We start from the raw sequence: 54,789 nt of genomic DNA on the forward strand, positions 1-54,789 counted from the left end.
GGCGGCTACATGCTCTGACGCAGAAAGGCCTCCGGCATGAACAAGATCGATCTCAACGGCCGCATTGCCATCGTCACCGGCGGCGCGCAAGGCTTTGGCCGCGCCATCACCGAGCGCTTCGTCGCCTCCGGTGCCAAGGTCGCGATCTGGGACTTTGACGCCGCGCTGGCCGAGAAGACGGCAAAGGAGATCGGCGGCGAAACGAAAGTCTTCAAGGTCGACGTCACCGACACGGCGGCCGTCGAGCAGACACGCGATGCAACGCTCAAGGCCTTCGGCAAGATCGACATTCTTGTCAACAACGCCGGCATCGCCGGCGTCAACAAGCCGGTCTGGGAGACCGACCTGGAGGAATGGCGCAAGGTGCTGCGCATCAACCTCGACGGCCCCTTCATCGTCTCCAAGGCGATCGTGCCCGAAATGCTCAAGCAGAAATACGGGCGGATCGTGAACATCGCCTCGATCGCCGGGAAGGAAGGCAACCCGAACGCCGCGCATTATTCGGCGTCCAAGGCCGGCCTGATCGCGCTGACGAAGTCGCTCGGCAAGGAGCTCGCCGGCCACGACATCCTCGTCAACGCGGTGACGCCGGCCGCGGCGAAGACGGCGATCTTCGACCAGATGACGCAGCAGCATATCGACTTCATGCTGTCGAAGATCCCGAAGGGCCGCTTCGTGCTGGTGGAGGAACTCGCCGCGATGGTGAGCTGGCTTGCGTCGGAGGACTGCGCGTTCTCGACCGGCGCGGTGTTTGATATTTCCGGTGGGCGGGCGACCTATTGAGGACATCATGATCCGGGAAGGTGGTTGCCTGTGCGGCGCGGTGCGGTTCAAGGCGGAGGGCGAGCCGCTCAACGTCCGCATCTGCCATTGCCGCATCTGCCAGAAGGCGATGGGCTCGCCCTACTTCGCCCGCGCCCAGTTCGACCAGCGCGCGCTCAGCGTCGAGGGCGAGACTGCACGCTATGCATCGTCCGAGAACATCGACCGCGTGTTCTGCAAGCAGTGCGGCACGCGCCTGTTCGCCTGGCGGCGCAACGGCACGCTGGCGGGCGTGGCGCTCGCCACTTTCGATGATCGCAATGCCTTTGCGCCGACCGAGCACATCTGGGTGTCGGAAAAGCTCGCCTGGGTGAAGCTCGACGACGGCTTGGTGCAATATCCCGGGACGATCCCGGCGTGACTTTGCGCGACTGCACGGCGGCCGGCCGAAGCATTCATCTGCAGCGTGGCAATTCGGAACCGGCCACCCTATGTTGAGCCGAAGCGTTGCTGCGCCGGTTTGGTCAGGACGGCTGCAAGGCCGCTAGCTAACCGAAATGGATGAGCTGTGAACATTTCCTTGTACGACCTGTCGGTGTGGGTGCTTCCCCTCGTGCTCGCCATCACCTTCCATGAGGCCGCGCATGCCTTCGTCGCGGACCGGCTCGGGGACAACACGGCCGCGCAGCTCGGCCGCGTCAGCTTCAATCCTATCAGGCATATCGACCCGTTCGGCACCGTCATCCTGCCGGCGATGCTGCTGTTCGCGCATTCGCCGTTCCTGTTCGGCTACGCCAAGCCGGTGCCGGTAAACTTCCGCAAGCTGAACAATCCCAGGCTCGACATGGTCTGGGTAGCGCTGGCCGGACCCGCCACCAACATCCTGCTGGCGCTCGCCACCGCCCTCGCCTTCCATGCCCTGCCGCTGGTGCCCGCGAGCGCGGCGAAATGGGTTGCCGACAACCTCAAGAATGCCCTCATCATCAACGCCATCCTGGCCGTCTTCAACATGATGCCGATCCCGCCGCTGGACGGCGGCCGAGTTGCGGTCGGGCTGCTGCCGCGGGCCCTCGCCTTGCCGCTGGCCCGGCTCGAGCCGTTCGGTATGTTGATCCTGATCGGGCTCCTGATCCTGCTGCCGCTGGCGGGCTCGCAGTTAGGTCTAAATCTTGATGTTATTTCAGCAATACTGCGGACGTTGACCGGTTATGTGATTCAGGCTGTTCTCTTCCTGACCGGCAATGCGTAGTTGAACCGGAACACCCGAACACGAGCCGAAAGGCCAGAGGCCGACTTGGTCAAAGCTGCCGATATGCTGATCGCGCGACGCGCCGACACCCGCGCCCGCGCCGATTTTGCCACCTGGAAGATGATGGCTAAGCTCAACGGGGCGTCCGCGCTACCTCCGGAGGCCCAGGAGTTCCTGAGCAGCTACAGGAACCTGCTGGCGCAGATGAGCGAAGGCGAAGCCACCGAGGCCACCATCGGTGCGATCTACAAGGCCTATTACGTCGAGATGGGTGGCGCTGGAACGCCGCCCGACGTCCGTCCGCGCGAGGCCGAGCCGGCAGCGGATAATGTTACCGCTTTCCGGCGCCCGGCGCCGAAGCCGAAAAGCGCTGGTTTCTTCGGGACAGGCGCGGCCAGCGGAGCCCAGAAACGGCCCCTCCCCGTGGCGCTGATCTTCGCCTGCCTGGTGGTGGTCTATGTCGGGATCCGGCTCTACTGGCGTTGAGCCGACTTCTTGTTGGCGATCTTCTTCGATTTCTCAGGGGCGAAGCTGATCTCGAGGGTGCGCTCGAAACGCTCCTCGGTCAGTTGAACCGGAGGCGGCTCGAAAGGATCCGCCTTGCGAACCATCGAGATCGCAGCTGCATCGTAGGCGGCGTCGCCGGACGACGCGATCACGTCGACCGAGACCACATTTCCCTTTCGGTTGAGCGCGAAACTCACCGTGACCTTCTGATTGGCGTTCTCTCTGCCTTCCGGATTGATCTGGTGCTGCTTGATACGCGCACTGATTTTCTTGTTCCAGTCCACCGTGATCTTCAGGATGTCCTTGCCGAGCCCAACCACCGGCGCCAGGGCCTTTTCGGCCTCGCGCGTTGCGTCCTCGAACGTTTGCCGGGCCATATCAACCTGCTTTGGGGCAGCCTCCATGGCGGGCGTTTCAACGGCAGCCGCCTTCGGATCGTCGTCCTGCTCCTTCTTCGCAACCTTTTCGCTGACAATGCGATCGGGATCCTCGGCCTCTTGCGGTCGATCTTGAGGAAGTTCCGTCTCCTTCAGTTCGGCCTTCTGCTCCGGAAGCTCCGGGCGCTCCTCTTGTGCCGCGGAGTCGTTTGGTCCGGTCGGCAAATCGGATTCCTGAGCCTCTGGCGAAGCCATCTCGACGGCGAACTCGGCTCCGGCCGCGCCGAGACCATCGCCGTCGTCGTCGCCGTGCAAATGCGCCAGCGCGAGCGCAGCACCGCCGAGATGCAGGGCGAGCGCGGCCGCCGCCGCCAGGATCCAGAGCTTCCGGGATGGTCTCGGTTCGTCCGCCATCGTTCCGTCTTCTTAAGGCTGGGCGGCGCCTGCCACAGGCGCCCCCGGTGCGCCTTCCAGCGCGACCAGCTTCACCCGCGTATAGCCGCCCGAGCGCAAGAGCTCCATCACGCCCATCAACTCGCCATAGGGCACCGAGCGATCAGCGCGCAGGAAAACGTACTTGTCCTTGCTCATCTCGGAAAGGCCGTCGAGGGTTCCGATCAACTCGGCCCGGTGAACGGCGTTCTCCCCGATCGCGAGCGTCAGATCGGGCTTGATGCTGAGATAGGTCGGCTTGTCCGGCTTCTTCTGCGGCGTCGCACTCGACGTCGGCAGATCGATCGGCAGGTCGACCGTGGACAGCGGCGCGGCGACCATGAAGATGATCAGCAGCACCAGGATGACGTCGATGAACGGCGTGACGTTGATGTCATGCGTTTCCGAGAAATCGTCGTCGTCATCATTGTCAGCGAGCGAAACGGCCATGGTCTACTCCGCCGCGCGCGAATGCACGCTGCCGTGGCTGCGGTCGAGATCACGCGACAGCAGTCGCCCCGCCGCGCCCGAGGCGCGGCTGACGAGCTCGAGATAGCCTTTCGTCACGCGCGAGAAGTGGTTGTAGATGATGACGGCGGGAATGGCGGCGACGAGGCCGATCGCGGTGGCGAGCAGCGCCTCGGCGATGCCGGGCGCGACCACGGCGAGATTCGTGGTCTGCGACTTCGAGATGCCGATGAAGCTGTTCATGATGCCCCAGACCGTGCCGAACAGGCCGACGAAGGGCGAGGTCGAGCCGATGGTCGCTAGCACGCCCATGCCGATCCGGATGCGCCGTTGCTCCGCGCGCACGATCTCGGAAAAGCTCGAGGCGGCGCGTTCCTTGATGCCGGCATCGCTGGACAGGCCAGCCGACATCCGCGCTTCGCGCAACGCCGCCGCAAGGAACGACGGCAGGATGCCCTCCTTGGTGCCGAGCGCCATCTGCGCTTCGGCAAGCGAGCGCGCCTCCGCAATCTTCTTCAACGCCGAACGCAGCTTGCCGGAGGCGACCGACAGCTCGATCGACTTGGCGATGAAGACGGTCCAGGTCATCAGCGAAGCGAAGGCGAGCCCGATCATCACCGCCTTCACGATGACGTCCGCCGACATGAACATCACCCAGGGCGACAACTCCTTCAGGGCCGCCGCCTCGGGCTTCGCACTCGCGGGATTGGCGGCCACCGGGGCGGCGCCCACGACGGCGGGAGCCGTCGAGACCGCAGGCGCAGCTGCCGGGGGGGAGGTTCCGGCAGCGGACGGCTGAGCCGTCGATGGGGCCGGTGCCGGCGGGCTCTGCGTCTGGGCGAAAACGGGGGATGCGAGCCAGGCAGACGCCAGCATCAAGGCTGCGGCAAGGCTTGCTTGGATGGAGATGGTCTTCATACTTCGGCCCAGTAGCGAATGAGATTGTGATGGATACCCGTCAATTTGACCGTTTCGGGATCGTCACGCCCGAGCCGTTCCACCAGCGCCTGTATCGCGGTGTCGAGGCCATAGATCATGCTCCGAGCTTGGTCGTCCCGTATCATGCTCTGAAGCCAGAAGAAAGACGCAACCCGCGTCCCCCTGGTCACGGGGGCGACGAGAGGTGCTGGAGGATAGAGCACAAGGCCCTCCAATTCCTGTCGTTCACACGCGTCGAACGAATGTCGCCTGTTGGTATCGGCCACACAATTGCGGGTCAATGCGTGCCGTTCGCGAGAACCCTTGAATAGATCAAGATCAAAACGATTCTAAACTGCCCCGCTCTCTGAGCGAAGGATGCGTCCCTAGACGCAAATCGATTGCTGGCCACTCGATCGCCGCTCTGGGTTTCATCAGCCACAGCAACTCGTCGACGGTCTTCGCAACGGCGCGCACGCGATCGGTGCTGTCCATGCCGGCGATGTTGGCGCCGTTGACAACGGCTTTGATCTCGTCGCGAAAGTCGGTGAGGAAGCACAAGGGATCGCGCTGCTCGTTGGCGACACGCGCGATCAATCCCTCGATCAGCATCTGGCACGCGATCAGCTTGCCGTTCAGCTCGTCCAGGCTTTGCTCCGTCGATGCGGCGCCGAAATGGACGATGCCGAAATCCATGATAACCGAAACGGCTACGAGGCGACTTAGCACCGTTCTTGCGGCAGATCCGAATGACGCCGCGGCGCGGGGGGCCGATCGGTCCCGAGCACACTGCTCCGCGTGCTGCGCAAGACTTGCACGCCGGCCGGTCGCGGTGGGAAAACGCGGCATTGCACGTCGCCGCGCCAGCGAGCAGCCTACACGGTGCAAAGCTTTCCAATTGTTTAGGATTCTCACCCGATAGTGCTGTTTACTCTGGAAGTTGGCGTGTATTATACATCATGCTGGAACCGTACGATTGCCCCGATATTCGTAGCCGAGGGCATACGAGCCGATACGAGACGACATGAACAAGTCCCGGCCGATCCTTTGGCTTCCGATCATCGCGGCCGTGGCTTCCGCCGGCTATTATGGTTGGCAGAAATTCGGCACGTCCGAGGCGGGAAAAACCCAGACCGCACAAAAAGGCCCGCCTCGCCCCTCCGCCGTCCCGGTCAGCGTTGCGCCGGTTCAGAAGACCGACTTTCCGGTCTATCTCACTGGTCTCGGCACGGTTCAGGGCTTCAACACGGTCCAGGTCCGAAGCCGTGTGGATGGCCAGATCGACAAGCTCGAATTTAGGGAAGGCCAGATCGTCAAGCAGGGCGATCTCCTGGTTTCGATCGATCCCCGCCCCTATCAGGCCACGCTTGACCAAGCCAAGGCCAAGAAGGCGCAGGACGAGGCCAGTCTCGCCAACGCCAATCTCGAGCTCCAGCGCGCCACGAAGCTCGGCGAATTCGCCACCGCCCAGCGCGTCGACACACAGCGCTCCACCGTCGCTCAGCTCACCGCCCAGATCGCCGCCGACGATGCCGCGATCTCCAACGCCCAGACTCAGCTCGATTACACCCAGATCAAGGCGCCGATCACCGGCGTGGCAGGCCTGCGTCAGGTCGACATCGGCAACATCGTCAACGCTTCGTCGCAGACCGCCATCGTCACGATCTCGCAGGTCGAGCCGATCGCCGTGATCTTCACCGCGCCGGAAGACCAGCTCCCCTATATCAGCGAGGGCCAGAAGGCCGGCGCGCTCAAGGTGATCGCCTTCACCACCGACGGCAAGAGGACGCTGGCCGAGGGCAAGCTCGCGGTGATCAACAACCAGGTCGACGCGACCAGCGGCACGATCCGGCTCAAGGCGGTGTTCGACAACAAGGAAAGAACGCTGTGGCCGGGGCAATCGGTCTCGACGCGGCTCCTGGTGCGAACGCTGAAGGATGCGACGGTCGTTCCGGATGACGCGGTCCAGCGCTCCACCAACGGACTCTATGCCTATACGGTCAACCAGGACAACAAGGCCGAACTGCACAAGATCAAGGTCAGCTATGGCATCGACGGTCATTCGGTCATCGAGGAAGGATTGAGCCCCGGTCAGCAGGTGATCGTCGGCGGACAGTTCAAGGTGCAGCCCGGAAGCCTGGTGTCGACGGCGGTAGCAAGCTCGGATCCGACTCAGAACAAGGTTCGACAGCAATGATCGGGGGCGGGATTTCGGCGCCTTTCATCCGATATCCCATCGGCACCTCGCTGCTGATGGCCGGCATTCTCTTCGTCGGCCTGGTCGCCTATCCCCTGCTCCCGGTCGCGCCCCTGCCGCAGGTGGACTTTCCGACCATTCAGGTCACCGCCAATTTGCCCGGCGGCAGCCCCGAGACCATGGCTTCGTCGGTGGCGCAGCCGCTCGAGCGGCAATTCGCCCAGATTCCTGGCATCGCGCAGATGACCTCGACGAGCTATCTGGGCACGGCGTCGATCACCATCCAATTCGACCTCAACCGCAACATCGACGGCGCCGCCAACGACGTACAGGGTGCCATCAACGCGGCCAGCGGCCAGTTGCCGAGGAACCTGCCGTCGCCCCCGACCTACCGCAAGGTCAACCCCGCCGACGCGCCGATCCTGCTACTGTCCGCGACATCGGAGACGCTGCCGCTGACCAGCGTCAGCGATGCCGTCGACACCCAGCTCGCCCAGCAGATCAGCCAGCTCTCGGGCGTCGCCCAGGTCTTCATCGGCGGCCAGCAGAAACCCTCGATCCGCATTCAGGTCGATCCCGCAAAGCTGGTCGCCAAGGGCTTGTCGATGGAGGATATCCGCAGCCAGATCGCGATCACCACGGTCGACAGCCCCAAGGGCAATATCGACGGCGAGAAGCGGGCCTATACGATCTACGCCAACGACCAGCTCACCCACGCGAAGGACTGGAACGACGTCATCATCGCCTATCGCAACGGCGCTCCGTTGCGAATCCGCGATATCGGCCAAGCGGTCACCGCTGCCGAAGACGCCAAGCAGGCGGCGTGGGCCAACGGCAAGCGCGGCGTGTTCCTGGTGATCTTCAAGCAGCCCGGCGCCAACGTCATCGAAACCGTCGACAGGATCAAGGCGACCCTCCCTCGTCTCGTGGCGGCGATCCCGCCCGCGATCAAGATCGAGCTCATCAGCGACCGCACCGCGACCATCCGTGCCGCTGTCGAGGACGTCCAGTTCACGCTGCTCTTGACCATTGTGCTCGTGGTCATGGTCATCTTCATCTTCCTGCGCAGCTTCTGGGCGACCGTCATTCCTACCGTCACGGTTCCGCTGGCGCTGCTGGGCGCGTGCGCCCTGATGTGGCCGGTGGGCTATTCGCTCGACAATCTGTCGCTGATGGCGCTCACCATCGCGGTCGGTTTCGTGGTCGACGACGCCATCGTGATGCTCGAGAACATCACGCGCTACATCGAGGAAGGCGACTCGCCGATGGAGGCCGCCTTCAAGGGCTCCAAGGAAATCGGCTTCACCATCGTCTCCATCAGCATCTCGCTGGTCGCGGTGCTGATCCCGCTGCTCCTGATGGGCGGCATTATCGGGCGCCTGTTCCGCGAATTCGCCGTGGTGCTGGCGATGACGATCTTCGTTTCGATGTTCGTATCGCTGACGCTGACGCCGATGATGGCCTCACGCTTCCTGCGCGCCCATGGCGAGGTGCAGCACGGCCGCTTCTATCAATGGAGCGAGCGCGCCTTCGACGCGATGCTGCGCGGCTACGAATATGGGCTCGATCACGCCCTCGCCTGGCGGCGCACCACGCTCGCGATCTTCTTCGTCACGCTCGGCCTGTCGATCTACCTGTTCGTGCTAATCCCCAAGGGCTTCTTCCCGCAGCAGGACGTCGGCCTGATCACGGCCACGTCTGAAGCCTCGCAGGACATCTCGTTCAAGGAGATGGTGAGACGCCAGGAGCAACTCGGCAAGATCATCCTGGCCGATCCCGACGTTGCCAGCGTTGCCATGTCGATCGGCGGCAGCGGCCGTGCCGGCAACAACGGCAACCTGTTCATCACGCTGAAGCCGCGCAATGAGCGTGACGCTTCGGCCCAGCAGATCATTGCGCGTCTGCGTCCGCAGTTCGACAAGGTCCAAGGCGCCCGCCTCTACATGCAGGCGGCCCAGGACGTGCGGCTCGGCGGCCGACCCACGCGCACTCAGTTCGAATTCACGCTGCAAGACGCCAATCTGGACGAGCTCAACGAATGGGCGCCGAAGATCCTCGCCAAGATGCAGACGCTGCCGGAGCTGCGCGACGTCGCGACCGACCAGCAGACGCAGGGCACAACGGTCCAGCTCAAGATCAACCGCGACACCGCCGCCCGCTACGGCATCCAGCCCCAGCTGATCGACGATACGCTGTATGATTCCTTCGGACAGCGGCAGGTCACGCAATATTTCACGCAGCTCAACACCTACAAGGTGATCCTGGAAGTCCTGCCGGAGATGCAGGGCGATCTCGAGACGCTGAACAAGCTCTACGTGAAATCGCCGCTGACCGGCGACCAGGTGCCGCTGTCGACCTTCGCGAGCTGGACCACCGATCCGGTCCGCCCGCTCTCGATCAGCCATCAAGGCCAGTTCCCGTCGATCACGATCAGCTTCAATCTCGCGCAAGGCGTCGCGCTCGGCCAGGCCACCGAGGCCGTGCAGAAGGCGATGGCGGAGCTCGGGACGCCGCCCACGCTGAATTCGAGCTTCCAGGGCACCGCGCAGGCATTCCAGCAATCGCTCGGCACCGTGCCGCTCCTGATCCTCGCCGCGCTGGTCGTGGTCTATCTGATCCTCGGCATTCTCTACGAGAGCTACATCCATCCGATCACGATTCTGTCGACGCTACCCTCGGCCGGCGTCGGCGCGCTCGCGATCCTAATGGCGGCCGGATTCGACTTCAGCCTGATCGCGCTGATCGGCATCATCCTCCTGATCGGCATCGTGAAGAAGAACGGCATCATGATGGTGGACTTCGCGATTGCCGCCGAGCGCGACGAGCACAAGACGCCGGAGGAATCGATCCGCCAGGCCGCACTGCTGCGCTTCCGCCCGATCATGATGACGACGATGGCGGCCCTGCTCGGCGGCGTGCCCCTCATGCTCGGCCACGGCACCGGAGCCGAAATCCGCCAGCCGCTCGGCTACGCCATGGTCGGTGGCCTGATCGTCAGCCAGGCGCTGACGCTGTTCACCACGCCGGTCGTCTATCTCTACCTCGACAAGCTCAACAACTGGTTCTCGACTTGGGGCCGTTCGGACGACGAAGGCGAGGAGACGCCCGAGCACGGCAGCGTCAAGGAAGCCGCCGAGTAAGCTAGCGCCGCGCCTGCCGCGACGCTACAGCGAGACCCCGGTTCGCAAATGCGGTTTCCCATGCCTGTGCAATCCAGACTTGTCGCCCTTGTCGCTGCTGTCCTGTTGTCAGCGGGCGCAGCACACGCCCAGCAGGGCGCCAAGAAGAACGCCGCGCCCGCCCCGGCCGCGCAGCCCGCGCCTGCCCCGACACAGGCGCAGGCTGACGGTGCTTCCGGACAGCCCGGCTGGATCGTCCGCTGCACCAGCGCAAGCCGCGACGCGCCGCTCGAATGCGCGAAGGAGCAGAATGCGGTGCTGACCAAGACGGGCCAGACCGTCGTCCTGATCAACATCCGCATCGCGCCCGACACCCGCACGCCGATCGCGCTTCTGCAATTGCCGCTTGGCCTTAACCTTCCGGTCGGGGCCAAGCTCCAGGTCGACGAAGGCAAGACGTTCGATCTCCAGATCCAGACCTGCGAGAATCGCGGCTGCTACGCCTCGACCCCGGTTGCGCCGGCCCTGCTCGCCGCCTTGCGGTCGGGCAAGCAGCTGAAGGTCTCTTTTCAGAACATGGCCAAGGAGACCATCGCGATCCCGATGCCGCTCGGCGATTTCGCGGCGGCCTACGACAAGATCAAGTAGCGGGCTTCCTCACGTCACGATGTCGCTCGCCCGGAGCAGCGTCGTGAAGCCGCCATAGATCATGCGCTTGCCGTCGAACGGCATGCCCTCGAACTTGATGCGCGGGTCCGCCATCACCTTCTTGTTGATGGCATCGCGGCTCTCGCGGTCCCGATAGACGATCCAGGCGAACACCACGACCTCGTCCTCCTTCGCGATCACAGCGCGCGGAAACGAGGTGAGCTCGCCATAGGGAACGTCGTCGCCGATGCATTCGACGTAATCGAGCGCGCCGTGCTCCATCCAGATGGCGCAGGCTTGCGTCGCCAGCGCCTTGTAGGCCTCGGTATTGTCCTTCGGCACGGCGAGAACGAAACCATCGACATAGGGCATTTGCGGATCTCCTTGGGTTGTCCAGCCCAAGGACGATCCAGCGCGCGGCGATCCGACTTGGAAATGCAAATACTAGGTGAGGCAAACCGTCGCGAGCAGCGAGGCAGCCCATCAACCTGCCTGCCATCCTGCCCAGGGACCGGAATCATGCCTTTGCGAAAGCGCCCGGAACTGGCTGGGGAACCTGGATTCGAACCAAGACAAACAGAGTCAGAGTCTGTTGTGCTACCGTTACACCATTCCCCAACGGAATAGTCGAACAAATTCAAAGGCCTGCTTGATTTGTTCGACTGTGGCCGGGAAGCGCATCGCGCCAATCGCGGCTCAGGCGTGGCAGCCTTCTACCCGCTCGCATCTGGGCTGGCAAGCGCTGCGGTGGACGGATCGGGTCAGGGCGCGTTTGATCAGACGACGATGTGGTCGAAGTCTGCGGCGATCCGGGTGTTCGGGAAGATTTCTGCCGCCTCGGCGAGAATCTCTGCGTCTTCGTAGCGCCCCGACATATGCGTCAGCACGAGCTGTCCGACCTCGTTCGCGGCGGCAAAGGAGGCCGCTTCTGCCGCGGTGAGATGGCCGTAATTCCGCGCGGTCGGCGCGTCGCGATCGAGGAACGTCGCCTCGATCACCAGCATGTCGGCGCCGGCGACGTATTGCGACAACCCCTCGGTGGTCTCGGTGTCGCCGATCACGACGAGCTTGCTGCCGCCGCTCACAGGACCCAGGACCTCTTCCGGATCGATGGTTCGGTCGGCAACCACGATCGGTCGGCCGGCGGCCAACTCGCCGCGCAACGGACCGTCGGGGACACCGAGCGCGATGAGGCGATCAGGCCGCAGATGACGGCGCGCGGGGCTTTGGAAGATGAAGCCGAAGCTGTCGGTGTCGCGGTGGCGGACCGGAAAACAGTCAACGGCGAATTCACCGGTATCGATAGCTCGTCCCTCGGTCAGCGCTTCGAACTGGACGGCGATCGGCGCCCTGCCCGCGCCCCACAGGCCGGCGAGCATGCGGGTGACGAGGTCGAGCGTGCCCGCGCCGCCGTGAACGGTCATTATCTCGGACGTCTGCCGCAAGCCGAGCGTCGAGAACAATCCGGGGATGCCGAGCACGTGGTCGAGATGGGCGTGGGTGAGCAGGATGCGGTCGAGCCGCCGGAAGCCGGCGCCGCTGCGCAGCAGCTGGCGCTGCGTGCCCTCGCCGCAATCAACGAGGACGCGCTTGCCTGCGGCTTCCACGAGGAGCGCCGGATGGTTGCGCTCCGCCGAGGGAACGCTCGCCGATGTCCCGAGAAACGTCAGGGCGAACATGGTCGTCGATATCCAGCGACCGCCCTTCTCCGCGTCAATAGGTTGGCGGTCTCACCGTCCCCAATGCCACGCGAGCAGCAGCGCGTACAGGGCCATCGACGCGGCATAGAGCACGGCAAGCAGCACGAAGCCGGCGATCTGGCGACCGAGCGTCGCCTTCGGCGTCACCCACCAGTCGAGCGCCTTGAAGGCGGCGGGCACCAGCCACCAGCCGAGTAGCTGGGTGCTGACGAGATTGCCGAGGAACAGCGACAGCCAGACCGGCACGCCGTTTCTGTCGATCAGGGGCGCGCTGATGAAATAGCCCCAGAGGTAGACCACGGGATAAAGCACCAGGAGAACGATCAGGTTGCTCTTCCAGATGAAACCGGGCCCTTGCTCCGGGGCCGACGTCTTGCCGGCCGGGAACCAGAAATTGAAGCCGTAGCTCGCCCGCCTCACGTGCATTCCGGCATTGAAGCGCTCGCCCTCCTTCAGCAACGTCTGCCGTAACGGCGAGTCGAGCCAGGCATTGAGATTGGCGTCGCTGTCGAAAGACAGGATGATGATCCATTCGTCGTGCAGGCCCGGAATCGGCCGCTCGATCTTGTGCCGCAGAAATCCCTTGAACTCGGCCTCCGCGGCCTGGATGCGCTGCTGCCATTTCAGGAACGCGTCCTCGAGCCCATCAGGGACTTTGAATGAGATGACGGCCGAGACTGCGCTGTCGCGCGGGACGCCGGTGTCGGGCAGGATATGGACGTCCTCCGAACCGACGAAGAAGCGCTGCACCTCCGCGATCAACTTCGCCCGCACCTCGCTCTGCAGCCAGGCACGTGCCGCAGCCGGGCTCGCGAAACGCAGGATCGTCACCCAGTCCACATGCGCCGGCGGTTGCGGCGGCACCACCTCAAGGCCGAGAAAGCCTGGCCAGACCTTGAGCGCCTCGCCGACCTCACCGTTCCACCGGGCGAACGCAGCAAAGCCGTCGTCGGCGATGCGCCGCTGAATGACGAGAGCGACCGGCTGGCCGGCTGTTTCAGGAGATGCGCTCATTGGCAGCGGTCCGCCTCAGCCTTTCTTGTAGAGACGCTTGCCCATCACCCAGGTCTCGTCGACGCAGCGATCGTCGCCGACCATCATGACGGCGAACAGCATGCTCGCGGCCTCGTCCATCGTGCGCGGGGCGGCGCCGTCGGCGATCAGCGATTGATGCCACGCTTGCGCGACCTGCCCGCCGTTCGGATCGAGCGCGACGAAATCGGCCTCCTTGCCGGGCTCGAAATTGCCGAGCTTGTCGTCGATGTAGAGGCCTTCGGCACCGCCGAGCGTAATCGACCAGAAGCCGCGATAGGGCGAGAGCTTGTTGCGCTCGGCTTCCGCGAGGTCCTTGCGCGCGGGATCGATGCTGCCGTCGAGCAGCGTGTTGTTGCACATGCCGACCTTGTAGGCGTCGTCGAGCACGGAGATCATCGAGAAGCGGTTGCCGCCGCCGACATCGGTGCCGAACGACATCTTGACGCGATGCTCGGGATCGGTAGCCCGTCCGAGGCGGAACAGGCCGCTGCCGAGGAACAGGTTCGAGCACGGGCAGAACACCACCGCCGCGCCCTTCTTCGACATGCGGCGGAACTCGTTGTTGGAGAGATAGACGCCGTGGCCGCCGGAGAATTTCGGACCGACCAGGTCGAACTTCTCGTAGATGCCGAGGTAGTCCTGGCAGTCCGGATGCTCGACAAGCACGCCGCTGCATTCGGCCGGATTCTCGGAGATGTGAGTGTTGACCCAGCAATCCGGATGCTCGTGCTTGAGGCGCTGACACGCCTTCAGCAGCTCCGGCGAGGCACCAAAGGCGAAGCGCGGCGTGATGGCGTAGAGATTGCGGCCCTTGTTGTGGTACTGCGCGATCAGCCGCTTGCTGTCGCGATAGAAATTCTCCGGTGTATCGATGAAATCGGCCGGCGCGTTGCGATCGATTCCGGTGAGGCCCGCGATGACGCGCATGTTGCGCCTGCTCGCTTCCTCGAACAACTCCTCGGTCGAAACGGGCGAGGAGCTCGTGAAGGCCTGGCAGGTGGTGGTGCCTGAGGCGAGCAGCGCATCGAGGAAACGCTTCACGCCCTCGCGCGCGTAATCGCGATCCCGGTATTTGAGCTCTTCCGGGTAGACCCATTTCTGGAGCCACGGCAGGAGCTGCTCGCCATAGGCCCCTAACACGCGCGTCTGCGGCAGATGGATGTGGCCGTCGATGAAGCCGGGAAGGATGATGCGGTCCTTGATGTGGGTGACCTCGACGCCCGGATGGGCGGCGGCAATCCTGTCATAAGGACCGAACGCCTTGATCACGCCGTCAGTGACGACCATGAGGCCATCCTGGTGAAAGCGCGCGGCGGCCGGCTCGTTGCCGACGTGCTTCCAGGGATCGTCGACGAAATCGAAGAACGTGCCGCGAATTCCGACCGTGGTCATGATTTGGTTCCTTATTTAACTGTGTGTCGCTTGCCGCGCCGAGGGCAGCGAGATCGCGAGCAGCGTCCCCGCAATGGCGCAGAGGCCGAGATAGAGCCATCCGATCGGCGCCTGCGTCGCTTCGGGCAACACCGCCGTGATCGCCATGGCACCGCTCACGGCGAGATAGCAGAGCGCGCTGATGAGGCCGCCAACCAGCCCGTGGTCGCGTTCGAACAGGCCAAGCGCCATGCCGTACATCATCGGGCACAGCACGCCGCAGCCGCCGAGCACCAGCGCGCCGCCGATCGCGATCGACGCAAAATCGAGGCCGAGGGTCATGCCCGTCACGGTCAGGACCACCGCACCGGCGAGGAACAGCGCGAAGGCGCCGAAGCCCAGCAAGCGCGCCGGCATGAAGCGTGCGAAATGCGCGCAGCCGAGCTCGCCGGCGAGATTGACCCCGCCAAGCCCGAGTGCGACGAGGCCGTAGATGGCCGCCGAATAGCCGAGACCGGTCTGGTAGAAGAACGGCGCAACGACGCCGAACGCCAGCTGCGCGCTGGCCGCCGCGGCAAAGACCAGCACGAAGGCGAGGAAGCCCGGGCGGACCAGCGCATCGTGCAAGATACCGGCAGTGCGGCGCGGATCGAACGGCGCGCGCCGCTCTGCCGGCAATGTTTCGGGCAGAAGAAACGCGACGATCACGGCGACGATCGCCGCAGCGATGGCAACGACGACGAAGACGCCGCGCCACGAGGTCAGCTCGACGATGAAGCCACCGGCCGCCGGCGCCAGCACCGGCGCAAGGCCCCAGGCGGCACCTAACAGGCCGGAGATCGCGGTGAGCTCGCGGCCGCGGAAACAATCAGCTGCGACCGCATAGGCGACGACGAGACAAGTGCAGCCGCCGATGCCTTGCAGGAAGCGCAAGCCAAGTAGCAGCGAGGCCCTTGTGGCGAGCGCACAGGCGATGCTCATCGCGATCAGCACCGACAGCCCCGCGAGCAGCACGTTTCGGCGGCCAAGGGTGTCCGAGGCGATACCGACCGGCACCAGCGCCAGAGACATGCCGAGCATGTAAGCGGTGACGGTGTTTTGCATCGACGCCGCGTCAGCTGTGAGATCCACCACCATCTGTGGCAGGCCCGGCGTATAGGCATCGAGCGGAATCTGGCTGAACGGCACGACGCACAACAGGATCGGCACGATCCCACTCCTGGCGCGACCGGCGTCCGAAGCAAGTGCAGTCATGGCTTACGCCCCCTCGATGCCCGCGGGTCCTATCTTTTCGTGCGCGCAATGAGAGGCGACGACGCAGGTTGCCGGTCTTGACGCGCGGAACGTGCCAGAACTGTATGTAAAAACTCTTAGAGGTTCCCGTATCGATACGGTTCGCGGCGCTGGATGATCAGGCTCCGGGCACGCTCAAACAAAAATGCGAAAACAACCCCATGCACAGTACGAATGATTGAAGAATTTCGCGCCGCATGGTGCGGGTCCTGCCGGCGAAGGCCGTTTGACACGTCGGGCAGAACAGGCGCAAAGTTGCATGATCGCCGATCGTGAATCCGCAACTCGCGCCGACGCCGTTAACCGGTCGGAAGCCATGGCTGCTATGAAACGTGAGCCGGCCTCGAAATCGGCACCACTGTCGATGGCGCGAGGCTGAACTCTATGCACGCGCCCGATCGCAGTTTGCACGAGGCCATGCTTGTCCGGCAGATGGATCGAGCCACGGCAGGCATCGGCAATCGAGGTTGGAAATGACTCTCCTCAGAAGTGACGGCGTGTGGTTGAACGAACCGAAACGATGGACGGCAGAGGACGATCGCCTCCAGGTCGTGACGGAAAAAGGCACCGATTTCTGGCGAGAAACCCACTACCGCTTTAATCGTGACAGCGGGCATTTCCTGGGCTTTCCAACCGGCGAGGCATTCACCGCCAGCTTACGTGTACAGGGCGACTTCCAGGCGCTCTACGATCAGGCGGGCATCATGGTGCGCATCGACGCGCGACATTGGGTCAAGGCCGGCATCGAACTGTCGGACGGCCGCGCCATGCTTGCAAGCGTGCTAACCGACGGGCGATCGGACTGGGCAACGGCACCCTATGAGCATGATGCCGGAGACTTCTGGGTCCGCGCAACCGTCGCCGACGGCGTCCTTCGTCTACAAGTCTCGGCCGATGGCAAGACCTGGCCTCTCATGCGGCTAGCGCCGTTTCCGGCAGCAAGCTCCTATCTTGTGGGCCCGATGGCCTGCACGCCCGAGCGGGCGGGACTGGAAGTCGTGTTCTCGAACTTTCGTCTGACACCGCCGCTTGGAAAGGACCTGCACGACCTGAGCTAAGCGGCCTTGTGATCTATCGCGCTCCCGAGCGGGCAGATCGTGGCTCCGCCGACTGCGCCGCGACCGCCTGCACGGCGACATCAGCGACCTGCCGCAGCGCTTCACGATCCGCGCCCGAAGATGCCATCACGCCCATGCCGACCGACACCGCCGAGATATAGCGCGCGAGCGCGGCCGGATCGGCGCTCTCCTTGAGATCGCCCTCCGCCTTGGCGCGGATGAAGCGGTCGCGGAGCTGGTCCTCGTTCTGGGCGCGGCGCGCGGCGAGCTCGAACGGGACGTTCTCGGAGCCGGTGCCGCAGGCGATGCCGCCCTGCACGAGCAGGCAGCCGGGCGGATTGGCGGGATCGGTCTGCTTGTCGGCGATGCCCATCAGCATCCGCTCCGCCACCTCGCGAGCGGTGGGCGCTGCGACCACCTCGTCCATCCAGATGTTGCGCAGCGTGGTGTAGCGGTCGAGCGCAGCCTTCAGCAGGCCTTCCTTGTTGCCGAAGCAGGCGTAGAGACTGGGCGGATTGATGCCCATGGCCTCCGTGAGCTGGGCAATGGTCGCGCCCTCATAGCCATGGCGCCAAAACACTTCCATCGCCTGGTCCAACGCCGTTTCGGCGTCGAATTCGCGGGGGCGTCCCATGCCCATGTGCCTGTCTCCTCGGATTCGGCGTGCTGTCTCAGCCTAACGCCGGATCCTATCTATTTGTTCTAGCTTTCTTTTTCTTGTGTCTTCCAATCGTCGCGGTATCGGCGTACAATTTTCTTAGTGATTGGTACATAAGTATCTTGCACTGCGGTATCCAGCTCCACATCTGTAGTGAACACTACATATCTGGAGCGCGCAAATGCATCCCTCCCAAAATACCTCCCGTACCGGCCATTTCCGCCGCCTTCTGGGCGGCGTCGCCATCGTGGGCGCCCTCGCCGCGGCCGGCTCGATCGTGACCGGCCGCTATTTTCATGCGGCGCAAGCGACCGCACCGGCGGCAGCGGCCGAGCAAGCTGTTTCCGTCACCGTCGCGATGATCGAGCCGCGGCAGACCGTGCTGTGGGACGATTTCTCCGGCCGGCTCGAGGCGATCAACCGTGTCGAGCTCCGCCCCCGCGTTGCGGGTGCGATCATGTCGGCGAACTTCACCGAGGGAGCGCTGGTGAAGGCCGGCGACGTGCTGTTCAAGATTGATCCCGCCCCCTATGCTGCCGAGGTCGACAAAGCTGCCGCCCAGCTCGAGGCCGCCAAAGCGCGCGTCGTCTTCACCCAAAGCGAGCTCGAGCGTGGCGCACAGCTCGTCGGCAACGCCGTGGTCACCCGGCGGGACTACGACCAGCGCGACAACGCCAATCGCGAAGCAATCGCCAACGTCAAGGCGGCCGAGGCGACGCTGCAGACCGCAAAGCTCAATCTCGACTACACCGAAGTGCGCGCCCCCGTGGATGGCCGCGTCGGCAAGATCGAGGTCACCGTCGGCAATCTCGTCGCCGCCGGCACCGCCTCGCCGGTGTTGACCTCGCTGGTCTCGGTCAATCCGATCTACGCCTCGTTCGATGCGGACGAAGAGGTGGTGCTGCGTGCGCTGAACTCGATCGCCGATGCTTCCGGCCAACGCGGCAAGCTCGACCAGATCCCGGTCGAGATGACGACCTCGGGCGGCCTGTCCGCGAAGGGCAACATCCAGCTGATCGACAACCAGGTCAACGGCCAGAGCGGCACCATCCGTGTCCGCGCGGTGTTCCGCAACGACGATGGGCGTCTCATCCCCGGCCAGTTCGCGCGCGTGCGCATGGGCCAGCCGAAGCAACAGGCGCTGGTGATGATCGACGAGCGCGCGATCGGCACCGACCAGGACAAGAAGTTCGTGATGGCAGTCGGCGACGACAGCCGCGCCGTCTACCGGCCGGTCACGCTCGGCGGCGCCGTCGATGGGCTTCGCATCGTCACCTCGGGCCTGAAGTCCGGCGACCGCATCGTCGTCAATGGTCTGCAACGCGTACGTCCGGGAGCCCTCCTCAAGACGGAGGTGGCGGCGATGGGTGCACGGGGGCCGCAGCAGGCGTCGAACCACAGCAACCAGGACGTGGTGCAGCGTTAATGCACCCCGTCATCCCGGGGCGCGCATCGCGCGAACCCGGGATCTCGAGCGTACGAAACTCCGAACACATCACCTCTGGATTCCGGGTTCGCGCTTCGCGCGCCCCGGAATGACGAGTGGAGGTCTCGGAGAACATCAGGATATCGCCCAGGGGCAAGGCCATGAATCTGTCAAAGTTCTTCATCGATCGTCCGATTTTCGCCGGCGTGCTGTCGGTCCTGATCTTCCTTGCCGGCCTGATCTCGCTGTTCGCGATGCCGATCTCGGAATATCCGGACGTCGTGCCGCCCTCCGTCGTGGTGCGCGCGACCTATCCCGGCGCCAACCCCAAGGTTATCGCGGAGACAGTGGCGACCCCGATCGAGGAGCAGATCAACGGCGTCGAGAACATGCTCTACATGTCGAGCCAGGCGACCACCGACGGCGCGATGACGCTGACGGTGACGTTCCGGCTCGGCACCGATCCCGACAAGGCGACGCAGCTGGTGCAGAACCGCGTGCAGCAGGCCGAGCCGCGCCTGCCGGCAGTGGTGCGCCAGCTCGGCATCATCACCAAGAAGTCCTCGCCCGACCTCACCATGGTGGTGCATCTGTTGTCGCCGAACGGCCGCTACGACATGACGTACTTGCGCAACTATGCCGTGCTCAACGTCAAGGACCGGCTGGCGCGGATCGACGGCGTCGGCGACGTCCAGCTCTATGGCGCCGGCGACTATTCGATGCGGGTCTGGGTCGATCCGCAGAAGGCGGCCGAGCACGGCCTGACCGCAAGCGACATCGTGCGCGCCATCCAGGCGCAGAACGTCGAGGCCGCCGCCGGCGTGGTCGGCTCCTCTCCGAACGTCAAAGGCATCGATCTCCAGCTCTCGGTCAATGCCGAAGGCCGGCTCGCCAACGAGGAGCAGTTCGGCGACATCGTGGTCAAGACCGGCACGCGCGGCGAGGTCGTTCGTCTGCGCGATGTCGCGCGCATCGAGCTCGGCGCGTCCGAATACGGCCTGCGCTCGCTGCTCGACAACAAGCATGCGGTGGCAATCCCGATCTCCCAGGCGCCGGGCTCCAACGCGCTGCAGATCTCCGACAACGTCCGCGCCACCATGGCGGAGATCAAGAAGAACATGCCGGAGGGCGTGTCCTACCAGATCGTCTACGACCCGACTCAGTTCGTTCGCTCCTCGATTGAAGCCGTCATCCACACGCTGTTGGAAGCCATCGCTCTCGTGGTGCTGGTGGTGATCCTGTTCCTTCAGACCTGGCGGGCCTCGATCATCCCCCTGCTGGCCGTGCCGGTGTCGATCGTCGGCACCTTCGCCGTGATGCACGTGTTCGGCTTCTCGATCAACGCGCTCACCCTGTTCGGACTCGTGCTCGCCATAGGCATTGTCGTCGACGACGCCATCGTCGTGGTCGAGAACGTCGAGCGCAACATCGAGTCCGGGCTGTCGCCGCGCGATGCCACCTATCAGGCCATGCGCGAGGTCTCGGGCCCGATCATCGCGATCGCGCTGGTGCTGATCGCCGTGTTCGTGCCGCTCGCCTTCATCTCCGGCCTCACCGGGCAGTTCTACAAGCAGTTCGCGCTGACGATCGCGATTTCGACGGTGATCTCCGCCATCAATTCGCTGACGCTGTCTCCGGCGTTGTCGGCGCTGCTGCTCAAGGGCCACAACGAGCCGAAGGACCGGCTGACGCTGATCATGGAGAAGAGCCTCGGCTGGTTCTTCCGCGGGTTCAACAAGGCGTTCACGCGGTCTTCGGAGAACTACAGCGGCAGCGTCGGCAAGGTGATCTCGCGTAAGTCCGCGATGATGGGCCTTTATGTGGTCCTCGTCGGCCTCACCGCATTTCTGTTCCAGCAGGTGCCTGGTGGATTCGTGCCGGGCCAGGACAAGCAATATCTGGTCGGCTTCGCTCGCCTGCCCGATGGCGCCACGCTCGACCGCAGCGAAGAGGTGATCCGCAGGATGAGCGACATCGCGCTGACCCAGCCCGGTGTCGAGAGCTCGGTAGCCTTCCCGGGCCTGTCGATCTCCGGCTTCACCAACTCATCCAATGCCGGCATCGTGTTCTCGACGCTGAAGCCGTTCGACGAGCGCAAGGATTCCTCGCTCAGCGGCCCTGCGATCGCGGCCGAGCTGAACAAGAAATATGCCGGCATCCAGGAAGCCTTCATCGCCATGTTCCCGCCGCCGCCGGTCAACGGCCTCGGCACCATCGGCGGCTTCAAGCTGCAGATCGAGGACCGCGCCGGTCTCGGCTATGACGCCCTGAATGAGGCCACCAACGCCTTCATCGCGGCGATGCAGAAGGCGCCGGAGATCGCCGGCGTGTTCTCCAGCTTCCAGGTCAACGTGCCGCAGCTGTTCGCCGACATCGACCGCACCAAGGCGCTGCAGCTGGGCGTGCCCGTGACTGAGGTGTTCAACACGCTGCAAATCTACCTCGGCTCCTACTACGTCAACGACTTCAACAAGTTCGGCCGCACCTATTCCGTCCGCGTCCAGGCCGACGCACCGTTCCGCGCCCGCGCCGACGACATCAGGCAGTTGAAGGTGCGCTCGTCGTCCGGCGACATGGTGCCATTGTCGGCGCTGCTCAACATCCGCCAGAGCGCGGGACCGGAGCGCGCGATCCGCTACAATGGCTTCCTCTCGTCCGACATCAACGCGGCGGCCGCGCCGGGCTTTTCATCGGGCCAGGCGCAGGAAGCGGCGACGCGGATCGCGGCGGAGGTGCTGCCGCCGGGCTTTGCCTTCGAATGGACCGACCTGACCTATCAGGAGTTCATCGCCGGCAATTCCGGCATCTGGGTGTTTCCGCTGGCGATCCTGCTGGTGTTCCTGGTGCTGGCCGCGCTCTATGAGAGCCTGACCCTGCCGCTATCGATCATCATGATCGTGCCGATGGGCTTGCTCGCCGCAATGTTCGGCGTCTGGATCTCCAAGGGCGACAACAACGTCTTCACCCAGATCGGCCTCATCGTGCTGGTCGGCCTCTCCGCCAAGAACGCGATCCTGATCGTCGAATTCGCGCGCGAGCTCGAATTCGCCGGGCGCACGCCGATCCGGGCTGCGATCGAAGCCAGCCGCTTGCGGCTACGCCCGATCCTGATGACGTCGATGGCGTTCATCATGGGCGTGCTGCCGCTGGTGCTCTCGACCGGCGCGGGCTCGGAGATGCGGCGCGCGATGGGCGTTGCCGTGTTCTCGGGCATGATCGGTGTCACCGTGTTCGGCCTGTTCCTGACGCCGGTGTTCTATGTGCTGCTCAGAACCGTCACGGGCATGAAGCCGCTGGTTCATCACGGCAGTGACATCAGCGCAGCGCCGGTCCAGGGGCCTGCCGAGTGAACAGCGTCCCGCCGCGGCACGCCCCCGGCGGGACCATCATTTCCGGTTCTCCTCGCAGAATTTCAGCGCCGCCAGCGCCTCGCCGGCCCGCGGGATCTGCATCTCGATGCTGTCATCCTCGTCGTCCTCGAAGTCGAGCGTGAGGCGCTTAGCCTTTGCGAGGCGGTCCATGATCGACTGGTCGTAGGCGAAGATGCCGCGCACCGTGGTCTTGTCCATGACCTCCCACTTGGCCTTCTTCATGATGTCGGCATCGTCGGTGCCGACATCGGCCCGGAGGATCTCGCCGACCTTGTCCCATTCCCAACCGTCGTAGATCATCACGATCACGATCGCCTGCTCCGAATAGGTGATCACGATGACGTAGTCGCGGTTCTCGTCATCCTTGTCCTTGTAGCCGCGGCTGGCATTGCAATGGGTGTCCTGCGCCCGCTTCTCGATGGTCCAGTCGCCGACTTTGGATTGTTGCGCAAGCGCGGGCCTCGAGCTCGAGGCGGTTGCGCTCAAGACGCAAGCGAGAATTCCGGCGGCAAGAAGAGATCGTTTCATGTCGGCCTCCAGCGCGTTCCCCGCGCCGAGATGACCACCTCTCCCGGCGGCTCGCAAGAGGGCGAGGCGAACGGCCGGCGGCCGTCCTATCCCCGCCGTGGCACGATCGCGATCGGAGTGAAGGTGTAAACCTCCTCGCCGTTCTGGTTGAACATGGTCCATTTCACCAGCGCGATGCCTTGCGGCTTCGATTTCGACGGCGTCAGGCTCATGACCTCGCCGACCAGATGCAGGCGGTCGTTGGGCCGCACCGGCATGGTCCAGCGCAGGCCGTCCACACCGGCGCCGATCAGCGGATGCGGGCCGAACGGACGGGTCTGGATCGCAAGGTTCATCGCGATCGCGGCGGTGTGCCATCCCGAGGCGGCAAGCCCCTTGAACAGGGTCTGCTTCGCCGCCTCGTGGTCGAGATGCATCGGCTGCGGATCGAACTCGGCGGCAAAGCGCTTGATGTCGGCCTCGGTGACCACGACTTCGGGGGATTTGAACTGCATTCCGATGGTGAGATCGTCGAACCACTCGACCTGCGCCATGATTTTGCCTCGCAAAATGACGTGCCGCTCCCGAAGAGACGGCTCAAAATCGACTGAGCCATGAGGGATATAGCGGGCCCGCAGCGCACAAACCAGCGCAAGGTTCCTGACGAAACCCCTTTCCCGATGCGACGAAACACGCCTGAAACAGATGGCGGCTTAAGTAGTTGTCAAAATAAATACAGGGACGGCCACCATGCAGTTCATCCTCGACCTGATCTACGAATATTCGTGCTGCCAGAACCTCGTTTCCCAGCCGCTGCAGGAGGACGAGCTATGATCGAGCTGATCTCAGCCCTGCTCGCGCTGTGCAGCATCGGCGTCTTCGCGGCGCATGCGTTCGACGCTTACCGCACTACCCATTCCTGACCGTTCTGACGCTAAAGCGCGATGCGATTAGGATAAATCGTCATCGCGCTTTAGGTTGTTGTTTGAGCATGATCTTTTTGGAATACCGCTCCGCACTTTTCCTCCGGATCATGCTCTAGAAAGGTCGCCGGTAGAAGTGCTCGGAATGCGTCGCCGGCGGAAACCGGTTGGCGAGCGCAAGCGCCCCCCTCTCGTCCGTCTCGAGCGCGATCTTCTGCGCCAACATCACATCGCCCGGTACCAGGAAGCCTGACGGGACGAAGCACCACCCCATCGTGGCGCGCCCCTCGCTATCGACCTCGTGGACGTTGGCGGCTGTGCCGTAGTGGATGCGATAGGTCCGGCCGGTGTCGCAACCGACGACATCGAAATACCGAAATTGCTCGAATTGCGCGCGCTGCGCCGGTGACAGCCATTCGGCCAGAAGCCGGCGGCCGCGCGCATCCGGCGTGTTCTCGCCGAAGAAGCGGCGATAGAGTTCACGCAGCGCATGCAGGCGCGCACGCGCCGGCGCGCGGAGCCAAACTGCCGCGATCATGAGCAGCTCAGTTCAACCGCCGACCAGGCGGGGATAGAACAGCGTTTCCTGCGCGGTCGGATCGAACGATCGGATCCGGGTCACTTCGCCGGGTCCGGTTCGAAGCGCGGCGGTGAAGCCCGCTCCGGTCAGCTCACGAAAGCGCCGTTCGGCTCGCGCCAGCGCTTCGGCATTGCCAGGATCAAACTCGTGGCGCGTATCGCCAGTTTGGTCCATCACGATCTGGGTAGCCATGTTGAGTCTCCTCATGCCCAGCCCTGAACTTGATCAAAGCAAACCTCGTGCCGTCGGTTCCAGAAGGCAACAACTTTCTCTCGCCGTCGCATCACACGTCGCTGAGCAAGAGCTCAGCGTGAGGCCGCGGCACTCCCGCCCTCGTCGATCTGCCGGCCCATCAGCGCGATCGCCTTCTGATAGACACCAGCGGCATTCCAAGCCTCGATGGCAGCAAAATTGGGCTCGCCCGGCTGGTATCCGGCTCCCGCACGCCAACCATGGGCTTTGAGGAAATTCGCGGTCGAGTTCAGCGCATTGGCCGCAACTTCGAGATTGCCGGTGCCGTAGGCCAGAATGCTCTTGGGCATGAACTGGGTCTGGCCGACCTCGCCATGCATGGAGCCGCGGGTCGATCCCGACAGCGTACCGCGGTCGATCAGCTTCAGGGCGGCATAGAGCTGGTCGGTGAAGAATTCGGGACGGCGGCAGTCATAGGCGAGGGTCGCAATCGACGACAGCATGTTCTGGTTGCCGCGCTGGCTGCCGAAGCCGGTCTCCATGCCCCAGATCGCGATCAGCGGCCCGGGCGGGACGCCATAGCGCTGCTCGATCGAGGCGAACAAGGCGGCCTGCGACTGCTTGAGCTGCCGGCCCTTGGCGACGATGGTGGTGGCGCCGCGCTTGGCCAGGAACTGGTCCAGCGTCAGCGAGAAGCTGCGCTGGCCGCGGTCGGCCGCGATCGTGGCGCTGGCATAGTTCGTTTGCATCAGCGCCGACAGCGCGGTGGGGCCGATGCCCTTGCCCTGCGCCTCCGCGCTGAACTCGCGCTTCCAGGCCTCGAAGCCGGCCGGCGAGCTGCCGCATTGCGCGGCCTCGGCGGAGGATGCCAGGCAACCGAGCAGCGTCATTGCGCCAAGAACCGCTCCCGCAACAGCCCTGCCCCTGATCATGCCCGACCTCTCCTGTCCTGTACCGCTCGGCGGCGCAATCTTACCCGCTGGAATGCGCCGACTCCATGGCCCGATCATAGGACAATTCGAGGCCTTCCAGGTTGCCCTCTTTGCGCCATTTGTCGAGCAGCCGCAGGAATGCCACCGGCCCGCGCCAATATTGGCTGTTTCTTGCCGCGATCGGATCGAACACGCCTTCGTTATTGTAGTAGCCCGGCGTGCATTCGGCGAGATAGGTCTGCCGACCGAGCGCGGCCTTGACGACCTCCTCGACCCAGGCGTTCTCGGCCGCAAGCGTCGGCTCCAGGGTGCGTGCGTTGCGCTCGCGCGCCTGCTTGATGACATAGGCGATGTGCTGCGACTGCTCGTCGATGATGTGCGGAAAATTGGCGCTCTGGCCGGCCTGCACGGTGACGATCAGGAAGCAGTTCGGAAAGCCGCGGCTGTAGAAGCCGTGCAGCGTCTTGACGCCGTCCTGCCAGCGCTCGGACAGGCTCATGCCGTCGCGGCCATAGACCTCGAAGCCCATTCGGCGCGCGTAATCGGTGCCGACCTCGAAGCCGCTGGCATAGATCAGGCAGTCGAGTTCGTAGGCCTTGCCGCCGGCGACGACGGCATTCTCGGTGATGCGTTCGACGCCCTTCCCCCCGGTATCGACGAGATGCACATTGGGACGGTTGAAGGTGTCCAGATATTCGTCGTGGAAGCACGGCCGCTTGCAGAACGCCTTGTACCAGGGCTTGAGCGCAGCCGCGGTCGCCTCGTCCTTGACCACGGTGTCGACGCGCGCGCGGATCTCCTCCATCTTGCGGTAGTCGGCCTGCTCGATGACCTTCAGCGCTTCCTCAATCGAGGTCACCGGCTGCTTTTGCCGGCGCGGTGCCAGCAGGATTTCGCCGAGCAGGCCGGTCCAGCCGTCCTGCACCAGGTCCTGCTCGAACGGCTCGCCTGAAATCACGGCGGTAAAATTGTCCATGCGCTCGCGCTGCCAGCCTGGCTTGAGGCTCTGCGCCCAGGCCGGGTCCGTCGGACGATCGTCGCGAACGCCGATTGCGGACGGCGTGCGCTGGAACACATAGAGCTCCTTGGCGGAGCGGCCGAGATGCGGCACACATTGCACGGCGGTGGCGCCGGTGCCGATGATGCCGACGCGCTTGCCGGCAAGACCGGTAAGGCCACCATCCGCGTTGCCGCCGGTGTAGCCGTAATCCCAGCGGCTGGTATGAAAGCTGTGACCTCTGAACGTCTCGATGCCGGCAATGCCCGGCAGCTTCGGACGGCTGAGCGGACCGCCGGCGAGGATGACGAAGCGCGCTCGGATCTGGTCGCCCCTGTTGGTCTCGACCAGCCACCGCGCTTCCTGCTCCCGCCATGTCATCCGCGAGATGACGGTCTGAAACAGCGCGCGCTCGTACAACCCGAAATGACGGCCGATGCGGCGCGAGTGCTCGTAAATCTCCGGCGCCCGGGCATATTTGCGCACGGGCATGTAACCGGTCTCTTCCAGCAACGGCAGGTAGATATAGCTCTCGGTATCGCAGGCGGCGCCGGGATAACGATTCCAGTACCAGGTGCCGCCGAAGTCGGCTGCCTTTTCCACGATACGAAAATCCGCGATGCCGGCCTCGCGCAATCGCGCGCCACACAGCAGGCCGCCGAAGCCACCGCCGACGATGAGCACTTCGGTCGCTTCGTTGATGGCCGCGCGCGCAAATCCGGGATCGGCCCAGGGGTCGTCGAGATAACGGCCGAACTCGCCCGCAACCTCGACATACTGCGCCTTGCCCTCGGCGCGCAGACGGCGGTCGCGCTCGTCGCGATAACGGGCACGGAGGGCGGAAATATCGACCGTAGAAGCGCCGCTTGCATCGGTCTTGTGTCTTTCCGCTGACATTCGATTCCTCCCGCGCATGCTGCTTCGTCGGCAGCTCACCGCACGTTAGCGCCGAAAAAGCGCGGCATGCAATCACGCTGATAGTTTTTTGCGTGAACGCTGCGTGACCTTCCGCTAACCTCGAGCGCAAATCACGAGCCTATGCCATGCAACGACATGGCCATCCGGAGGGAGACCATGCAGGGATTGATGATGGACATGCCGCTGCTGATCAGCGGCCTGATCCAGTATGCGGCCGATTATCATGGCGAAGCCGAGATCGTCGCACGCGAGATCGAGGGCGACATCCATCGCTACACCTACGCCGACGCCCATCCGCGCATCAAGCGCATGGCGCTGGCGCTGAAGCGGCTCGGCATGAAGCAAGGCGACCGCGTCGGAACGCTGGCCTGGAATACACACCGGCATTTCGAGATGTTCTACGCCGCGCCGGGCATGGGCTACGTGCTGCACACGGTCAATCCCAGGCTTTTTCCCGAGCAGCTCGTCTACATCATCAACCACGCCGAGGACCGCCTGCTCTTCATCGATCGCGCCACGCTGCCGCTCGTGGAGGCGATCGCGCCGCAGCTAACGACGATCGAAGCCTATGTCGTGATGTCCTCGCGCGAGCGGATGCCGGAGACGAAGCTCGCGAACGTGCATTGTTACGAAGAGCTTCTGGGACGCGAGAACGATGCCGGCTTCGCCTGGCCGGAGTTCGACGAGAAGTCCGCCTCCACGATCTGCTACACCTCGGGCACGACGGGCAATCCAAAGGGCGTGATCTATTCGCACCGCGCCGCGATCCTGCAGACCATGACCTGCTGCAACTTCGACTTCCTGCCGGGACATGTCGAAGGTGTGCGCGAGGTGATGATGCCGATGGCGCCGCTGTTCCACGGCAATGGCTGGAACATGCCGTTCACAGCGCCCTATACGGGATCGAAGCTCGTGCTGCCCGGCCGCAACTACGAGCCGGACAAGCTCTATGAATTGCTGGAAGGCGAGAAGGTGACGCTGTCGGCGGGCGTGCCGAGTTTCTGGCTGATCCTGCTCGATTGGCTCGGGCGGACCGGCAACAGATTCTCGACCTTGCGCGCGACGTTGTCGTCGGGCTCGGCCCCGCCGCGCGCGATGGTGGAGAAGCTCAAGCGCGAGTACAATGTCGATTACATCCAGGCCTGGGGCATGACCGAGGCGCTGGGCTGCTCGATGCCGGGGCTGCGGCCTGGCTCGGAGCATCTCAGCGAGAAGGAGAAATTCGACCGGCGCCAGGTCTCCGGCCGCGCCTGCTTCGGCACCGCCTTGCGCATCGTCGATGATGCCGGCAACGAGCTGCCGCGCGACGGCAAGACCGTCGGCCATCTGCGCGCCCGTGGCCCCTGGGTCGCCTCCGGCTACATGAAGCTGGACGAAGGCCTCGACCGCGACGGCTGGCTGATCACCGGCGACATGGCCGTGATCGACCCACAAGGCCACGTCACGCTGACCGACCGTTCCAAGGACGTGATCAAGTCCGGCGGCGAGTGGATCTCCTCGATCCAGCTCGAGGACATCGCCCTGTCCCACCCCGACGTGCTGCAAGCGGCCGTCGTCGCGATCAGCCACGAGAAATGGCAGGAGCGCCCCCTGCTCCTCGTCGTCCGCAAGAAGGGCGCGACCGTCGACGGCAAGGCGCTGCTCGAGCATATGCGTCCGAAGATCGCGAGCTGGTGGCTGCCGGACGCCGTCGAATTCCTCGACGAATTCCCGATGACCGGCACCGGCAAGGTGCTGAAATCCGCTCTGCGCGATAGGTTCAAAGAGTACCGGGTCGCGTGACCCGCTCGCCGTCGATCAAGGAGACCAGAAAATGCTCTATCCGATGTCGCCGAAAGTCGTCGAGCTCAAGCGCAGGCTCGAAAGCTTCATGGACCGGCACATCTATCCGAACGAGGAGCGCTTCTACCGCGAGGCTGAAGAGCTCGGGCCGTGGAAGGTCTATCCGGTCGCTTAAGCCGCTGGCGCGCGCGGAGGGGCTGTGGAATCTGTTTCTGCCCGAGAGCGATCACGGCGCGGGCCTCTCCAATCTCGAATACGCGCCACTGTGCGAGGTGATGGGCCGTTCGCACCTTGCTCCTGAAGTCTTCAACTGCTCGGCGCCCGACACCGGCAACATGGAGGTGCTGGAGCGTTACGGCAGCGAGCAGGACAAGGAGCGCTGGCTGAAGCCGCTGCTCGCGGGCGAAATCCGCTCCTGCTTCGCCATGACCGAGCCGGCGGTCGCATCATCCGATGCGACCAACATCGAGAGCTCGATCGTACGGGACGGCCACCATTACGTCATCAACGGGCGCAAATGGTACACCACCAACGCGACCGACCCTCGCTGCAAGATCTGCATCTTCATGGGCAAGACCGACCCCGACAATCCCGACCGTCACAAGCAGCAATCTATGATCCTGGTGCCGATGGACACGCCGGGCATCGAGGTCAAGCGTCCCCTGCCCGTGTTCGGCTTCTACGGCGTGCCCGACCGCGCCTCCGAAGTAGTGTTCACCAATGTGCGCGTGCCCAAGGAAAACATGCTGCTCGGCGAGGGCCGCGGCTTCGAGATTGCGCAGGGCCGTCTCGGGCCCGGCCGCATCCATCATTGCATGCGGCTGATCGGCCTTTCCGAACGCACGCTGGAGAAGATGTGCCGCCGCGTGCGGAGCCGGGTCGCCTTCGGCAAGCCGGTCTCGGAGCAGACGGTGACGCAGGAGCGCATTGCGGAGGCGCGCATCATGATCGAGCAGGCGCGGCTACTGACGCTGAACGCGGCCCATGCGATGGACACGGTCGGCAACAAGGTGGCGAAGGCAGAGATCGCAATGATCAAGGTCGCCGTGCCCAACATGGCCTGTCAGATCATCGACTGGGCCATTCAGGCCCATGGCGGCGGCGGCACCTCGAACGATTTCGGCCTGACGCAGGCCTACGCCACCGCGCGCTTGCTGCGACTTGCCGATGGACCCGATGAGGTCCATCGCAACCAGATCGCGCGGCTCGAGCTGAAGAAATACTCGAACGCCTAAGAAAGGCGCTCTTCCTTCGCTTCAGTTCACCACATAGACGTCAGGATCGGCGCTCGAGCTCGGTTTCTTGAAGGCGTTGCGCAAGGCTGATGACATCGGGACGTTGTAGTTGAGGCCGTTCGGCGGCGTCGGCGATTGCAGCCACTTCCTGTAGAGCGCCTCGATCTCGGGGCTGGCATAAAGCTCCGCGGTGGCGCGATCGGCGAGCGCCTTGAACGGCGCATCCTCCCGCCGCAGCATGATGCCGTAGGGCTCAGGCTTGGAGAACGCCTCCTCGCTGATCACGTAAGCCTGCGGCTCCTTCGACCGCGCGATCGCCACCGCGAGCTGGACGTCGTCGAGCGCATAGGCCTGGGCGCGGTCGGTCTCCAGCAGCAGGAACGCCTCGGCCTGGTCCTTGGCCGGCATGATGTTGATGCCGAGATTGCGCTCGGTGTTGACCTTGGCGAGCTGCGTCAGGTTCACAGATCCCGCGACCGCCGTGACCGCCTTGCCCTTGAGATCGTCGATGGTCTTGATGCTCGCCGCCTTCCTGGCCGCGAACCGCGTCGCGCTGAGGAAGTGCGTGTTGGTGAAGGCAACCTGCTTCTGGCGGTCGGCATTGTTGGTGGTCGCCGAGCAATGCAGGTCGAGCGTGCCGTTGACCATCAAAGGAATCCGGTTCGAGGACGTCACCGCGACAGTCTCGACCGAAATGTCTGATATGCCGAGCTGCTTCTTCACGGCTTCGACGATACGGAGGCAGATGTCCATGGCAAAGCCGACCGGCTTCTGGTTGCCGTCGAGATAGCTGAATGGGACGGAGGCCTCCTGATAGCCCAGCGTGATCTTCTTGGTCTCCTTGATCTTCTGGAGCGTGCCCGCGAGGTCTTCGGCTGACGCCGCGCCTGCAAGACTTGTCAGGGCAAGGAAAAGAACGGGTAGACGCATCAGTTGCTCCTCAATGGGGTCGTCGGCCTTATCGCGAGGGGGGTGATAACCGACACATGCAGCGTCCGCCAGACGGGACAGCGACTACCAGCTATCGCGCTTTTCAATACTGGCCAAACGGACGCTGCTTCACTGGCACGTCAGCTGCTGCTCGAACCAGCCGCTCAACCGATCCGACAGGGACGGCCACATCCGCCGGAAGCTGTCGAGCTTGCCGACATTGGCGCGGTACATCGCCCGCGATTCGCGCTCGATGGCCGGAAGGTCGACGCCCATGCAGACCCCGTCCCGCGCGATCGTCCTGCCGGCGACGACCACCTCCTTCACCAGCGACGCATTGCCGCGCGCGAACAGCAGCGCCATCGGGTCAACCGACATGATCTGGTCTCGATCCAGCCGGTCAAGATCGATCACGACGTAATCGGCGGGATTGCCCGCCGAGAGCTCACCATTCCCGGGCGCCCCGGTCGCATGGCGTCCGTTGCGGATGGCGAGCGAAAACATCTCGGCCGGCGTCCATGTCGCCTTGAAGCCGAGGCCGCCATGGACCATCTGCACCAGCCGCATCTCGCGCAGGATGTCGTCATCCTCGTCCAGCGCCAGACCGTCGACGCCCACAGTGATGGCGCAGCCGCATCTGTGCGCGGCGGCGATCGGGGCGAGGCCCGAACGCAGATGCATGTTCGAGCTGAAATTGGTGACGATGCGCGCGCCGGAGGCCGCGATCATCTCGAGCTCTTCGGGACGGGCGTGAATGCAATGCGCCAGCGTCAGCCGCTCGGAGAGAAAGCCGACCTCGCGAAGCCAGCGCACCATGTCCGGAAAGTGCTGGTCGGCCCAGGCGCGCTGATAAACTGTTTCCAACAGATGCATGTGAATGCGGCGACCGGTCCGCGCGGAGTTCTCCGCGACGGCCTCCAGCAGCGGCTTCGAGCACCATTGCACACCGGCCGGCCCGAGCTGCACGTCGACCATCGGTCCGGCGATGGCTGCGGCAATTGCGTCGGTCAGCTCGATATAGGCCTTCGGCGACAGCGGCGCGCGAACGAAGAGATCCTCGATCGTCTTGCGATCGTCCCCGGGAAGCCCTGAAAGCACCGGCTCGGCATCACCGTAGACGATGGGATTCTGGTCGCGCACCGCCATTGCAAACGCCATGCGAATCCCGACGTCGGATGCGGCTTTCGCGATGGCCTTGGCCTCGTCCAGCAGCGGCATCGTCCCGCTCGGACGCGTGTAATGGACCATCATCGCCGCGCAGCCTGCCTTGGCGGAACGGGCCAATGCCGAGGCGGCGGTCAGATAGGGATCGACCGGCGAGCCCAGTGCGGTGCGCAGAATCCAGCTTTCCAGGGGCATGCCGACCGCACCGAAGGACGACGGCGTGGCACGGGCATGATCATGGGCGTTGACGAAGGCTGGGATGACGAAGGAGCGAGGCGCCGGCCCCGCTCCTTCCGAGATTTCGGTGATGACGCCGTCGTCGTGCCGCAGCACGACGTTCTCGCTGACGCCACGGTCAGGGCCACGGAACAGGCTGGTTGCCGAGACCTCCGTGGCCATGGCTGTTCCTCCAAGTTCAGTTGGCAGTGTACACCAGCTCCCGCTCCGCGCGCGGCGGCAGGAATTCGCGCGAGAACACCTCCGCCGGCGTCGGCGCACGGGCGAGCTGATAGCCCTCGACCACGATGCCGATCGCGCGCGTCATCCGGTCGTCCTTGATGTCGCCGATGCCGATCTCCTTCATCTCCGGCGAGACGATCAGCTTCTCGAAGGAATATTGCAGCCGGCGCTTCTCCACCTCGGCGTTGATGAGATTGTCGTAGTTCAGCGCCGCCTTCATGCCGGCATTCTGGTCCTTGGCGATCGCGATCGCACCCTTGTTGATGGCGCGCACCAGGCCCGCGACGGCCTTCGGATTCGAGGCGATCAGCTTGCGGGAGACCATCACGCCGTTGGAATAGAGATCGAGGCCATATTCACCGAAGGAGAACCATTTGAAGTCCTTGTCCGGATCCTGGCGGTTGAGCACCAGATTGAAATAGCTGGTGATGTTGAAGACGAGGGCCGCATCGATGTCGCCCTTGATCAGCATCGGCTCCTGCAGGTTCGGCGCCATGTTGGAGATCTTGATCTTCTCACCGTCGAGACTATTCTTGCGCGTGAACACCGGCAACAGGCGCGTCGTCGGCGTGCCCTGCGCACCGCCGAGCGTGCGGCCTTCGAAATCCTTGATGGTGTTGATGCCGCTGCTCTTCTTGGCGACGATGGCGAACGGCGGCTGGTTCCACATCATGTAGACCATGACGGGCGCCTCCTGCGGCTTGGTCGAGGCGTTCTGGATGATGGCGTTGACGTCGCCGAAGCCGGCGTCATAGGCGCCCGACATCACGCGCGTGACGGTGGCGCCGGAGCCCTCGCCCTGATCGATGACGACGTTGAGGCCTTCCTCTTTGAAGAAGCCGTTGTCCTTGGCATAGAAGAAGGCAGCGTCGCTGCCCTGGGTTTTCCAGCCTAGCGTGAACTTGATCGTGGTCTCCTGCGCGGTGGCGGCGCCTGCGGACAGCGCCAATCCAAGCAGTGCGGCGGTTAACTTCCTCAACATCGAGACCTCCTCAGCTTCGTTGCGTGACGGTTCAAGAAATCAGGTGGCGATCACGTCGTTCTTGCGCGTGGCCCAGCCGGTGACCTGTCCTTCGATCAGCGAGAACACGACGTAGAGCGCGACACCGAGCCCGGCGAGCACGAACAAGCCCGCGAACACCAGCGGCACGTTGAAATTGGAGGACGCGGTCATCATGACGTTGCCGATGCCGCGGTTGGAGGCGACCGTCTCCGACAGCACCGCGCCGACGAAGGCATAGGAGATCGCAACCTTCAGCGAAGCAAAGAAGAACGGCATGGTGCGCGGCAGACCGACATTCCAGAGGATGTCGAGCTTGCTGGCGCCGAGCGCCTTCAAGACGTCCTCGAGCTCGGGCTCGGTGGTGGCAAGGCCGGTCGCGATGTTGACGACGATCGGGAAGAAGCAGATCGACAGCGCGGTCAGTACCGCCGGCACCGTGCCGGAGCCGAACCACAGCACGAAGATCGGCACCACAGCGACCTTGGGGATCGAGGAGAAGCCGATCAGCAGCGGATAGCAGGTGTCGTAGGCCGTCTTCGACACGCCGATGATCGCGCCGAGGGCGACGCCGAGCGCGACGCCAAGCACGAAGCCGAGCATGGTGGTGGCGAGCGTCTGCACGATGTGCGGCCACAGCACCGGGAAGCGCTGGACCAGCGTCACGAAGACCTGCGAGGGCCGCGGCAGCACCAGATCGGACATGCCGGTCATCAGGCAAAACAGCTCCCAGGCGACGAAGAACAGCACGATCAGCCCCGCCGACCACGCTTTCTGCCTGACATCGATCCCGAACATCAGCCTGCCCCCTGCTCAGCGGCGCTGCGCGCATCCTCGATGAAGGCGCGCAGCTTCTGGTTCAGCGCGACGAAATCCGGCTCGAACGTCATCGCGACCGTGCGCGGCCTCGCGAATTCGACGCGGCTGTCGTCGAGGATGCGGCCGGGGCGCGCGCTCATCACGCAGATGCGGCTGGCAAGGAAGCCCGCCTCGCGCAGATCGTGCGTCACCAGCAGCACGGTCGGCTTGTGCGTCATCCAGAGATTCTGGAGGATCGCCCATAGCTCCTCGCGGGTGAACTGGTCGAGCGCGCCGAAGGGCTCGTCGAGCAGCAGCATGCGCGGCTCGTGGATCAGCGCGCGGCAAAGGTTGGCGCGCTGGAGCATGCCGCCGGAGAGCTGCCAGGGATAGCGATTGCCGAAGCCCTTGAGGCCGACCTGCTCCAGCAGGGCATTGGCCTTGTCGCGGAATTGGGTCTTGCGCAGCTTGCGGAAATTCGAGCGGAACGGCTCGACGATCTTCAGCGGCAGCATGATGTTCCGCTCGATCGTCATCCACGGCAGCATGGTCGGGTTCTGGAAGGCCATGCCGACCCGCATCGCCCGGGCCGCCACCTCGCGGCCGCCGACGATGACGACGCCGCTGGTCGGCTGCACCAGGCCGCTGACCAGCCGCAAAATGGTCGATTTGCCGCACCCGGATGGGCCGACCAATGCGACAAACTCGCCGTCGGCGATCTTGAGCGTGGTCTTCGACAAAGCAGGCACGGCGCGGTCGCCGCGCCCGAAGGTCACCGAGGCCTCCGACAGCTCGATGGCGGTCGTCGCAGAGCCTTCGGGAACGGGCTGGCCGTCGAACTGGGCGTTGGGTTGCATGCGCATCACGGAAAAAAGTGCATGCAAGCTGGATGCCAGCGATCGAGCCCCGCGAAATCAAAGGCCTAGCCGAAACCCGCGCCAAACCGCCGGATTCGATTTAGGCAGTCAGGAGGCCAAACTGCATGCAATTGGAGCGCTGAATCGGCGCGAGCCTGTGCTAAAGAGAGATGTCACTCCCATGGGATTCGCCGATGGCGGCGCGCGCCAGCAGCAAGACTTCGGAATCGTCGGACAAGGTCAGCGTGATCTGCCGCGCGCTCCGGCGCGCCATCATCGAGCAGGCGCTGGAGCCCGGCGCCAAGCTGCCGGAAGATGCGCTCGGCGAACGTTTCGGCGTCAGCCGCACCATTGCCCGCCATGCGCTAGGTCAACTCGCCGCCGAAGGCCTGGTCGAGCTCCGCCGCAACCGGATCGCCGTGGTGGCGACGCCGAGCTGGCAGGAAGCGCGCGATGCCTTCGACATCCGCATCGAGCTCGAACGCCTCGTCGTGCGCCAGCTCGCGGGCAAGCTGACCAAGGCGCAGATCGCCGAGCTGAACGCCCATGTCGATGCCGAGGATCGCGCCCGCGGCGGCACGGATGCGGTGTCGATCCGGCTCGCGACCGAATTCCACATTCTGCTCGCCCATATGACGAACAGCCCGATTCTGGTGCGCTATGTCAGCGAGGTCGCCTATCGCTGCTGCCTGACGCTGTCGCTGTACAGCCGGCCGCATTCCACCGAATGCGCCATCAACGAGCACCGCGCCATCATCGCGGCGCTTGCCAAGGGCGATGCGGCCAAGGTGATGGAATTGATGCATCATCACCTGGATTCGGTGGCCAATCGTGCGCTGGTCGCTCCCACTCCGCAGCGTGGCCGCGATCTGCTCGACATCCTCGCACCCTATGCGGACGAGGTGACGAGCAATCGGGTGATCAAGCTGCCGAAGCTGGCTCGACGGAGTTAGGCCTCGATGCCGCGCTGGACGAGGATGCGCTCGGCGCTGTCGTTCCAGACATCCATCTTCACGATCTGCCCGTCCCTCACGACGAAGCGATCGACATAGCGGTTGCCCTCGAACGGCGTGCCGTCCATCCATTCGCCATAGAGTGTGCCGACGCTGTAGACGACGGTCTCGTCCGTGCCCGGGCAGACGTCGAACCGGTCCATCTTCTTCTTGACCCAGCGATAGCGTTTCGCGTTGAAGCCGGTCGGCCCGCGCGGATGGTCGAACGCGCGCCCGCCCGTGAACGTGATCACCGTGCCCGGCTTCATATAGGCCGCAGCGGCGTCGGGATCCGGTATCATCGAAGCGGTGAGATAGGCTTCGACAATCTCGGCGTCGGTCATCGGGCTTTCGGCTTTTGCGGCAGTAGACATCGCGGGATTCTCTCCGGATGCCGCTATCTTACAATCCGGGCCTCAAAGTGCATGCACAATTTTTGGACAATCCAGCCCCAGCATTGCACACAATCTGGAGCTGCCCGCCCCCACGGCTTCCGCTAGGCTGCCACGGCTGAATCCAACGCCATGACCACCCAAGCCACCTTCGACCTGATCTTCCGCAACGCGCTGTTGCGCTCTTCCGCCGCACCGGTCGATATCGGGGTGAAGGACGGCCGCATCGCCGCGATCGCGCCAAAGCTGGCCTGCGAGGCCGCCGAGGTCGACGTTGACGGCCTCCTCGCCCTGCCCGGCTTCGTCGACACCCACATCCATCTCGACAAGGCCTGCCTGCTCGGCCGCTGCGGCCACGATCACGGCAGCGTCTCGGAGGCGATCCGCGCCGTCGCCGGGATGAAGAAGGATTTCACAATCGAGGACGTCTACGCGCGCGGCGCCAGAGTGCTCGAACACGCCATCGTCAACGGCACGACGCGCATGCGGACGCATGTCGAGATCGACCCCCGCATCGGCCTCCGCGGCTTCGAGGCGGTCAAGGCGCTGAAGCGCGATTACGCCTGGGCGATCGATCTCGAGCTCTGCGTCTTCCCGCAGGAAGGCCTCACCAACGATCCCGGAGCCGAGGAGCTGCTGGTCCAGGCGCTGCGCGAAGGCGGCGAGGTCATTGGCGGTTGTCCCTACATGGACACCGACCCGAACGCCCATCTCGCGCGCATCTTCGATCTCGCTGAGGAATTCGACATCGACGTCGACCTCCATCTCGATTTCGATCTCGATCCCTCCTGGTGGCATCTCGACGAGGTCTGCCGCCAGACCGAGCGGCGCAGCTACGGCGGACGCGTCGCGATCGGCCATGCCACGAAACTGTCGGCCTTGCCCCCCGAACGGATGAAGGCGGCCACAGCGCAACTGGCAAGGTCAGGCGTTGCGGTCACCGTCCTGCCCGCGACCGATCTCTATCTGATGGGGCGCGAGGCCACGCACAACGCGCCGCGCGGGCTGACCCTCGCCCACAAGCTTGCCGGCGACGGCGTGCTCTGCTCGGTCGCGACCAACAACGTGCTCAATCCCTTCACGCCGTTCGGCGATGCCTCGCTGCTGCGGATGGCGAACTTCTACGCCAACGTCGCGCACGCCTCGGTCCGCGACTTCGACACCTGCCTGGACCTCGTGACCGAGCTGCCGGCCCGGCTGATGAACCTCGCCGACTACGGCATCGAGGTCGGCAATCCCGCCGATCTGATCGTGCTCGATACCAAGGACAACCGATTCGCCATCGCCGAGCTGCCTGACGTCCTGATGGGCTTCAAGCGCGGCCGGCAGACATTTGCACGGCCGCGGCCGACCCTGTTCAAGAGCTGAGCGCGTTTCACGGCCGATATTTCGGGCATCGCGCGCACAACCTGATCGGCCGCGGGGCCACGGCAGTTCGATTTTACCGCCGGTCCGCGCCGACCCGAGTTCGGTAGAATCCCGGACCGTAGCTCAACGCATTGCGAGGCAGGCCGCGCCGCCGTAACTACGACGTGCACTGACAATCTGCGTTCAGTGGGGAAGTATGAGTCTGTTCAGCGCATTCAGCAGCATCGATGATTCCGTCCAGGCCCAAACGCCGACCGATACGGCGGGGAAGCGGCTGGACGGCATCGGCCACGTTCTCTCGGGTCTCGATATCTCGGCCATCCAGACGCAGGCCGACGTGAACCGTACGCTCTGGACGCTCGATGCCGCCAGCAAGTGCGTTCGCGCCGTGCTGGCGGAGTTCCGCACCCAGCCGGCCACCGAGCAGCTCGTCCGTAAATCCCGCAATCTGATCGACCTCATCGAACGCGCGCGTGACCAGGTCGGGAGCTTCGAATCCCGCGACCCGGTCCTGAGCTGACTATTTCGTCCGATTGATCTTCGCCAGGATCCGGTCCGCCTCGGTGCGCCAGTCCGCACTGCGGGCGAATTCGCTGCTGCCCCTCAACCCGAACAGCCCCTCATCGGCGAGATCGGCCATCCAGGCCTGCCGCTCGGCCGTGCCTTGCGCCGACCACGGCGTCAGCCCCGCCTCGCGCACGGTCTCGGCGACCTCGCGCACCTCCTCGGCCCGGCGGCGGCCGTGCTCGATCACGCGCTGGAAGCAATAGGCGCCCAGCTCCTCCCAATCGATCCCGGGGAACGTTTCCGCCAGCGAAGGCAGCACCGCATCCTCGACGCCATAGGCACGCGCCGTCGTGAAGCTCTCGATGACCATGGCCTCAAGGCCCTTGATCATGATGCTGCGGCACATCTTCACCGCGGAGGACACGCCGAGCTTATCGCTGGCGACCTTGGCCGCGAAACCGATCGTATTCAGAAGCGGCTCGAGCTCCCTCGCGCCGGGTCCGCCGAGCAGCAAAGGCACCTTGATGCGATAAGGCGGCACCGAGGTCATCACCGCGCCCTCGACATAGCGCCCGGCGGCGCCGTCGATCAGCGCCGCCGCGCGCTGCTTGGCGCCAGGAGAGGCCGAGTTGAAATCGAGAAACCAGGTGCCCTGATTGATCGCTGCCACACAGGCCTTTGCGACCGGCACGGCCTGGCTCGCCGTGACGGCGGAGATGATGAAGTCGGATTTCGCGGTCAGCTCGGCGTGGGACGTTGCAAGAGCGACACCGAATTTCGCCGCATGCTCCTGCAGCGGCGCGCCCTGCTCGCCGCCGAGCTTGATGTCGTAGGCTGAGACTCTGATGTCCTGCTGGCGCAAATCCTCGGCCAAAATCCTGCCGACCTCGCCATAGCCGACCAGCCCGATCTGCCAGCGCCTGGGATCACCTGCCATCAGTTCAGTCCTCGTGTCGTCTCGTCGAAGAGCTCATCGACAGTATAGCGGCGCGGAATCAGCGCCTGCTGGAATGCGTAGTCGATGATCAGCTCGAGCGGTTTTCGGTTGGCCTCGATCCCGAACGGAACGAGGTCCGGCGTTGCTGCGAGCCCTGCCTGCGACTTGCTCCGCTTCAAGAGATCATAAACGCCAGCGACCACGTCGGGGCGCGATTTCGCCAGGCTCTCGGTCACGACCACGAGATGATTGACCGGCACGACGCCGCGCCGCGCATACCATCGGGCGGCCTCCGCGGCCGGATCGGGAAACAGCGGCTTCAGCCTGGGATCATCGGAGGTCTCGCCCAGGACGGCATCGAGCTCGCCGTCGCGCAGCATCTGCAGGATCTTCTTGTCCTTCGGTGCGCGCTCGGTGGTGTCGACATATTCGGCCACATGCGGATTCTCGAAAGTGATCCAGCGAATCCTGTCGAGATCGAGGCCGTAATCGTTGGCGAGGATGCCCCTGATCCACGCGCCCGTGGTGGTCGTGAAGGAGCGGATGCCGACGCGCTTGCCTTCGAGATCGGTGGGCCCGAGCGTTCCGTGCGCCGGATTATAAAGAGCATAGGAATGCTGGAAGCGGCCGAGCATGGTCGCCGGCAGCAGCACCAGCGGCTTGCCGTGCGCTTTCGCCATCAGATAGGTGACGATCGCCATCTCGCAGACGTCAAAGGCCTGCTCGCGCACCATCGGCTTGAACGCCGTGTTGGTCGGCGTGTACGCGGCGAAGTCGAGATCGAACAGGTCGGAGCGGAGCTCCCCGCTCTTCACCGCCTGCACATGGTGGTGACTGCCGAGCACGGCCTTCAGCGTGATGGTGCGGACCGGCGTCACGCCAACTCCTCGGCGACGGTCGGAAACAGGCGGTGATAGGCCTCGCCATAGGTCATGGGCACGCCGGTGTTGCGGCTGCCCTGGATGCCGCGGTTGAGCGCGACGCGCTCGTAATAGCCCCAGAGATGTTTTTGCGCGGCGAGAATCTGGAACGCCTCGTATTTCTCCTTCCAGACCTCGTCGATCTTGAGAATGGTGTCGGGCTTGTAGTTACACTGCTCGGGCTGGTGCGGCTCGAACAGGAACACCGGCGGCGCCGAATATTTGTACGGCGCGCCGGGCTTGTGGCCCATGGCCTGCGCGACCACACGCGTCTCCTGCGCGAAATGCGCCGCGTTCGGATGGTCGAAATTATAGGGGTCTTCCAGCGCATGCGTCAGCACGAAGCTTGGATTGAGCTCGCGGTAGATGTCCACCATACGGTCGAAATGCGCCTCGGTGAGCTTCAGCGGATAGTCACCGCAATCGAAGAACTCGATTTCGGCGCCCAGCAGCCTGGCTGCCCGCTCCGCTTCGTCCTTGCGGCCGGCCTTGACCGATTCCAGCGTCGCGCCCTGCTCCTTCCAGGCGAACTGGCTCTCGCCGCGCTCCCCGAAGGACAGGCACACGATCTTCATCCGATAGCCCTTCTTCGCATGCAGCGCGATGGCGCCGCCGGCGCGCCAGACGAAATCGCCGGGATGGGCGGTGACGATGAGGCCTGTTTTCATGGGCTACTCCTTTTCGTTCGTATGCACGCGTCCACAGCGCATGTCCGCGCAGCGTGTCGGTCGCGAAGACGTCGTCACGGCTCGAACCCGAACAGGCGTGCGGGATTGTCGACCAGAATCTTGCTCTGGAGATGCGGCTCCGGCGCGAACAGCGGGATCAAATCGACGAGATCGCCGTCGTTCGGCATCACCTTGACGTTGGGATGCGGCCAGTCCGTGCCCCAGATGACGCGATCCGGCGCGGTCTCGACGATCTCTCGCGCGAACGGCACCGCATCGGCGAACGGCGGACCGGCGGAGGACACCCGCTCCGAGCCGGAGATCTTCACCCAGCACTTGTCATCGCGCTGCATCAGCTCGATCAGGATCTTGAACGGCAGCTGGTCGAGCCCGTCCCCCGCCTTCACCCGGCCCATATGGTCGATGGTGTAGCTCAGCGGCAGCCTCGTCAGCATGTCGGCGTATTCGGGCAGATCGATCGCATCGAAATGCAGGTCGACGTGCCAGCCGAGCGGCGTGACCATTGCGACGATGCGGTCAAACACGCGCTTGTCGGGAACGCCGCCGAGATGGCGGACGAAATTGAAGCGGCAGCCGCGAAAACCGCCCTCGTGCAGGACGCGCAGGTCGCACTCGGTGATGGTATCGTCGATGTTGGCGACCGCCCGGTAGGCGCCATTGCTCTCAGCGATCGCATCAAGCGCCACCCTGTTGTCGGTGCCGTGCACGCTGGCATTGACGATGACGGCGCGCTCCACGCCGAGCTTGGCATGCAGGATGCGAAAATCCTCCAGCGGCGCATCCGGCGGCGTGTAGGAACGCTCCGGCGCGTAAGGGTATTTCGCGCCGGGCCCGAAGATGTGGCAATGCGCGTCACACGACAGGTTCGGCAGCCTGAACTTCGGCGTGCGCGTGTTCGGGTCGGGCGGTGGAATGGTCGGCGTGTACATCATCGTCATGAGGTGAACCGCCGAAGCGAGATTTCTTGCTTCACGCCTTGCCGGCGACGACCGGCCGCCGCCGCGCCGGCGCGGCCTCATCCAGCGCCGGCGCCTGGAAGGCCGCGACGGTGGCCTGCACCAATTGTTCGATGGCGCAAGCGGCATCGCTGCCGTCGGCCTCGCCGCGCGACAGGCGCGACACGCGCTCCGGCGTTACCAGTGAATAATAGAGTGCGCCGAGCAGGAAATGGCTGCGCCAGACGATGTCCGTGCGCGGAATGTGCGGCAGGCTCTCGTGGACCGCGTCGATGAAGGCGTGGCTGGTGTCGTCGAAGGTCTGCGCGATGATCTTTCGCGCGACCTCGTTGCCTTCCGCCGACATCACCGCGCGCAGCCGCGTGAATCGCGCCCCGCCACCGGCGAGATCGCTGCCCGAGGTGAAGGCCGGCACCACATAGGCGCGAACGATCGCCTCCAGCCGGTCCTGGAGATCGCGCACGCGCTTTGCGGCCGCGAGCAGCTCGGAACGGCGGAGATTCATCGGCCCGCAATGACGCCGGTAGATCTCCAGCAGCAAACCGTCCTTGGTCTTGAAATGATAGGTCACGCTGCCCGGATTCGCCCCGGCAGCTTGCGCAATGTCGCGCACCGATACGGCATTGAAGCCGTTGGTGGCGAACAGCTCCTCCGCGGCGGCGAGGATCGCCTCGCGCATGTTCGGCTTGCGGGCCGCTTCTTTGCTGGTGGGCTTGCGTACCATGAGATTTGTACTATCGTACAAAAGATCAGGTCTCGTCAACAAGAACGTGGCAAATGGCGGGACCGCGCAGGCGGGTAAGCGCCGTTCAGTGACTGGCGCTCGCCCGCATCTTCTCCGGCGGTACGGGACGCAGTCCGAGATCGCCCTCTCCGTCTCCCGACGGGATCAGGATGGCGCGGTCGCGCGGCAGCGCCTCCGGCATCTCGTCGCGGATGAAGGCGATGAGCTTCTCCCTGATTTCGCAGCGCAGGTCCCACGACTGCGGTGCGTTCCTGGCACTGACCAGTGCCCGAAGCTCGATGGTGCGCGAATCGGCATCGATCACCTGGAGATTCACCACCTCCCCGTCCCACAGCTTCGACTGCTTCACCGCCTCCTCCAGCCAGCGTCGGATGCGCGGGACGTCGGCGCGATAGTCGACATGCAGCGCGACGACGCCGATGAGGGATGCGGTGTCGCGCGTCCAGTTCTGGAACGGCTTTTCGATGAAGTAGGACAGCGGCACCACCATGCGGCGCCAATCCCACAGCCGGATCACGACATAGGTCGAGGCGATGTCCTCGATCCAGCCCCATTCGTTCTCGATAATCACGGCATCCTCGATGCGGATCGGCTGTGTGATCGCGATCTGCAGGCCGGCGATCAGATTGCTCAGCAGCGGGCGCGCGGCAAGGCCGACGATGATCCCGGCAGCACCTGCGGAGGCGAACAGGCTGACGCCGTATTGCTTCACGGAGTCGAATGTCATCAGCGCGGCGGAGACCGTGATGATGACGATGATGGTGTCTGTGACGCGCTTGAACACGCGCACCTGCGTGACGTGCTTGCGCGCGACGAAATTCTCGGTGACATCGCGAAAGTTCTGCAAGTAGCGCGCCGCGCTCATGTCGACGATCCGGATCGAGATCCAGCCGATCAGCGCGATGAAGGCCACGACGAACAGCCGCGTCAGGGGGGTGCGGATCGTATCATCGAGCGGCGCCAGCGGCAGCACCATTGCGACGGCGGCAAGGCAAAGCGCCATTTGCGCGGGGCCCGCCGTGCGCTCGATGAACACGCTCAAGAGCGGAAGCCGCGTTCCGAATGCGCGGTTGAGCAGCCAGGTGGCGACGCGGTAGGCGAGCAGGGCAAGAAGGATCGCGCCGGCAACCAGGGTGAGGCCGACGAACCATGACGGTATCCAGCCGAACATCCCGTCGATATCGGCCGTCAGAGCCTGCCAATCCATGGATCGTCCCCATCATTGCATTCACGCACCCCGCACAACGCATCCCGGCCGGCTTCGCTCCCCCGCCCCGTGCAATGCAGCATCCCTCAGGTGCAACCGTCGCTGAGCTGCGCTAGGCTTGTCGCCATGACTCGACGAACCGGCAGCGCCGATCTTCCTCTTCACACCGGGCGGGTTCCGCCTTGGCTGGCAAGTCGCATGTCCTCGCTCGGGGCGATCGTCACCCAGGCGATCGTGCATCATTACGGCCGCGACGCATTTCTACAGCGCCTGTCGCACCCATTCTGGTTCCAGTCGTTTGGCGCCGTGATGGGAATGGACTGGCACTCCTCCGGCATCACCACCTCGGTGATCGGCGCGCTGAAGCGCGGGCTCGGACCGCTCCAGGACGAGCTCGGGATTTACGTCTGCGGCGGCCGAGGTCAGCATTCGCGCAAGACGCCGGACGAGCTGTTGCAGCTCGGCGACCGCGTCGGATTCGACGGCGTCAAGCTGACCCGGGCCAGCCGTCTGGTCGCCAAGGTCGACAGCGCCGCGGTCCAGGACGGCTTTGACCTTTACCTGCACGGCTTCTTCGTCACCACTGAGGGCAAATGGACGGTGGTGCAGCAGGGCATGAACGGCGACAAGCGGCAGGCGCGGCGCTATCACTGGCACTCCGAGGCACTGAAGAGCTTTGTCGATACACCGCACAGCGCAATCGACGGGCCGCAGCAGGGGGAGATCGTCAATCTCACCGATCATCGCGCCGATCTGTCTCGGACGGCACAGCTCGAGCTGCTCTCCGACCTCGGCCCGGATCGCATCGTCTCCGAATTCGAGCGGCTCGCGGGGACCCCGTCCACGCCGGCGCAAGGCATGCTGCCGCATCTGATCATGCCTGCGCATCATGATGTGCGGCCGAAGGACGTGTTCGCGCGCCGCCTGCACGGCACGCTCGCCGCCGCAGCCGAGCGCGGCCCAGTCGATTTCCCGGAGCTGCTGCTGACGCCGGGCGTCGGCGCGCGCACGGTGCGCTCGCTCGCGATGGTTGCCGAGGTCGTGCACGGCGCGCCCTATCGCTTCACCGACCCCGCACGTTTCTCGCTCGCCCATGGCGGCAAGGACCGGCATCCCTACCCCGTTCCAATCAAGGTCTATGACGAGACCATCCGGGTGCTGAAGGGCGCGATCCACAACGCGAACCTCGGGCGAGAGGAAGAGATGCAGGCGATCAAGCGCCTCGACGACCAGGCACGGCGGTTGGAGCGGACCGCGCGCGGCCCCTCAGTCGATGCTTTCATCGCCGGCGAGCGTGCGGCCTCACCGGAGCTCGATGGCCGTTCGGTGTTCGGCTGGGAGCGTGACCTTGCGCCCACAAAAAAGCGGACCGGCTGAACACCGGTCCGCAAGTTGGCGGAAGGAACGCCCTCTCAGGTCTCGTCGGCCTCCGGCTTCTCATCGAGCCGGTTTGCTGCGTGGTCCTGATATTGTTCGGTCTGGATGGACTTGCCGTCCATGCCACGAATGTCCGAATGCTGTTTCTTGTCTCGGTTGGACAGGACCATGTTGTCGCCGATCATCTCCTTCGGCACGTCGGTCAATGCGCCGGTGCCGTCGCCCTTGCCATGCATGCCCGATCTGAAGTGCGTCTTGCTGCCATGCCCACCAGGCATCAGTCTCTCCTCTCTTCCGATGATTTAGTGCTTCTGTTGTGCCGTCGTCGGTTTGGGCGGCTTGTGGCCGCTCTGGCCGGGATCGTTGTGCTTGTTGTGATCGCTCTCCTGGTTGAGACCGCCGCGGCTCACTGGAAACTCGCTGTGACGAGCTTCGGGGTTGGCACGATGGACGCGCGTGTCTTGCGGGTTATGACCGGCGGCCTGCTCGAGTTCTCGCGCATCCGGAACATCTGGCTTCCGCTCGAGGATGCGCACTTGCTGTTCGTGAGTCTTCTTGCCCTGCATTGTGGGCCTCCAATCTTACCGGCCTCTTCGGGGCGAACCGCTCCGCGCGACATCCTTGTCGATACCGCCACCGGCGTTCACGTCGTTTTCGACGTCGCCTTCGATCGTGTTCTCGCCCAAGACGTCCTCGAGGTCGTCAGGCGAAACGCCTGCCCTGTTCGTGCCCTTGGATCCGCCGATCAGGGGGTTGTCATGCAGGTCCTTCTCGGTCGGCGCGTACAGCTTGGGTTGCTTGTTGGTCATGTCACCTGCCTCCGCCCTTTCCGGCCTCGTCGTGCGTGTGATGGCCGGCCTCGTCGTGCGTGTGATGGGAATCGCGCTCGCCACCGCCGCCGGAAACCCGGCTGTGGCTGCGCTGCGGATCGTCCGCCGGCGGCTTCTTCACCTGAAGCGGTGCCTTCGCGTTCTCATGCGAGGCGCCGGGTCCGCCCTGTCGAATGCTGTTCGGTGTCTTCGTGGATGTCGACATGAATGTCGTCCTCCTCAGCGATCTTGCTGATAGCCTTGGTTGGTCGTGTTCTGCTTGATGTTGCCCTGCTGTCCCTGCTGATCCGGATTCTGTACACGCTCCTGACCGTGCGGCATCTGATCGGCGGACATCTGCTTGCGATCGCCGGTTCCCTTGCGGCTCTGATTGTCCGGTGGAACAGGTGGCATCTTGCTGGCCATGATCTTGTCTCCCGTTAAGACGTCGATCTGCGACATGCGCTCAAGGAACTCCCCTCCGCGCCATGTCGGGATGACAACAGCACGAACGGCACACCGTTCCTGACTGAACACAACAGGCGAAGATTTTCCGAAAGGCGTTGCCGACGTCAGTTCGCGGTAAGGGAACGATCGTCTCTCGTTGCGGTGCGTGCAGGCTCTGTTCCGCGGCCCTCTGCCGTGACGGGAAGCTTCGCGATCGCGCGCAAGCCCGGCCGTCTGCGCCAGCGGATCTCAGCGGCATCGACGGCCAGACTCAATTTCGGCCAACGCACGAACAGCGCCTCCAGCGCGCAGGCCGCCTCGATGCGCGCGAGCTGATGGCCGAGACAGAAGTGGATTCCCGTGCCGAATGAGATATGGCGGTTCGGCTTGCGTTCGAGATCGAGGGTCTCGGGACGATCATGTACCGCGGGATCCATGTTCGCAGCGGCGAGCATCACCATGACGCGATCGCCCTTCTTCAGGCGCACGCCCTCGACCTCGAAATCGCGCCGCACGTAGCGTGGCTTGGAGAATTGCACGGGCGAGACGAAGCGCAGAAACTCCTCGACCGCGAGCCCGACGCGGCTCCAATCCTGTTCCAGCCAGTCGCGCAGCTCGGGAGTCCTGAGCAGTTCGTAGATGGAACCGCTGATGAGATGGGTGGTGGTTTCCGATCCCGCCCCGAGCAACAGAAACACCATCGAGACCATTTCATCCGGCGTGATCTGGCCGCCTTCGCGCTCGACCTGAATCAGCTCGGCAATCAGGCCCTCGCCGCCCTGCACACGCGCGATCTGCAACTGCTGCTCGAGGTAGGCGCGCATCTTGCGCACCGCGAACAGCAGGCGGAAGAAGCTGACGACATTCGTCAGCGACGATATCGCGTTGGCCCAGGCGATGAACTTTGGACGATCTGCGAGCGGCAGGCCGAGCAGCTCCGAGATCACCGCGAGCGGCAGGATGCGCGCATAGCGGTGGACCAGATCGGCCGGGGATCCTTGCGCGAACAGCTCGTCGGCCAGACCGTCAGCGATGGCCCGGATGCGCGGCTCCATCGCAACGATCGCGCGGCGGCGAAACGCTTCGTCGACGATGCTGCGCAGCCGCGTGTGATCCGGCTCGTCCATGGTCAGCATGTTGTTGGCGATGGTCCTGACGAACCTCGGCATCCACCAGCGCAAGCCCGCGATATCGCCATCCTCCTTGCGCAAGGTGAAGGTCGCGCCGTCCTTCAGGACCTGCGCGGTGGCGTCATGGGTCGTGGTGATCCAGACATTGCCGATGATGGGAAACCGCGTCGCGACCACGGGTGCGGACATGCGCAATTTCGCGATCGTCTTGGGCGGATCGCGAAAGAAGGCCTCGCTGGTGAAATCGAGGCGCACTGTCATGGGATCACCGGAACGATTGGTGGCGCATCACCGAGATGGTGCGCGGCGCGGCCGGCGCAAGGGCGCGTCTGCTCGTCGGCCGCGGGCGTGGCGAGCCGCGGCTATCCGCGCCCGGAGGAGCGCTGGCCGCTCTTGCGCTGCTGTTGGGTGTAGGCGTCCCAATGGCTCCAGCTGCCGTTGCTGAGGCTCTGCAGGTCGGTTGCGAGTGGGCGGCGCGTCCGCTTGTCGTGATCGGCGATCGCGCGCTCCGACTGCGCGATCTTGCGCTTGAGTTCCACGATCGTCTTCTGCGTCTGGCCGTTGCGCTTCGAGGTGGCGATCTCGCCCATCGTGAAGCGCGCGGTCTCCAGCGCCTTCAGCTCGGCGCGGTTCTTCTTCAACTGAACCCGGTGCCAGGCGATGTTGCTGTCGCTGTCCGCAACCATGTGGGAACTCCGCTGATTCGGTCCCACATAGTATCGTGCGCCGAATCGGCGCCGCAACGCCCCGGCGGTGGCGAAAATGCGATCTTCTCGCGCAGAAATTCCGGATCTGGAGCCCCGCAACGGGGCCCTTGATTCTTATTTTGGCGCGTCTTCTTGACGCGAACTGGTATCCACTTCGCTCGAAAACGCTTCAGCGCTCGGCGAAGGCCTTCTCGACCACGAACTGGGCAGGCTCGCCGTGATTGCCCTCGACGAAGCCGCGCTCCCCCAAGAGGACGCGGGTGTCCGCCACCAGGGCCGGGCTGCCGCAGATCATGACGCGGTCATGGGCAGCGTCCAGCACCGGCAGGCCGATATCGGCGAACAGCTTGCCTGAGGTGATGAGATCGGTGATGCGGCCGCGATTGCGGAAGGGATCGCGCGTCACGGTCGGATAGTAGATCAGCTGGTTCTGGATGTACTCGCCGAGCAGCTCGTCCTTCGGCAGATGCTCGGTGATCATCTCGCCATAGGCGAGCTCCTTGACGTGCCGACAGCCGTGCAGCAGCACCACCTTCTCGAACCGCTCGTAGGTCTCGGGATCCTTGATCACGCTGAGGAACGGAGCGAGGCCGGTGCCGGTGCCGATCAAATAGAGGTTGCGTCCCTCTTCCAGGTTGTCGATGACCAGCGTGCCGGTGGCCTTGCGGCTGACGATGATCTCGTCGCCTTCCTTCAAATGCTGGAGGCGCGAAGTCAGCGGGCCGTCCGGCACCTTGATCGAGAAGAACTCCAGCGTGTCCTCGTAATTGGCGCTGGCGACGCTGTAGGCCCGCAGCAGCGGCTTCTCGCCGACCTTGAGCCCGATCATGGTGAATTCGCCGTTACGGAAGCGGAAGGTCGGGCTGCGGGTGGTCTTGAAGGAGAAGAGCGTATCGGTCCAGTGGTGGACGCTCAAAACGCTTTCTTGATTGAAATTGCTCATCTCACCTTCCCTGTCGCGTCGATTGCGGTTCCGAGGCCGGCAGCTATGCGTCGTTTGTACACGATCATTCGTATACTAATGAATAATCCGGCTTGATCCCGCGGTCAAGGCTGCCCAAGATCGGAAGCGTTGCAGTTAGGAATAAGGAGCCCCCTCCATGGCGCATGACGCACCCCAGGCCACCGGACCCTCGAAGCTGGTGATCCGCAACATCGGCCTGATCCTGTCCGGCGCTTTGGAAAAGCCGATCCTGGACGGCGACACCATCGTCGCCGAGAACGGCAAGATCAGCGCGATCGGCCGCTTCAAGGACGTCAACACCGAAGGCGCCACCACCATCGTCGACGCCAACGGCACCACAGTGGCGCCGGGCCTGATCGACAGCCACGTCCACCCTGTCGCCGGCGACTGGACGCCGCGGCAGAACCAGATCAACTGGATCGACAGCTATCTCCACGGCGGCGTCACCACCATGATCTCCGCCGGCGAGGTGCACATGCCGGGCCGCCCCCGCGACGTCGTCGGCCTCAAGGCCATGGCCGTGTTCGCCCAGCGCGCGTTCTGGACCTTGCGCCCCGGCGGTGTGAAGGTTCACGCAGGCGCGCCGGTGATCGAATGCGAGATGGTGGAAGAAGATTTCAAGGAGATGGCGGCGAACGGCGTCAAGCTGCTCGGCGAGGTCGGCCTCGGCGGCGTCAAGGACGGCCCGACCGCGCGGAAAATGGTCGGCTGGGCGCGCAAATACGGCATCCAGAGCACCATCCACACCGGCGGCCCGTCGATCCCCGGCTCCGGCCTGATCGACAAGGACGTGGTGCTGGAGGCCGACACCGACGTGGTCGGCCATATCAACGGCGGCCACACCGCCCTGCCCGACGACCAGATCCGCTGCATCTGCGAGGGCTGCAAGCGCGGCCTCGAGCTCGTGCACAACGGCAATGAGCGCTCGGCCCTGTTCACGTTGCGCACCGCCCGCGAGATGGGCGACCTGCATCGCGTCATCCTCGGTACCGACGCGCCCGCCGGCTCCGGCGTGCAGCCGCTCGGCATTCTGCGCATGGTCTCCATGCTGTCCTCGCTCGGCGACCTCCCGGCCGAGATCGCATTCTGCCTTGCCACCGGCAACACCGCGCGGATGCGTCAGCTCGATTGCGGCCTGATCGAGGTCGGCCGCTCCGCCGACTTCGTCATCATGGACAAGGCCCAGCACTCGCCTGGCAAGAACATCCTGGAGAGCGTCCAGCTCGGTGACCTCCCCGGCATTGGCATGACCATCATCGACGGCATCGTCCGCACCCAGCGCAGCCGCAACACGCCGCCGGCCGGCAAGGTGCCGGAGGTGGTGGCGAAGTGATGCTGCCGGAGCGGTTTCTCCCGAGAAAAGCGCAACGCATCCGAACGTCTACCTAGAATTTTAGTAAAGCACCACATATCATCTGAGCGATTCCGCCATAATTGAGCCGCTCATGAACCCTGTCATTCGAGCCCAACTACGGGAATTTGCAAAAGCCAACTCCATTTCACTCGAACCAGAAGAAAAACAGTTCGAGATCTATGCAATCTTTTCGGTCCTGAGCGGTTTACTCGGGGAGACAATTGATTCCTACGATGTTCATCTTGATGGCGACGAATTCGGCGTCGATGGAATAGCTATTGTCATTCAAGGCGAGTTGGTGCGCGACAAACAAGAAGCCGACGAAAAACTCGCTGCAGTCAACAACCCCTCCGTCGAGTTCATTTTCTTCCAAGCGAAGACTAGCACCAGCTACGACTACGGCGATATCTCGAAATTTTTCGATGCCGTGACCGGCTTTTTCGATGGACAGCTAAAAGGAGAGAGCGAGGCCATCGACGATCTCATCGGCGCAATGGAAGCCGTCTACGAGAAGGTGGGAAAACGCAATCCAAAGATAAGCTGCTATTATGTGGCAACTGGAAACTACGAGGAGCCGTCCCGGATCGAAAAACTGAAATCCAGCTTTTTGGTCGATCTGGAAGAGACAAATATTTTCGACGACAGCAGCACTACCGTTAAAATCGTTGGCGCTCGCGAACTTCAACAATGGTATCGCGCAGCCACCAGTTCAGTAGAGGTGAAAATAGACTTTCCTCGAAATGTTGTAATGCCAACCAACCGTCATGTAGAGGAGGCCTACATCGGGTATTTAATCGCCAGAACCAAGTTCGAGATGAACAGTTTTGGGCATTACGTCCCTTTATGAAAAGCCTTGAGGAATATTGCCGCAATCTCGACCCTGAAGAGATAATCTACTTCGAACGACGCGAGAATCAGTATCGGAATCAGGATATTGAAAGAACGCGGATCATGCAGCCGTCGGTGCTCATGAAGGCCATTGCAGCATGTTTGCTGTTTCAACCACAGCGAGCTGCACGAGATTATCGGGGCATACTTTCCGAATACGAAGACACAATCTTCCTCGATGATCATGATGTGCGCATTTATCATGCCATTTGCTATCTTTACTATCGTCTCGAATTCCTTTGGCGGAATCAAAGAATTGAAAATCGATTCAAGACCTTTCGACATTATATTTTGGCTGGCATAGGCCTTCACATGACTCGCGCGAGCAACGTCTTCAGCATGAAGAAGGCGAAGTTGGCGGCGACCGCCGACGCCATCATCAAACTTTGCAAAGATGAGGAAGGGTTGAAAACCTCGGTTATCAACGTTGTATCTATTATCGAGATTCGATTGAAGGAAATGGGGATTACCACTCAAGAGCGAGTTAGAGACACAATCCGCTCCGAAACCTTTGCGGCGACCTTTAAGGAACGCCTTCTGGCAACAGATATTCAAAGCAAATAGGCCAGAACGTGGTCGGCTGCGCCGCCGGTTCGTCGCTATAGAAAGCCAGAACTCGTTTGCGAGATGCCGGAGGTGGTCGCGAAGTGACACTCTGGAGCGCCCGCATCCGCGTGGCCACTCATAAACGTTGAACGAATCTCTTGCCTGCCGCGTCTAATGCGGACAGCCCCTCCGAGGGCCGCCCATTCCTGAAGCTGCGAGGAGATCATGAACAGTTCGTCACGGATAGCCGTCGGCGTTGCTGGCGCGGTGGCGGGCTATATCGCGATCTTTGTGCTGTTTTCTCTGCTCGATGTCGGCAACCGTGCGGACCCGATCACATCGGGTCTGCTGGGACTGTTCGTCTACTCGCCCATGGGCGCGATCGCCGGCGCGGTTCTCGCCAATTGGCTCGTGACGCGTTCAGGCAAAGATACAGGGCAGGACGCAGGCGTCGGCGGTGTCGCGCGGAACAGCTTGAAGTCGCTCGGCATCGTCGCCCTGCTCTGCGCCGCCGGCATCGGCGCCTACATTGCGTACGCATACGCGACCGCAACGCCCTGGCTCAACCGCAACGGCGCCAATCCCCTGCTCGTGTTCGAGGTCCGCTTTCCGGCGGGAGTAACGGTGCCGACATCGGCGCAGGACATCACCATCGAACTGCAAACCGACATCAACACCATGCCGGGCGAAGTCAGTCCGGCCGCGTTCTATCGCGATGGCGACCAGGCGGTTATCGCCGGCGAAGTCGAGCTGGCGTTTCGAACCTCGCACCGGCAGCTCGCTGTCAACATCCAGGGCCAGCCGAGCCGGATCTATCCGATCGGTTTGACGGCCCGGGCGCCGCATACGCCGGAATTCGGAACGTGGCGGCGGCTTGGTGACGGCAGCGAGATCCGTTACCGCGCCAAATGGCCGGGAAAGACGTAAGAGATCAGCGCTTCTTCGCAATGTCACAGCGCACATAGGTCTGGCGCTTGGCCCGCCCAACTGGACCGTTGTCCATCACCAGCCTGCCATCCGCAGCGACAGAGACGCGAGGATTGGAGCGAAACTTTTCGCCCTCGCCTTCGCAGGCCAGCTTCATTTTCCAGCCGAGCCTTCCGTCGGCCGTGATCTGGCTGGCGCGGCACCGCGTCTCGTACCAGTACAGCCGATTGCCGCCCTCGATGCTCATGCGGTTCGGACTATCCTCGTTGCGACAGTCCTTCTTGGTCGAGGCCCAGAAGCCTTCGTAAGGCTGCGCCGCCAAGGCGGGAGCGCATTCGCCGGCGAGCACGGCACCAAGACTTAAGACAACCGCAAAGCGCGTCGCAACTCTCATGACCAAAACCTCGATAAACCCTTCATCGAGGTTAGTCGCCGGTTCCGGCACCTTGTTCAATTGCCGTGGGGTGGGCAAAGGCGCGAAGCGCCGTGCCCACCAATCTTGCCGTTAAACGAAGGATGGCGGGCACGCTTCGCTTTGCCCACCCCACGGCACCTTCATCGAAGCTTGTTGAGCAGCGCCATCAGCGTCTCGCGCTCTTTCGCGTCGAGCGGCGCCAGGGTCTCGCGGGTGATCGCCAGCGCGTTCGGCGCCAGCTTCTCGGCAAGCTGTTGACCGGCACGCGTCAGGCTCACGAGCAGGCGGCGGCCGTCCTCGGGATCCTGGCTCGTCTCGGTGAGGCCGCGCGCGGTGAGACGATCGATCACGCCCTTGATGGTCGCGACGTCCATCGCCGTCAGGCGCCCGAGCTGGTTCTGCGAGCACGGCCCGGTCTCGGCCAGTTTCGACAGCGCCGCCCATTGCGTCGGCGTCAGATTGGTGCCGATGTCGCGGGTGAAGATCGAGCTGTGGCGCTGCCACACCTGGCGCAGGATGAAGCCGACCTGTTCGTCGAGCACGTAAGGCGGTTTCGCCGGTTTGACGCTCTTCTTCGCCGCAACGCTTCTCGCCATCCGCCCCCGCCCTTCCCCTCACAACGACAGATGCGCGTCGCGGATATCCGGGC

The 54,789-nt window shown here is 63.8% G+C and carries 59 protein-coding genes, 1 tRNA gene and 2 pseudogenes (2 of these 62 only partly in view); 21 read left to right on the forward strand and 41 right to left on the reverse strand.

From position 1 onward, the window contains the following. From I6F17_RS06180 to I6F17_RS06200, 5 genes are all read left to right on the forward strand, one after another. Positions 1–18, forward strand: the final stretch of a protein-coding gene (locus I6F17_RS06180; protein ID WP_225124262.1) for an SDR family oxidoreductase. Its footprint begins 714 nt before the window's first position; only the last 18 of its 732 coding nucleotides appear in the window; the start codon falls outside the window, past its left edge; its stop codon occupies positions 16–18. Between the two features lie 18 nt (positions 19–36). Continuing rightward, positions 37–783, forward strand: a complete 747-nt coding sequence (locus I6F17_RS06185; protein ID WP_225124263.1) for an SDR family NAD(P)-dependent oxidoreductase — start codon at positions 37–39, stop codon at positions 781–783. A 7-nt stretch (positions 784–790) separates the two neighbouring features. Further along, positions 791–1,183: a GFA family protein gene (locus I6F17_RS06190; protein ID WP_036034306.1), complete on the forward strand. Its 393-nt coding sequence runs from the start codon at positions 791–793 to the stop codon at positions 1,181–1,183. A 147-nt stretch (positions 1,184–1,330) separates the two neighbouring features. Then, positions 1,331–2,011: a site-2 protease family protein gene (locus tag I6F17_RS06195; RefSeq protein ID WP_036001193.1), complete on the forward strand. Its 681-nt coding sequence runs from the start codon at positions 1,331–1,333 to the stop codon at positions 2,009–2,011. A 63-nt stretch (positions 2,012–2,074) separates the two neighbouring features. Then, on the forward strand, positions 2,075–2,497 hold the full coding sequence (locus I6F17_RS06200) for a hypothetical protein (RefSeq protein ID WP_036034307.1): 423 nt from the start codon (positions 2,075–2,077) through the stop codon (positions 2,495–2,497). Here the strand turns inward: I6F17_RS06200 and I6F17_RS06205 are convergent. The 5 genes and pseudogenes from I6F17_RS06205 to I6F17_RS06225 all read right to left on the reverse strand — a co-directional run bounded on the left by I6F17_RS06205 (position 2,485) and on the right by I6F17_RS06225 (position 5,361). Continuing rightward, positions 2,485–3,309, reverse strand: coding sequence for a TonB family protein (locus tag I6F17_RS06205; protein ID WP_036034309.1), 825 nt, complete (start codon positions 3,307–3,309; stop codon positions 2,485–2,487). The genes I6F17_RS06200 and I6F17_RS06205 overlap by 13 nt on opposite strands. Before the next feature lie 12 nt (positions 3,310–3,321). After that, positions 3,322–3,777 (reverse strand): TonB system transport protein ExbD, encoded by a 456-nt coding sequence (gene exbD / locus I6F17_RS06210; protein WP_036001202.1) that lies wholly within the window; start codon positions 3,775–3,777, stop codon positions 3,322–3,324. 3 nt (positions 3,778–3,780) lie between these two features. Next, positions 3,781–4,713 (reverse strand): tonB-system energizer ExbB, encoded by a 933-nt coding sequence (gene exbB, locus I6F17_RS06215; protein ID WP_225124264.1) that lies wholly within the window; start codon positions 4,711–4,713, stop codon positions 3,781–3,783. After that, positions 4,710–4,937: pseudogene (locus I6F17_RS06220) on the reverse strand (PKHD-type hydroxylase); the annotation flags it as partial. The gene exbB and the pseudogene I6F17_RS06220, both read right to left, overlap by 4 nt. A 115-nt stretch (positions 4,938–5,052) precedes the next feature. Beyond that, positions 5,053–5,361: a hypothetical protein gene (locus I6F17_RS06225; RefSeq protein WP_225124304.1), complete on the reverse strand. Its 309-nt coding sequence runs from the start codon at positions 5,359–5,361 to the stop codon at positions 5,053–5,055. Between the two features lie 376 nt (positions 5,362–5,737). Here I6F17_RS06225 and I6F17_RS06230 point away from each other — a divergent pair, with 376 nt between their 5' ends. The 3 genes from I6F17_RS06230 to I6F17_RS06240 are packed head-to-tail and all read left to right on the forward strand — an operon-like array spanning position 5,738 to position 10,677. Beyond that, positions 5,738–6,910, forward strand: a complete 1,173-nt coding sequence (locus I6F17_RS06230) for an efflux RND transporter periplasmic adaptor subunit (RefSeq protein WP_225124265.1) — start codon at positions 5,738–5,740, stop codon at positions 6,908–6,910. After that, positions 6,907–10,050 carry a multidrug efflux RND transporter permease subunit gene (locus I6F17_RS06235; RefSeq protein WP_225124266.1) on the forward strand — a complete coding sequence of 1,048 codons (3,144 nt, stop codon included), beginning with the start codon at positions 6,907–6,909 and terminating at the stop codon, positions 10,048–10,050. Before I6F17_RS06230 ends, I6F17_RS06235 begins: the two co-directional genes overlap by 4 nt. Positions 10,051–10,110: 60 nt before the next feature. Next, a complete protein-coding gene (locus tag I6F17_RS06240) occupies positions 10,111–10,677 on the forward strand; it encodes an invasion associated locus B family protein (protein WP_225124267.1) in 567 nt (188 codons plus the stop codon). Between the two features lie 9 nt (positions 10,678–10,686). Here the strand turns inward: I6F17_RS06240 and I6F17_RS06245 are convergent, their stop codons facing one another. From I6F17_RS06245 to I6F17_RS06270, 6 genes are all read right to left on the reverse strand, one after another. Next, the gene (locus I6F17_RS06245) at positions 10,687–11,049 is read right to left on the reverse strand and encodes a DUF1428 family protein (RefSeq protein ID WP_036034331.1); all 363 of its coding nucleotides are present in this window, start codon (positions 11,047–11,049) and stop codon (positions 10,687–10,689) included. 172 nt (positions 11,050–11,221) lie between these two features. Beyond that, positions 11,222–11,295: transfer RNA gene (locus I6F17_RS06250), tRNA-Gln, on the reverse strand. A gap of 158 nt (positions 11,296–11,453) precedes the next feature. Further along, on the reverse strand, positions 11,454–12,356 hold the full coding sequence (gene rnz, locus I6F17_RS06255; RefSeq protein WP_225124268.1) for a ribonuclease Z: 903 nt from the start codon (positions 12,354–12,356) through the stop codon (positions 11,454–11,456). A gap of 51 nt (positions 12,357–12,407) precedes the next feature. Continuing rightward, positions 12,408–13,391: an antibiotic biosynthesis monooxygenase gene (locus I6F17_RS06260; protein ID WP_225124269.1), complete on the reverse strand. Its 984-nt coding sequence runs from the start codon at positions 13,389–13,391 to the stop codon at positions 12,408–12,410. A gap of 15 nt (positions 13,392–13,406) precedes the next feature. Further along, positions 13,407–14,804, reverse strand: coding sequence for a guanine deaminase (gene guaD / locus I6F17_RS06265; protein WP_225124270.1), 1,398 nt, complete (start codon positions 14,802–14,804; stop codon positions 13,407–13,409). A gap of 15 nt (positions 14,805–14,819) precedes the next feature. Continuing rightward, the gene (locus tag I6F17_RS06270; RefSeq protein ID WP_225124271.1) at positions 14,820–16,037 is read right to left on the reverse strand and encodes a multidrug effflux MFS transporter; all 1,218 of its coding nucleotides are present in this window, start codon (positions 16,035–16,037) and stop codon (positions 14,820–14,822) included. 512 nt (positions 16,038–16,549) lie between these two features. Here I6F17_RS06270 and I6F17_RS06275 point away from each other — a divergent pair. After that, positions 16,550–17,134: a DUF1349 domain-containing protein gene (locus I6F17_RS06275; protein WP_225124272.1), complete on the forward strand. Its 585-nt coding sequence runs from the start codon at positions 16,550–16,552 to the stop codon at positions 17,132–17,134. A gap of 13 nt (positions 17,135–17,147) precedes the next feature. Here I6F17_RS06275 and I6F17_RS06280 read toward each other — a convergent pair whose 3' ends face one another. After that, entirely contained in the window at positions 17,148–17,774 is a 627-nt protein-coding gene (locus I6F17_RS06280; protein ID WP_225124273.1) for a TetR/AcrR family transcriptional regulator, read from the reverse strand. Positions 17,775–17,973: 199 nt separating this feature from the next. On the opposite strand from I6F17_RS06280, the gene I6F17_RS06285 reads away from it, so the two are divergent. After that, on the forward strand, positions 17,974–19,218 hold the full coding sequence (locus I6F17_RS06285) for an efflux RND transporter periplasmic adaptor subunit (RefSeq protein WP_036001246.1): 1,245 nt from the start codon (positions 17,974–17,976) through the stop codon (positions 19,216–19,218). A gap of 161 nt (positions 19,219–19,379) precedes the next feature. Continuing rightward, entirely contained in the window at positions 19,380–22,568 is a 3,189-nt protein-coding gene (locus tag I6F17_RS06290) for a multidrug efflux RND transporter permease subunit (RefSeq protein WP_225124274.1), read from the forward strand. Positions 22,569–22,604: 36 nt separating this feature from the next. Here the strand turns inward: I6F17_RS06290 and I6F17_RS06295 are convergent, their stop codons facing one another. The 6 genes from I6F17_RS06295 to I6F17_RS06320 form a co-directional block, all read right to left on the reverse strand. After that, the gene (locus I6F17_RS06295) at positions 22,605–23,117 is read right to left on the reverse strand and encodes a hypothetical protein (protein ID WP_036034349.1); all 513 of its coding nucleotides are present in this window, start codon (positions 23,115–23,117) and stop codon (positions 22,605–22,607) included. A gap of 86 nt (positions 23,118–23,203) precedes the next feature. Beyond that, on the reverse strand, positions 23,204–23,650 hold the full coding sequence (locus I6F17_RS06300; protein ID WP_036001252.1) for a MaoC family dehydratase: 447 nt from the start codon (positions 23,648–23,650) through the stop codon (positions 23,204–23,206). A 484-nt stretch (positions 23,651–24,134) separates the two neighbouring features. Further along, positions 24,135–24,557 (reverse strand): hypothetical protein, encoded by a 423-nt coding sequence (locus I6F17_RS06305; protein WP_036001255.1) that lies wholly within the window; start codon positions 24,555–24,557, stop codon positions 24,135–24,137. Between the two features lie 12 nt (positions 24,558–24,569). Further along, positions 24,570–24,791, reverse strand: a complete 222-nt coding sequence (locus I6F17_RS06310) for a hypothetical protein (RefSeq protein WP_007592399.1) — start codon at positions 24,789–24,791, stop codon at positions 24,570–24,572. 113 nt (positions 24,792–24,904) lie between these two features. Beyond that, positions 24,905–25,723 carry a lytic murein transglycosylase gene (locus I6F17_RS06315; RefSeq protein ID WP_036001257.1) on the reverse strand — a complete coding sequence of 273 codons (819 nt, stop codon included), beginning with the start codon at positions 25,721–25,723 and terminating at the stop codon, positions 24,905–24,907. A 40-nt stretch (positions 25,724–25,763) separates the two neighbouring features. After that, positions 25,764–27,617, reverse strand: a complete 1,854-nt coding sequence (locus I6F17_RS06320) for an NAD(P)/FAD-dependent oxidoreductase (protein WP_225124275.1) — start codon at positions 27,615–27,617, stop codon at positions 25,764–25,766. Between the two features lie 177 nt (positions 27,618–27,794). Here I6F17_RS06320 and I6F17_RS06325 point away from each other — a divergent pair, with 177 nt between their 5' ends. Beyond that, entirely contained in the window at positions 27,795–29,420 is a 1,626-nt protein-coding gene (locus tag I6F17_RS06325; protein WP_225124276.1) for a long-chain fatty acid--CoA ligase, read from the forward strand. A gap of 31 nt (positions 29,421–29,451) precedes the next feature. Then, a pseudogene (locus I6F17_RS06330) lies at positions 29,452–30,655 on the forward strand (acyl-CoA dehydrogenase family protein). A gap of 21 nt (positions 30,656–30,676) precedes the next feature. Here I6F17_RS06330 and I6F17_RS06335 read toward each other — a convergent pair. From I6F17_RS06335 to I6F17_RS06355, 5 genes are all read right to left on the reverse strand, one after another. Next, entirely contained in the window at positions 30,677–31,585 is a 909-nt protein-coding gene (locus I6F17_RS06335; RefSeq protein ID WP_036034357.1) for an amino acid ABC transporter substrate-binding protein, read from the reverse strand. A 129-nt stretch (positions 31,586–31,714) separates the two neighbouring features. Beyond that, positions 31,715–33,148 carry an amidohydrolase family protein gene (locus I6F17_RS06340; protein WP_036034360.1) on the reverse strand — a complete coding sequence of 478 codons (1,434 nt, stop codon included), beginning with the start codon at positions 33,146–33,148 and terminating at the stop codon, positions 31,715–31,717. A 16-nt stretch (positions 33,149–33,164) separates the two neighbouring features. Beyond that, positions 33,165–34,190: an ABC transporter substrate-binding protein gene (locus tag I6F17_RS06345; RefSeq protein ID WP_036034362.1), complete on the reverse strand. Its 1,026-nt coding sequence runs from the start codon at positions 34,188–34,190 to the stop codon at positions 33,165–33,167. 39 nt (positions 34,191–34,229) lie between these two features. Beyond that, positions 34,230–35,006, reverse strand: coding sequence for an ABC transporter permease (locus I6F17_RS06350; RefSeq protein WP_036001283.1), 777 nt, complete (start codon positions 35,004–35,006; stop codon positions 34,230–34,232). Next, positions 35,006–35,863 carry an ABC transporter ATP-binding protein gene (locus tag I6F17_RS06355; RefSeq protein ID WP_225124277.1) on the reverse strand — a complete coding sequence of 286 codons (858 nt, stop codon included), beginning with the start codon at positions 35,861–35,863 and terminating at the stop codon, positions 35,006–35,008. Before I6F17_RS06355 ends, I6F17_RS06350 begins: the two co-directional genes overlap by 1 nt. Before the next feature lie 194 nt (positions 35,864–36,057). On the opposite strand from I6F17_RS06355, the gene I6F17_RS06360 reads away from it, so the two are divergent. After that, on the forward strand, positions 36,058–36,816 hold the full coding sequence (locus tag I6F17_RS06360; RefSeq protein WP_057028867.1) for a GntR family transcriptional regulator: 759 nt from the start codon (positions 36,058–36,060) through the stop codon (positions 36,814–36,816). Here the strand turns inward: I6F17_RS06360 and I6F17_RS06365 are convergent. After that, a complete protein-coding gene (locus I6F17_RS06365) occupies positions 36,813–37,229 on the reverse strand; it encodes a membrane protein (protein WP_036034366.1) in 417 nt (138 codons plus the stop codon). The two genes, I6F17_RS06360 and I6F17_RS06365, sit on opposite strands and share 4 nt — an antisense overlap. A gap of 150 nt (positions 37,230–37,379) precedes the next feature. Between I6F17_RS06365 and I6F17_RS06370 the strand changes: the two genes are divergently transcribed. Next, complete coding sequence (locus tag I6F17_RS06370; RefSeq protein WP_225124278.1) at positions 37,380–38,615, forward strand: amidohydrolase family protein; 1,236 nt, start codon at positions 37,380–37,382, stop codon at positions 38,613–38,615. Between the two features lie 196 nt (positions 38,616–38,811). After that, complete coding sequence (locus I6F17_RS06375) at positions 38,812–39,135, forward strand: hypothetical protein (RefSeq protein WP_346656985.1); 324 nt, start codon at positions 38,812–38,814, stop codon at positions 39,133–39,135. Here the strand turns inward: I6F17_RS06375 and I6F17_RS06380 are convergent, their stop codons facing one another. From I6F17_RS06380 to I6F17_RS06405, 6 genes are all read right to left on the reverse strand, one after another. Then, entirely contained in the window at positions 39,136–40,059 is a 924-nt protein-coding gene (locus I6F17_RS06380; protein WP_225124279.1) for an NAD(P)-dependent oxidoreductase, read from the reverse strand. After that, entirely contained in the window at positions 40,059–40,937 is an 879-nt protein-coding gene (locus I6F17_RS06385) for a hypothetical protein (RefSeq protein ID WP_225124280.1), read from the reverse strand. The genes I6F17_RS06380 and I6F17_RS06385 overlap by 1 nt, the downstream gene beginning before the upstream one ends. Continuing rightward, a complete protein-coding gene (locus I6F17_RS06390; RefSeq protein WP_225124281.1) occupies positions 40,934–41,647 on the reverse strand; it encodes a PIG-L deacetylase family protein in 714 nt (237 codons plus the stop codon). The genes I6F17_RS06385 and I6F17_RS06390 overlap by 4 nt, the downstream gene beginning before the upstream one ends. A 74-nt stretch (positions 41,648–41,721) precedes the next feature. Next, positions 41,722–42,606, reverse strand: coding sequence for an amidohydrolase family protein (locus I6F17_RS06395; protein ID WP_225124282.1), 885 nt, complete (start codon positions 42,604–42,606; stop codon positions 41,722–41,724). A gap of 31 nt (positions 42,607–42,637) precedes the next feature. Next, complete coding sequence (locus I6F17_RS06400) at positions 42,638–43,348, reverse strand: TetR family transcriptional regulator (RefSeq protein WP_036001304.1); 711 nt, start codon at positions 43,346–43,348, stop codon at positions 42,638–42,640. Between the two features lie 85 nt (positions 43,349–43,433). Further along, a complete protein-coding gene (locus I6F17_RS06405; RefSeq protein ID WP_225124283.1) occupies positions 43,434–44,576 on the reverse strand; it encodes a mechanosensitive ion channel family protein in 1,143 nt (380 codons plus the stop codon). Positions 44,577–44,702: 126 nt separating this feature from the next. On the opposite strand from I6F17_RS06405, the gene I6F17_RS06410 reads away from it, so the two are divergent. Next, positions 44,703–45,953, forward strand: coding sequence for a DUF763 domain-containing protein (locus I6F17_RS06410; RefSeq protein ID WP_225124284.1), 1,251 nt, complete (start codon positions 44,703–44,705; stop codon positions 45,951–45,953). 35 nt (positions 45,954–45,988) lie between these two features. Here the strand turns inward: I6F17_RS06410 and I6F17_RS06415 are convergent, their stop codons facing one another. The 8 genes from I6F17_RS06415 to I6F17_RS06450 form a co-directional block, all read right to left on the reverse strand. Continuing rightward, a complete protein-coding gene (locus tag I6F17_RS06415) occupies positions 45,989–46,231 on the reverse strand; it encodes a hypothetical protein (protein ID WP_036001316.1) in 243 nt (80 codons plus the stop codon). A 24-nt stretch (positions 46,232–46,255) separates the two neighbouring features. Further along, positions 46,256–46,519: a hypothetical protein gene (locus tag I6F17_RS06420; protein WP_036001319.1), complete on the reverse strand. Its 264-nt coding sequence runs from the start codon at positions 46,517–46,519 to the stop codon at positions 46,256–46,258. A gap of 15 nt (positions 46,520–46,534) precedes the next feature. Beyond that, on the reverse strand, positions 46,535–46,762 hold the full coding sequence (locus I6F17_RS06425; protein WP_225124285.1) for a hypothetical protein: 228 nt from the start codon (positions 46,760–46,762) through the stop codon (positions 46,535–46,537). 1 nt (position 46,763) lies between these two features. Then, on the reverse strand, positions 46,764–46,988 hold the full coding sequence (locus I6F17_RS06430) for a hypothetical protein (protein WP_225124286.1): 225 nt from the start codon (positions 46,986–46,988) through the stop codon (positions 46,764–46,766). 14 nt (positions 46,989–47,002) lie between these two features. Continuing rightward, positions 47,003–47,188 carry a hypothetical protein gene (locus I6F17_RS06435; RefSeq protein ID WP_036001413.1) on the reverse strand — a complete coding sequence of 62 codons (186 nt, stop codon included), beginning with the start codon at positions 47,186–47,188 and terminating at the stop codon, positions 47,003–47,005. 146 nt (positions 47,189–47,334) lie between these two features. Beyond that, positions 47,335–48,600 carry a cytochrome P450 gene (locus I6F17_RS06440; RefSeq protein ID WP_225124287.1) on the reverse strand — a complete coding sequence of 422 codons (1,266 nt, stop codon included), beginning with the start codon at positions 48,598–48,600 and terminating at the stop codon, positions 47,335–47,337. A gap of 101 nt (positions 48,601–48,701) precedes the next feature. Next, positions 48,702–49,025 (reverse strand): hypothetical protein, encoded by a 324-nt coding sequence (locus I6F17_RS06445; RefSeq protein ID WP_225124288.1) that lies wholly within the window; start codon positions 49,023–49,025, stop codon positions 48,702–48,704. Positions 49,026–49,215: 190 nt separating this feature from the next. Beyond that, complete coding sequence (locus I6F17_RS06450) at positions 49,216–49,989, reverse strand: ferredoxin--NADP reductase (RefSeq protein WP_036034386.1); 774 nt, start codon at positions 49,987–49,989, stop codon at positions 49,216–49,218. 157 nt (positions 49,990–50,146) lie between these two features. On the opposite strand from I6F17_RS06450, the gene I6F17_RS06455 reads away from it, so the two are divergent. From I6F17_RS06455 to I6F17_RS06470, 4 genes are all read left to right on the forward strand, one after another. Beyond that, positions 50,147–51,343, forward strand: a complete 1,197-nt coding sequence (locus I6F17_RS06455) for an amidohydrolase family protein (RefSeq protein ID WP_197946970.1) — start codon at positions 50,147–50,149, stop codon at positions 51,341–51,343. Positions 51,344–51,455: 112 nt separating this feature from the next. Next, positions 51,456–52,211, forward strand: coding sequence for a hypothetical protein (locus tag I6F17_RS06460; protein ID WP_225124289.1), 756 nt, complete (start codon positions 51,456–51,458; stop codon positions 52,209–52,211). Further along, positions 52,208–52,816, forward strand: a complete 609-nt coding sequence (locus I6F17_RS06465; protein WP_225124290.1) for a hypothetical protein — start codon at positions 52,208–52,210, stop codon at positions 52,814–52,816. Before I6F17_RS06460 ends, I6F17_RS06465 begins: the two co-directional genes overlap by 4 nt. Before the next feature lie 207 nt (positions 52,817–53,023). Continuing rightward, positions 53,024–53,725 (forward strand): hypothetical protein, encoded by a 702-nt coding sequence (locus I6F17_RS06470; RefSeq protein WP_225124291.1) that lies wholly within the window; start codon positions 53,024–53,026, stop codon positions 53,723–53,725. 4 nt (positions 53,726–53,729) lie between these two features. Here the strand turns inward: I6F17_RS06470 and I6F17_RS06475 are convergent, their stop codons facing one another. The 3 genes from I6F17_RS06475 to I6F17_RS06485 all read right to left on the reverse strand — a co-directional run. Beyond that, positions 53,730–54,119: a hypothetical protein gene (locus I6F17_RS06475; protein WP_225124292.1), complete on the reverse strand. Its 390-nt coding sequence runs from the start codon at positions 54,117–54,119 to the stop codon at positions 53,730–53,732. 161 nt (positions 54,120–54,280) lie between these two features. Beyond that, positions 54,281–54,736 (reverse strand): MarR family transcriptional regulator, encoded by a 456-nt coding sequence (locus tag I6F17_RS06480; RefSeq protein WP_225124293.1) that lies wholly within the window; start codon positions 54,734–54,736, stop codon positions 54,281–54,283. A gap of 18 nt (positions 54,737–54,754) precedes the next feature. Beyond that, positions 54,755–54,789 carry the final stretch of an ABC transporter ATP-binding protein gene (locus tag I6F17_RS06485; protein ID WP_057028850.1) on the reverse strand. The gene runs 670 nt beyond the window's last position, so only the last 35 of its 705 coding nucleotides appear in the window; its start codon lies beyond the right edge, outside the window — the gene reads right to left on this strand; the stop codon is at positions 54,755–54,757.

Source organism: Bradyrhizobium sp. NBAIM18 (assembly GCF_020193825.1).
Taxonomy (GTDB): domain Bacteria; phylum Pseudomonadota; class Alphaproteobacteria; order Rhizobiales; family Xanthobacteraceae; genus Bradyrhizobium; species Bradyrhizobium yuanmingense.

Bases quoted from the DNA above. Each gene is read 5' to 3' on its own strand.
- I6F17_RS06390 (WP_225124281.1), bottom strand. From the start codon at position 41,647: ATGAAAACAGGCCTCATCGTCACCGCCCATCCCGGCGATTTCGTCTGG.
- I6F17_RS06190 (WP_036034306.1), top strand. From the start codon at position 791: ATGATCCGGGAAGGTGGTTGCCTGTGCGGCGCGGTGCGGTTCAAGGCG.
- I6F17_RS06405 (WP_225124283.1), bottom strand. From the start codon at position 44,576: ATGGATTGGCAGGCTCTGACGGCCGATATCGACGGGATGTTCGGCTGG.
- I6F17_RS06315 (WP_036001257.1), bottom strand. From the start codon at position 25,723: ATGATCAGGGGCAGGGCTGTTGCGGGAGCGGTTCTTGGCGCAATGACG.
- I6F17_RS06440 (WP_225124287.1), bottom strand. From the start codon at position 48,600: ATGACAGTGCGCCTCGATTTCACCAGCGAGGCCTTCTTTCGCGATCCG.
- I6F17_RS06400 (WP_036001304.1), bottom strand. From the start codon at position 43,348: ATGGTACGCAAGCCCACCAGCAAAGAAGCGGCCCGCAAGCCGAACATG.
- I6F17_RS06410 (WP_225124284.1), top strand. From the start codon at position 44,703: ATGACTCGACGAACCGGCAGCGCCGATCTTCCTCTTCACACCGGGCGG.
- I6F17_RS06360 (WP_057028867.1), top strand. From the start codon at position 36,058: ATGGCGGCGCGCGCCAGCAGCAAGACTTCGGAATCGTCGGACAAGGTC.
- exbB (WP_225124264.1), bottom strand. From the start codon at position 4,713: ATGAAGACCATCTCCATCCAAGCAAGCCTTGCCGCAGCCTTGATGCTG.
- I6F17_RS06465 (WP_225124290.1), top strand. From the start codon at position 52,208: ATGAAAAGCCTTGAGGAATATTGCCGCAATCTCGACCCTGAAGAGATA.
- I6F17_RS06425 (WP_225124285.1), bottom strand. From the start codon at position 46,762: ATGACCAACAAGCAACCCAAGCTGTACGCGCCGACCGAGAAGGACCTG.
- I6F17_RS06345 (WP_036034362.1), bottom strand. From the start codon at position 34,190: ATGTTGAGGAAGTTAACCGCCGCACTGCTTGGATTGGCGCTGTCCGCA.
- I6F17_RS06300 (WP_036001252.1), bottom strand. From the start codon at position 23,650: ATGGCGCAGGTCGAGTGGTTCGACGATCTCACCATCGGAATGCAGTTC.
- I6F17_RS06240 (WP_225124267.1), top strand. From the start codon at position 10,111: ATGCCTGTGCAATCCAGACTTGTCGCCCTTGTCGCTGCTGTCCTGTTG.
- guaD (WP_225124270.1), bottom strand. From the start codon at position 14,804: ATGACCACGGTCGGAATTCGCGGCACGTTCTTCGATTTCGTCGACGAT.
- I6F17_RS06205 (WP_036034309.1), bottom strand. From the start codon at position 3,309: ATGGCGGACGAACCGAGACCATCCCGGAAGCTCTGGATCCTGGCGGCG.
- I6F17_RS06445 (WP_225124288.1), bottom strand. From the start codon at position 49,025: ATGGTTGCGGACAGCGACAGCAACATCGCCTGGCACCGGGTTCAGTTG.
- I6F17_RS06305 (WP_036001255.1), bottom strand. From the start codon at position 24,557: ATGATCGCGGCAGTTTGGCTCCGCGCGCCGGCGCGTGCGCGCCTGCAT.
- I6F17_RS06350 (WP_036001283.1), bottom strand. From the start codon at position 35,006: ATGTTCGGGATCGATGTCAGGCAGAAAGCGTGGTCGGCGGGGCTGATC.
- I6F17_RS06340 (WP_036034360.1), bottom strand. From the start codon at position 33,148: ATGGCCACGGAGGTCTCGGCAACCAGCCTGTTCCGTGGCCCTGACCGT.
- I6F17_RS06310 (WP_007592399.1), bottom strand. From the start codon at position 24,791: ATGGCTACCCAGATCGTGATGGACCAAACTGGCGATACGCGCCACGAG.
- I6F17_RS06365 (WP_036034366.1), bottom strand. From the start codon at position 37,229: ATGTCTACTGCCGCAAAAGCCGAAAGCCCGATGACCGACGCCGAGATT.
- I6F17_RS06380 (WP_225124279.1), bottom strand. From the start codon at position 40,059: ATGGCAGGTGATCCCAGGCGCTGGCAGATCGGGCTGGTCGGCTATGGC.
- exbD (WP_036001202.1), bottom strand. From the start codon at position 3,777: ATGGCCGTTTCGCTCGCTGACAATGATGACGACGACGATTTCTCGGAA.
- I6F17_RS06235 (WP_225124266.1), top strand. From the start codon at position 6,907: ATGATCGGGGGCGGGATTTCGGCGCCTTTCATCCGATATCCCATCGGC.
- I6F17_RS06475 (WP_225124292.1), bottom strand. From the start codon at position 54,119: ATGAGAGTTGCGACGCGCTTTGCGGTTGTCTTAAGTCTTGGTGCCGTG.
- I6F17_RS06455 (WP_197946970.1), top strand. From the start codon at position 50,147: ATGGCGCATGACGCACCCCAGGCCACCGGACCCTCGAAGCTGGTGATC.
- I6F17_RS06270 (WP_225124271.1), bottom strand. From the start codon at position 16,037: ATGACTGCACTTGCTTCGGACGCCGGTCGCGCCAGGAGTGGGATCGTG.
- I6F17_RS06430 (WP_225124286.1), bottom strand. From the start codon at position 46,988: ATGTCGACATCCACGAAGACACCGAACAGCATTCGACAGGGCGGACCC.
- I6F17_RS06285 (WP_036001246.1), top strand. From the start codon at position 17,974: ATGCATCCCTCCCAAAATACCTCCCGTACCGGCCATTTCCGCCGCCTT.
- I6F17_RS06325 (WP_225124276.1), top strand. From the start codon at position 27,795: ATGCAGGGATTGATGATGGACATGCCGCTGCTGATCAGCGGCCTGATC.
- I6F17_RS06335 (WP_036034357.1), bottom strand. From the start codon at position 31,585: ATGCGTCTACCCGTTCTTTTCCTTGCCCTGACAAGTCTTGCAGGCGCG.
- I6F17_RS06415 (WP_036001316.1), bottom strand. From the start codon at position 46,231: ATGCCTGGTGGGCATGGCAGCAAGACGCACTTCAGATCGGGCATGCAT.
- rnz (WP_225124268.1), bottom strand. From the start codon at position 12,356: ATGTTCGCCCTGACGTTTCTCGGGACATCGGCGAGCGTTCCCTCGGCG.
- I6F17_RS06280 (WP_225124273.1), bottom strand. From the start codon at position 17,774: ATGGGCATGGGACGCCCCCGCGAATTCGACGCCGAAACGGCGTTGGAC.
- I6F17_RS06450 (WP_036034386.1), bottom strand. From the start codon at position 49,989: ATGAGCAATTTCAATCAAGAAAGCGTTTTGAGCGTCCACCACTGGACC.
- I6F17_RS06185 (WP_225124263.1), top strand. From the start codon at position 37: ATGAACAAGATCGATCTCAACGGCCGCATTGCCATCGTCACCGGCGGC.
- I6F17_RS06375 (WP_346656985.1), top strand. From the start codon at position 38,812: ATGAGTCTGTTCAGCGCATTCAGCAGCATCGATGATTCCGTCCAGGCC.
- I6F17_RS06355 (WP_225124277.1), bottom strand. From the start codon at position 35,863: ATGCAACCCAACGCCCAGTTCGACGGCCAGCCCGTTCCCGAAGGCTCT.
- I6F17_RS06290 (WP_225124274.1), top strand. From the start codon at position 19,380: ATGAATCTGTCAAAGTTCTTCATCGATCGTCCGATTTTCGCCGGCGTG.
- I6F17_RS06470 (WP_225124291.1), top strand. From the start codon at position 53,024: ATGAACAGTTCGTCACGGATAGCCGTCGGCGTTGCTGGCGCGGTGGCG.
- I6F17_RS06275 (WP_225124272.1), top strand. From the start codon at position 16,550: ATGACTCTCCTCAGAAGTGACGGCGTGTGGTTGAACGAACCGAAACGA.
- I6F17_RS06230 (WP_225124265.1), top strand. From the start codon at position 5,738: ATGAACAAGTCCCGGCCGATCCTTTGGCTTCCGATCATCGCGGCCGTG.
- I6F17_RS06245 (WP_036034331.1), bottom strand. From the start codon at position 11,049: ATGCCCTATGTCGATGGTTTCGTTCTCGCCGTGCCGAAGGACAATACC.
- I6F17_RS06420 (WP_036001319.1), bottom strand. From the start codon at position 46,519: ATGCAGGGCAAGAAGACTCACGAACAGCAAGTGCGCATCCTCGAGCGG.
- I6F17_RS06295 (WP_036034349.1), bottom strand. From the start codon at position 23,117: ATGAAACGATCTCTTCTTGCCGCCGGAATTCTCGCTTGCGTCTTGAGC.
- I6F17_RS06480 (WP_225124293.1), bottom strand. From the start codon at position 54,736: ATGGCGAGAAGCGTTGCGGCGAAGAAGAGCGTCAAACCGGCGAAACCG.
- I6F17_RS06435 (WP_036001413.1), bottom strand. From the start codon at position 47,188: ATGGCCAGCAAGATGCCACCTGTTCCACCGGACAATCAGAGCCGCAAG.
- I6F17_RS06370 (WP_225124278.1), top strand. From the start codon at position 37,380: ATGACCACCCAAGCCACCTTCGACCTGATCTTCCGCAACGCGCTGTTG.
- I6F17_RS06200 (WP_036034307.1), top strand. From the start codon at position 2,075: ATGCTGATCGCGCGACGCGCCGACACCCGCGCCCGCGCCGATTTTGCC.
- I6F17_RS06460 (WP_225124289.1), top strand. From the start codon at position 51,456: ATGAACCCTGTCATTCGAGCCCAACTACGGGAATTTGCAAAAGCCAAC.
- I6F17_RS06395 (WP_225124282.1), bottom strand. From the start codon at position 42,606: ATGACGATGATGTACACGCCGACCATTCCACCGCCCGACCCGAACACG.
- I6F17_RS06260 (WP_225124269.1), bottom strand. From the start codon at position 13,391: ATGAGCGCATCTCCTGAAACAGCCGGCCAGCCGGTCGCTCTCGTCATT.
- I6F17_RS06320 (WP_225124275.1), bottom strand. From the start codon at position 27,617: ATGTCAGCGGAAAGACACAAGACCGATGCAAGCGGCGCTTCTACGGTC.